The sequence below is a fragment of the Frigoribacterium sp. CFBP 13707 genome (genome assembly GCF_014842245.1).
Taxonomy (GTDB): domain Bacteria; phylum Actinomycetota; class Actinomycetes; order Actinomycetales; family Microbacteriaceae; genus Frigoribacterium; species Frigoribacterium endophyticum.
Map to the genome: position 1 here is coordinate 282,803 of NZ_JACYVL010000002.1, position 57,143 is coordinate 339,945.

Sequence of the window (57,143 nt, forward strand, 5' to 3'; positions counted from 1 at the left end):
CGTAGGCGACGTACCGGAAGCCGGTCGCCAGGGCCTGCCCCACGAGCGTGCCCGAGACGTTGTCGGCCACGGGGCCGTCGAGACCGAGGACGTACCGGGAGAACCCCAGGCAGGCGAGCTGCAGCAGGATCGCCACGACGTTGACCACGGCGAAGGCCCCGAACGACCGCCGGGTCGGCCCCGCGCCCCGGTCGCGGAAGGTCCAGAAACGGCTGCCGACGTACGTGACCACGCTGGCGACCGCGATGGCGAGCACCTTGGCCAGGAGGGGCGCGGACGCGAGCGGACCGGCGCCTCCCCAGAAGACGAGGCCGTTGTAGACGAGCGCGTCGACGACGAAGCCGACGCCGCCGATGACGAGGAAGCTGCTCCCACGACGGAGGTGCTCGACGAGGAAGTCGGACGCGCGGGACATGAGGAGCCTTCCTTCGATGAGCGGGGCAGCTGATAGCGTCTCCGAGGGCCGAAGGCCCCCGTGATCCGCAGCGGAGAGCTGTCAGCACCGAAGGACCATATCTTGACTCAAGACGATCTCGTCATCGCCGCCGTCGTGCCGTGCCACAACGAGGCGCACACCGTCGCCAAGGTCGTCACCGACCTCCGCGCCACGGTGCCCGGCATCCAGGTGTACGTCTACGACAACAACAGCTCGGACGGCACCGACGAGCTGGCCCGTGCCGCCGGCGCCGTCGTGCGCTACGAGAACCGCAAGGGCAAGGGAAACGTGGTGCGACGGGCGTTCAGCGACATCGACGCCGACGTCTACCTCCTCATCGACGGCGACGACACCTACGACGTCGACGACGCTCCGGCGATGATCGAGACCCTGCTCGAGGGCCCCTACGACCACGTCCTCGGGGTCCGCCGCGAGCTCGACCCGTCGAGCAGCGCCTACCGTCCGGGCCACGAGGCGGGCAACAAGGCCTTCAACCGCCTGGTGAGCGGTCTCTTCGGCCTGCCCGTGACGGACATGCTCAGCGGCTACCGCATCTTCTCCCGTCGCTTCGTCAAGTCGTTCCCCGCCCTCTCGCGGGAGTTCGAGATCGAGACGGAGCTCACGGTCCACAGCATGAACCTGCGCGTGCCCCAGACCGAGGTGGAGGTGGGCTTCCGTGACCGCCCAGAGGGCAGCGAGAGCAAGCTCAGCACCGTCAAGGACGGCGTCAAGATCCTGACCCTGATCGCGCACCTCATCCGCCACGAGCGACCGCTGGCCTTCCACGGGATCGTCGGGGCCGTGTTCGCCCTCGTCGGCCTGCTCCTGGCCGTGCCGATCTTCGTCGAGTTCGGTGAGACCGGCCTCGTGCCGCGCTTCCCGACGGCCTTCCTCGCGGCCTCGCTGATGATCCTGGCCTTCCTCACGTGGCTCGTCGGGCTCGTCCTGGACGGCATCACGCGGTCGCGGCGGGAGTCGTCCCGACTCGTCTACCTGGGGTACGGCGCTCCGGGCCGCCGGACGCCCAACGGGCACCTGCCGCCGGAAGGCTCCGACCCCGAGATCGCCCGGGGCTGACCTCCCGCCCCGACGAGGTCGCAGTCCCGAGCAGCTCCGCAGGTGCGGCTGCCAGGCTCAGGGGGCCCGATCGGGCCCCACGACGAAAGAACCACGCGCATGACCAGCTCGAACACCGCACGACCGGGGCACGAGGCCCTCGTCGTCCTGCCCACGTACGACGAGGTCGAGAACCTCCCGATCATCCTGGCCCGTCTCTTCGCGGCCGTGCCCGAGATCGACGTGCTGGTCGTCGACGACGGGAGCCCGGACGGGACGGGCGCCCTCGCGGAGGAGATGGCGCTGACCGACCCCCGGGTCCACGTGCAGCACCGGACGGGCAAGCTGGGCCTCGGCTCCGCGTACGTCGCGGGCTTCGCCTGGGGCCTGGAGCGCGGCTACGACTTCGTCATCGAGATGGACGCCGACGGTTCGCACCCGCCGGAGGCGCTGCCGACCATGATCGACAGGGTCCGGGGCGACGAGCCCGGCACCCCGAGCCTCGCGATCGGCTCGCGGTGGGTGCCCGGCGGCTCCGTCGTGAACTGGCCGCTCTCGCGTCAGGTGCTCAGCCGCGGCGGGAACCTCTACGCCCGTCTCGTCCTCGGGCTGCCCCTCAAGGACGTCACCGCGGGCTTCCGGGTCTACACGCGCGCGGCCCTCTCCGCGATGGACCTCTCGACCATCGACTCCAAGGGCTACTGCTTCCAGGTCGACATGACCCTGCGGACGCTCGACGGCGGAGGCCGGGTCGTCGAGGTCCCGATCGAGTTCCGGGAGCGCGAGCACGGCGAGTCGAAGATGAGCCAGGCCATCGTCGTCGAGGCCATGGCCCGCGTGACGGTGTGGGGCGCTCAGCGGGCCGTGGCGCGCCTGCGGGGCCGTCGACCGGGCCCCTCCTGGGTCCGAGAGCCCTGATCGTCGTCCTCCGTCGAGCGCGGAGGCCGGGCACCGTCCTGACGGCCCTGTGACCCAGGAGCGCACCTACCGCGGGAGCCGCGACCGCCAGGAACGCTTCCGCGCCGCGATGGTCGCGATGGCGACGAAGAGCATCAGGGTGCCCTCGAAGAGCACGAAGCTCTCGGCGAGGGCCGTGACGCCGATGAGCACGAGCACCAGGGCCGGCCACACGTACGCGACGATCGGGTGGCCGGAGGCGGTGGTCCAGCTGCGCACGAGGGCGAGCGACCCCGCGACGACGAGCAGCAGCACCCCGACGAGCCCGAGCTGCAGCCAGATGTCGAAGAACGCGTTGAGCCCGGTCGGGGAGGGGCGCCCGTCGGGGGCGAGGATCGTCGAGTACGGGAAGATCTCGGACGGCCACTGGCCGACGAACCCCCAGCCGGTGATGTCGTGCACCCCCGCGAGGTCGCGGATGCGGGCCCACAGGGCCGTCCGGGCCGTCACGTCGGAGGTGCCGTCGACGCTGCCGAGGAGCGACCGGCGCACCGCCCAGCCCACGGTCGCGCCGACGACGACCACGGCGGCGACGACTCCCTGCAGCAGCGGGCGCCTCCGCTCGGGAGCCCGGCGCAGGGCCTGCAGCGCGAGGCCCGCCACCACGAGCGCCACCACGGCCAGCGCCGCCACGGGCGACCGCGCGAAGAGCAGGGTGGCGGCCGCGAGCACGCCGGAGGCGACGGCCTGGGAGCGCGGCACCGACCGGGTGAGGAACTCGACGGCGAAGGTCACCAGCGCGAGCGCGGCGAGGAAGCCCAGGTAGTTGCGCGTGCCGGCCAGCCCCTGGATCGGCCCGCCCGCCGCGAGGTCGCCGCGGATGCCGAGGAACGTGATCGGCTGGTCGACCAGGAGGCCCGAGAAGATCTCGAGGGCCATCGAGGTGACGAGGACGATGCGCAGCGCGTCGCCCACCGCCCGCACGACCTGCACCAGGTCGCGGCCGAGGGCGAGGTAGAGCCCGAGCGCGCCGAAGCCCGCGGCGTAGGCGACGCCCCCGAGCGTCGCCCAGGTGTACTCGCTCCAGAGCACGCTCACGGCCATGAACCCGAACAGGGCGATGAGGGAGACGGGCAGGATCCCGTGCCACTCGATGTGGCGTCGGCCACCGAACAACGACAGCGCGGCGAGCACGAGGAGGGTGCCGAGGACGGCCAGGGCACCCGGCCAGCCCATCACCGACCGGATCGCCTGCGTGGTCGTCGCGAAGAGCACGACGGCCACCGAGAGGGCCTGCGAGAACTGCCCCCCGGCCGAGAACCCCACCCAGGCCGAGAGGTAGCGGCGCAGCGGGTCCCGCGGGCGCTCGGCCGACCAGGAGGTCACCGGTCGCGGTCCGTCCAGCCGTAGGGGTCCCGACGCGTGACGACCACCAGCACGACGAAGACCGCCCAGCCCCACTCGACGATGAGGCGCGACTCGGTGAGGCCGTGCACGAGCAGCGCGGCCAGGAGCAGGACGGGCAGCGCGTCGAGCGCGCTCCAGGGCGCGACGCGGCCGACGCCGAGCACGCGGCGGTCGGTGGCCCACGACCACGCCCGCAGGGCGACGCCCACCACGACCAGCAGGAAGAGCACGAGCCCGACGGCGCCGAGCTGGAACCAGACGTCGAGGTAGGCGTCGTGGGCCTGCAGGTAGACGACCCCGTTGCGCTCGGCGAGGTCGCGGAACGGCTCGGCGATGGGGATCCAGTAGCTGACCCAGCCCCAGCCGACGACGGGGTGCTGCACGGCGAGGTCGACGACGGCGGCCCAGATGTCGGTGCGGCCCGTGAGGTCGCCGCTGCGCCCCGCGAGGGCGAGCAGCGGACCCCTGGCGAGCACGACGGCGAGGGCGGCGACCACGACCGCCAGGCCGGCGAGGCCGTAGACGCGGGGGCGACGAGGAGGCGCGGTGCGGCGGACGACGACCACGAGCGCGAGCACGAGGGCGACGGCCACCGCGCAGGCCGCGACGGTCGCCGACCGCGTGAGCAGCAGGGCGACGACGGCCGAGACGACCCCGACGCGCGCGGTGCTGCGGCTGATCGTCCGCGACGAGGCCTCCGCGAGGGTCACGACGAGGGCGAGCAGCGCGAGGACGGCGAGGATGTTGCTGTTGCCCTGCAGCCCCTGGATGCGTCCGCCCGTGAAGAGCTCGGCCCGCGACCAGAAGAACGCGTCGGGCACGCCCCCCGAGCAGTCGAGGTAGACGGGGCAGACGGGCTGTCGCACGAACGCCCCGACGACGACCTCGAAGAGGAGCGAGAGCACGACGTGCAGCCGCAGGGCGCGGCCGAGGGCGGTGACGATGAGGGGCCAGGGGAGCGACACCGTGACGGCGAGCGCGCCGACGGTCGTGGCCAGCGTCGCGCCGATGCCGATGGCCGAGGCCGCCGGGTACTGCGACCACGCGATCGACGCGACCGCGAAGGCCAGCCACAGGACGAGGAGGCGCGGGAGGGTCCGCAGCCGGGGCGGGTGCCGCACGACGACGACCACGGCGGCGACCACCATGGCGCCGCAGACCAGCCCCCAGCCCCAGAAGCTGGTGCCGTTCCGCAGCACGTCGCCACCGAAGAGGACGACGAAGACGAGCGTCGCGAAGAGCGTGCTCCGGCGCGCCGGGGGAGTCGACGGGTCGAGGCGCACGGGGGTCGTCGACGTCATGGGCACCAGGCTAGACGACCGGGGTCGCGTCGCCGGCCCTCCCGGTGCTCAGACGAAGGCGGCCTGGCCGGTGATGGCCCGCCCGACGATGAGGGTGTTCATCTCCCTCGTGCCCTCGTAGCTGTAGAGCGCCTCCGCGTCGGCGAAGTAGCGGGCGACGTCGTACTCGAGCACGATGCCGTTGCCGCCGAGCACCTCGCGGGCCCAGGCCACGGTCTCGCGCATGCGCGCGGTCGTGAACGCCTTGGCGAGGGAGGCGTGCTCGTCGCGCTGGACGCCCTCGTCGAGCATCTGCGACACCCGCACCACCATGCCGATGGACGCGGTGATGTTCCCGATGCACTTGACCAGCAGGTCCTGGACGAGCTGGTGGCGCGCGATGGGCTTGCCGAACTGGACGCGCTCACCCGCGTAGGCCAGGGCCGCCTCGTACGCGCCGATCATGTTGCCGACGGCCGCCCAGGCGACCTCGGCCCGCGTGAGCCGGAGCACCGCGGCGGTGTCGCGGAACGAGTTCGCCTGCTGCAGCCGCAGGCTGTCGGGCACCCGGACGTCCTCCAGCGTGATGTCGGCGTTCTGGACGATCCGGAGGCTCTGCTTGCCCTCGATCTTCGTCGCCGTGTACCCGGGGGTCGAGGTGGGCACGATGAAGCCCTTCACCTGGCCGTCCTCCGCGCTCTTCGCCCAGATGATCGTCAGGTCGCTGAACGTGGCGTTGCCGATCCAGCGCTTCGAGCCGTTCAGCACCCAGTCGTCGCCGTCCCGCGTCGCGACCGTGCGGAGGCCCTGGGCCGAGTCGGAGCCCGACAGCGGCTCGGTCAGGCCGAACGCCCCGACGAGCTCTCCGGTGGCGAGCCGGGGGAGCCACTCGGCGCGCTGCTCCGGCGAGCCGCCGACGCTGATCGAGCCCATCGCGAGGCCGTTCTGCACGCCGCAGAACGTCGCGACCGACGCGTCGCAGCGGGCGAGCTCGAGCGCGACCCAGCCCCGGAAGACCGCCGAGTTCTCGAACGGGCGCGTCTCCTCCCACGGCATCCCGTAGATGCCGAGGTCGGCGAGCCCCTTCACGATCTCGTGGGGGAACTCCGCGCGCTCCCAGTGGCCGTTGACGATCGGCCGCACCTCGGCGTCGAGGTAGGCGCGCAGGTCGGCGAGGACGGCCTTCTCCCGGTCGCTGAGACCGGCCTCGTAGCCGTAGAAGTCGCTCGCGAGCGTGCTGAACGAGGTGAGGGTCGCTGATGACATCCGTTGCTCCGTTGCATCGTGTCGGTGCGGCCGGGCCCTCTGGCCCGACCGTCTCGGGACGACGCGAGCCTAGGCACGGCTCCGAGGGGCGGCAACGGGGTTGGTAGTTTTGACCAACGCACGCCCCCGGTCGTCCTCACGCCTTTGTAGAGGGGGCCCAAGCCCACGTCGACAAGCAGGTCTCCGCATGTTCCTCGCCATCACCAACACCCCCCGCGACTACGCCTGGGGCTCCCGCTCGGCGATCGCCGAGCTGCTCGGCCGCGCGCCCTCGGGTCGCCCGGAGGCCGAGCTCTGGCTGGGGGCGCACGCGGGCTCGCCGAGCATCGTCGTGAACCCGGCCGTCGTCGACGGCGCCGACACCCTGGCCGACTGGTTCGCGGCCGAGCCCGCCCGGGCCCTGGGCCGCGACCGTGACGAGCTGCCGTTCCTGCTCAAGGTGCTCGCCGCCGACGAGCCGCTGTCGATCCAGGCGCACCCGACGCCCGAGCAGGCGGAGGCGGGCTTCGCGGCGGAGGAGGCGGCCGGGGTGCCGATCGACTCGCCGACGCGCAACTACAAGGACCCGTTCCCGAAGCCGGAGATCATCGTCGCCCTGAGCGAGTCCTTCGACGCGCTCTGCGGCTTCCGCACCCCGGCCGAGACGATCGTCGACGTCGACGCCCTGGACGCGGGCACGGGACGACTCGCCGCCCTGCGCGGCAGCGTCGCGACGTCGCTGGAGTCGACCCTCGCCTGGCTGTTCGACGGCAGCGAGGAGTCGCGCGCGGTCGTGGCCGCCGTGGGCGAGCTGGCCCCCTCGGTCGCCGACCCGAGCCCGAGCGTCGCCACGGTCGTCGACCTCGCCGCGCGGTGGCCGGGCGACCCGGGCGTGGTCGTCTCCCTCCTCCTCAACCGCGTCTCCCTGCGCCGCGGCGAGGCCCTCTTCCTGCCCGCCGGCAACGTCCACGCGTACCTCCGCGGCCTCGGGGTCGAGCTGATGGCCCCGTCCGACAACGTCCTCCGGGGCGGCCTCACGCCGAAGCACGTCGACGTGCCCGAGCTGCTCCGCGTGCTCGAGTTCGAGCCGCTGCCCGTGCCGCGGCTGCTGCCGGTCGAGGCGGCGCCGGGCGTCGAGCGCTTCGAGCCGGGCGGCGTCGGCTTCGCCCTCCTCCGCGTGCACGCGGGAGGCGCGGGGGCGGTCGTCGAGATCGGCGGGCCGAGCATCCTCCTCGTCACCGAGGGCGAGGTCGTCGTCAAGGGGCAGGACGGCTCGATGCGCCTCCGTCAGGGCGAGTCGGCCTTCGTGACCCCCGACGAGGTCCGTCTCGCGGTGACCGGGGGCGGCCAGCTCTACGTGGCGACCCCCGCCTGAGCCGGGCGGCCAGCCGCGGCGGGAGCCGCTCCCGCGCTCGGTAGGCTGAGCCGCATGTCATGGTTGGTCACCGGCGGCGCCGGCTACATCGGGTCCCACGTCGTCCGCGAGTTCACGAGGGCCGGCATCGACGCCGTCGTCTACGACGACCTGTCGTCCGGCCTCGAGGCGTTCGTCCCCGAGGGCGTCCCCTTCGTCCGCGGCACGATCCTCGACCGCGAGCTCCTGGTCGACACGATCCGCGCGCACGGCGTCACGGGCGTCGTCCACGTCGCCGGCTACAAGTACGCCGGCGTCTCCGTGCAGCGGCCGCTGCACACCTACGAGCAGAACGTGACCGGCACCCAGAGGCTCCTCGAGGCGATGGCCGAGACGGGCGTCGACCGCGTCGTGTTCTCCTCGAGCGCGGCGGTCTACGGCACGCCCCCCACCGAGCTCGTCACGGAGGGCACCCCGAAGGCGCCGGCCTCGCCCTACGGCGAGAGCAAGCTGATCGGCGAGTGGCTCCTGCGCGACCAGGGCGTCGCCGCCGGGCTGCGCCACACGAGCCTCCGGTACTTCAACGTCGTCGGCTCCGGCGAGGCCGGGCTGTACGACGCCAGCCCGCACAACCTCTTCCCCCTCGTGTTCGCCGCCCTGGCGGACGGCCGCACGCCCCGCATCAACGGCGACGACTACGACACGCCCGACGGCACCTGCGTCCGCGACTACGTCCACGTCTCCGACCTGGCCGTGTCGCACGTGGCCGCGGCCCGGCGCCTCGACGCGGGGGAGGCCGTCGAGGCGGCCTACAACCTCGGCTCCGGAGGCGGGGTGTCCGTCCGCGAGATCATGGACGCCATGCGCGAGGGCACCGGCGTCGACTTCGAGCCCGAGGTGGCGCCCCGCCGCCCCGGCGACCCCGACCGGATCGTCGCCGACGGCACGCTCGCCGGCCGTGACCTCGACTGGGTCATGCGGCACAGCCTGCTCGACATGGTCACCAGCGCCTGGGCCGCCGCTCCCCGGAGCTGAACCGGGGCGCTCGTCCCGACCCGCGACTCCCCGGTCCGGGCGTCGTCGGAGGGCTCGGGGGCCGTGCCGGAGGGGGCGCGCGACACGCCCGGGGCGCGACGACGTGCCCCCAGGACGGGTGACGTCACCCGGGCCGGGCAGATCGTACCCCGACACGCCGGAGCGAGCTTGACCCTCGATGGGGGGTCCAGGGTTTATTGGGGCTCGACTTGACGTCGTGTAGTTACACCGGTGTAATTGCCTGAGTCGCAGCCGTTCGGGGGGCGACGACGTCGAGGGGAGAGGTGCTGTGGCGATCAACGAGAACCGTGTCGACGGGATCGGTGCCGGGCAGTCCGTCGGCGCGGCCGTGGCCGTCGGAGCGGGGGTGCCCGACGACTGGCACGTCGATCCGGTGCTGCTCGGCGTCCCCGGGGTCCGCAAGGTCGCGGTCGACGACGACGAGGCCCAGCTGTCCTGGCAGGCCGACTCGCTCTGCGCGCAGACCGACCCCGAGGCGTTCTTCCCCGAGAAGGGCGGCTCCACCCGCGACGCCAAGAAGATCTGCGCCTCGTGCGACGTCCGGGCCCAGTGCCTCGAGTACGCGCTCCGCAACGACGAGCGCTTCGGCATCTGGGGCGGCCTCTCGGAGCGCGAACGACGCAAGCTCCGGAAGCGCGCCTAGCCCGCTCCTCCACCGTCATCTCCACGGCGCACGACCCCTCCCGGGGCCGTGCGCCGCGGTCGTTCATCGACCCCTCACAGGTACGCGCGGCGCGGCGCGGCGCGTCCGTCGCCCTCGGTGGCCGACCTAGGCTGCACAGGTCATGCAACCGAGAGTCACTGCGATCCTCGTCGCCCCTGGTGGAGCGACGCACCTCGACCGAACCCTCGACGGGCTGTCGCGCCAGACGCGACCGCCGGAGGCGCTCGTCGTCGTCGACGCCGGCGGGCGCGACAGCGCGGCGGGGCGGCTCTCGCTGAGCGGCGCGGCCCAGCTGACGAGCGTGCCCCCGACGACGACGTTCGTCGAGGCGCTCGCCCACGGCGCCCGGCTCTCCGGGAGCGGTGACGCCGACTCCGAGGCCGACGAGTGGCTGTGGTTCCTGGGGCACGACAACGCTCCCCGCCCCCGCGCCCTCGAACGGCTGCTCTCCACCGTCGAGGTGTCGCCCTCGGTCGCGGTGGTCGGGCCCAAGCTGATGCGCCTCGACGACCCCGCCGTCATCGCCGGGTTCGGTGAGACCGTGACGCGCTACGGCGCCTCCCTCACCCTCGTGGAGAACGAGCTCGACCAGGGCCAGCACGACGACCGCCACGACGTGCTCGGCGTCGCCGCCGGCGGGATGCTCGTCCGCCGCAGCGTGTGGACCGCCCTCGGCGGCTTCGACCCCGGCCTGCCCCACGTCGACGCGGCCCTCGACTTCTCCGTCCGCGCCCGCCTGGCCGGCCACCGCGTCGCGCTCGTCTCCGACGCCCGCGTCGCGAGCGACGGCCCGCCCGAGGACTTCGGCCAGGCCGAGCCCCTCGGCGCCGGGCGCCGCACGCGCCTCCACCGGTCGGCGCAGCTGCACCGACGGCTCGTCTACGCACCGGCCGCCGCGCTGCCGCTGCACTGGCTGAGCCTCGTCCCCCTCGCCGTGGTCCGGAGCATCTGGCACCTGCTCACGAAGAACCCGGGGGCCGTCGGCGGCGAGTTCGCCACCGCCCTCCGCGCCGCCTTCGGCGGGACGCGCATCGCCCAGGCGAGGCGCTCCCTGTCGCGGACGCGGACGACGAGCTGGGCGGCGATCGAGCCGCTCCGCGCGACCTTCTACCAGATCCGCGAACGGCGGGTGACCGAGCGCGACGCCCTCGTCGCGCGGGGCGAGGACGCGGGCGACCCGCAGGCCAGCTTCATCGGCTCGGGCGGGCTCTGGGTCGTCGTGCTCACCGCCGTCGTCGGGGCGGTCGCCGTCCTCGACCTGCTGAGCCAGCCCGCCGTCACCGGCGGGGGCCTGCTCCCGCTCAGCACCTCGCTCGGCGACCTCTGGTCGTCGGTCGGCTGGGGCTGGCGCGACATCGGCACCGGCTTCGTCGGGCCGTCGGACCCCTTCACGGCCGTCCTCGCCGTCCTCGGCTCCGTCACGGCGTGGTCCCCGTCGACCTCGGTGCTCCTCGTCTACCTGACCGCGCTGCCGGTGTCGGCGCTGGGCGCCTGGTTCGCGACGCGCCGCGTCACGGGGCGCACCTGGGTGCCCGCCGTGGCCGCCGCCGTCTACGCCCTCTCGTCGCCCGTGCTCTCCGCCCTGCAGACCGGCCACCTCGGGGCCGCCCTCGCCCACGCCGCCCTCCCCTTCCTGGTCTGGGCCCTGATCGGCTCGGCCCGGTCCTGGGCGGCCGGCGCCACCGCCTCCCTCCTGTTCGCCCTGGTGGCGGCCTGCTCGCCGTCGCTCCTGCCGGCGCTCGTCGTGATCTGGCTCGGCTCCCTCGCGACCCGCCCGCGCGGCATCCACCGGATGATCGCGGTGCCCCTCCCGGCCGTGGCGCTGTTCCTGCCGCTCGCGATCGTGCAGATCGGTCGCGGCACCTGGTGGGGCGTCTTCGCCGACCCGGGCGTGCCGGCCAGGACGGAGCCCGCGTCACCGCTCCAGCTCCTCGTCACCTCGCCGGAGACGGGGCTGAACGGCTGGACGCGGCTCCTGGCGGGGACGGGCCTCCCGCCCGAGACCCTCGCCGCCGTCGTCGCGGCCGCCTTCCTGCCCCTCGCCCTCCTGGCCGTGGCGGCCCCGTTCGTCGGCGCCCTGCGCCGCGCGGTGCCCGCCCTCACGTTGGCCCTCCTCGGCTACCTGACCGCCGTGGCCGCCACCCAGGTCTCCGTCTCCGCCGTCGGCAGCGACAGCGTCGCCGTCTGGGCGGGCAGCGGCCTCAGCCTGTACCTGCTGGGCCTCGTCGGCGCCGCCGCCGTGACCCTCGACCGCCTGCCCCGCGTCGCCCCGCCGGCGGGCGTGCTCGTGGGCGTCACGAGCGTCGCCGTGGCCGTGCCGGTGCTCCTCGCCTCCTACGTCGGGACGGCCGACGTCCGCCCGAGCTCGGGGCGCATCCTCTCGGCCTACGTCACGGCGGAGGCCGAGGCGTCGCCCGACGTCGGCACCCTCGTCCTCACCCCCCAGCCCGACGGCACGCTCGCCGTCTCGCTCGAGCGCGGCCAGGGGGCGACGCTCGACGACCAGTCGACCCTCGACGCCACGTCGCAGCGGCTCAGCGCGACCGACCGCGACCTGACCGTCCTGGCGGGCAACCTCGTCAGCCGCAGCGGCTTCGACCCGGCCGACGACCTCGACCGCCTCGGCGTCGGGTTCGTGCTGCTGACCGGCACGCCCGACGACGAGCCCGCGGCGGCGGCGCTCGAGCGCCGTGCGGGGGAGGCCCTCGACGGCACCGCGACCTTCCTGCCCGTCGGCGACACCTCGAACGGGCTCCTCTGGCGCTACGTCGCCGCGTCCGAGCGGGCCGACGACCGCCCCGACCCGGGGCCGCTCCGCCCGATCGTCGGCGTCACGTGGGCGCTGGTGCTCGGCTCCGCCCTGCTGCTCGCGCTCCCGACCACGCCCCGTCGGCGTCGGTCACGGGCCGGCGTGCCCGAGGCCGAGCAGCCCGCCACCACCTTCGACGAGGAGCGAGATGACTGAGCGATCCGCAGCCAGGACCACCGGGCGCGTGGTGGTCGGCGTCGTGGGGCTCGCCGTCGCGGCCCTCGTGGTCGGCGCCGCAGCCGTCGTGCCGCTGCCCGCGCTCCGCACCGAGCCGGCCGGGCAGCTCGTCACCCCCGTCCCCGTCGACCAGCAGCGCGTCTGCGCCGGGAGCGTCCTCCGCCTCTCGGACGCGGAGGGGCAGCAGGCCACCACGGCCAGCGCCGTCGGACGCGCCGACGTCGACCGGGGCTCGACGGGCGACGACGAGGTCGAGGCGCTCGCCGGCGCCGACGGCAGCTCGTCGTCGCCGCAGCTCGTGACGGCACCCGTCGAGGGCGACGACGTCCCCCTCGTCGCGGCGGCACAGAGCCAGGCCGTCGACTCGGACGACCTGGTCGGCTTCGCCTCCGCCCCTTGTACCGAGCCGACGAGCTCGACGTGGCTGGTGGGCGGCTCGACCGAGACCGGGCGCGTCTCGCTCATCACCCTCGTCAACCCCACCGACGTGAACTCGACGGTCGACCTCGGCATCTGGGCCGAGGACGGCACCGTCCAGGGGCCGGGCATCGACGGCATCGTGGTGGCCCCGCGCAGCCAGAAGGTCGTCCCGCTCTCCGGCTTCGCCACCGGCCTCGCGTCCCCCGTGGTCCACGTGGAGAGCCGCGGCGGCCGCATCGTCTCCACGCTGCAGCAGTCGGTGGTCCGCACCCTCGACCCGGGCGGGGTCGACATCGTCAGCGGCTCGGCCGAGCCCGCCACCACCGCGGTCGTGCCGGGCCTCGTCGTCCGTGACTCGGCGAACCTCGAGGCGGCCCTCGCCGACGAGGGCAGCGCCGACCTCCAGAGCGTCCTCCGGGTGCTCGTGCCCGGCGACACGGGGGCCACCGTGACGGTCGACGTGGCCACCGCCGACGGGACGGGCACCAGCTTCGAGACCGAGGTCGGTGCGGGGCGCGTCACCGACGTGCCGGTCGACGGCCTCGCGGACGGGGTCTACACCGTCCGCGTCGAGTCGCCCGTGCCGGTCGTGGTGGGCGCCCGGTCGTCGACGGTCTCGGGTGAGGGCGCGGTCGACCTGGCCTGGGCCTCGTCCGCCTCGGCGCTGCAGGGCGACACGCTCGTCCAGGTGCCGGCCGGCGAGGGCGCCGTCCTCAGCGTCGTCAACCCGTCCGCCGACGCGGCGACGGCGTCCGTGGCCGTCGAGGCGGCCGGCGACGACGCGGCCGGGCAGGCCGAGGAGGAGCCCCGGGAGGTGCCGGGCGGCTCCACGGTCGAGGTGGCGGTGGGCGCGGGCGACCGCGTGACGCTCCGAGGTGCCGACGGCCTCCGGGCCGGGGTCTCGTTCTCCGCGCCCGGGGCCCTGGCCTCGTGGGCGGTCACGTCGCCGTTGCCCGCCTCCTCGCCCGTCACCGTCTGGCCGTAGCGGCCGTAGCGGCCGTAGCTGCCGTAGCGGTCGTGACGGGTCCCGGTGCTCCGGGCGTGGGCCACGCGGGCTGCGCTGGCCCCGGTGGGCTCAGCCGTCGCGCCAGCGCTCCGGAGCGATCTCCCACGGGTCCTCGCCGAGCAGGTCGGCGACGGCCCGGAACACCCAGCCCTCGACGACCGACCGGTGCTGCTGCTCCGGGTCGGCCAGGCGCCGCGACTCGGGGACGGGCGTGAGGCGCTCGATCGGGAGGCGGTAGAGCACGACGCGGCGTGCCCGCCGGTCGACGCGCCAGCGCTCGACGCGCGCCTCGTCCGGGTCGGCGGGGAGCGCCTCGACCTCGACCGTGACGTCGTCGAGGTCGTCCGGACGCAGCTCCCGCAGGTACTCCACGGTGGCGGCGACGACGTCGTCGAAGGTGTCGACCCGCGTGCGCAGGAAGGGCAGGTGCGGCCCCGCGACGGAGGACCGGAGCCCCCTGCCGTGGCGGTCGCGGTGTCGGGACCGGTCGGTGACGCGGTGGGGCCTGGCCATCCGCCCATGCTACGCGGACCCCCCGGGGCGGACGGGTACGCTGGCCCCGATGGACGAGCGCCCCTGCAGCAAGGTCACCTGCCACGAGGAAGCGGTGGCGACCCTGACCTACGTCTACGCCGACTCGATGGTCGTCGTCGGTCCGCTGAGCGGGCGCGTCGAGCCCCACGGCTACGACCTCTGCGCCCGCCACGCGGCCTCGCTCTCCGCGCCTCAGGGCTGGCAGGTCCTGCGCCGGGTAGTTTTGGGCCATGAGCTCTGAGTCCCCCGTCGACCTGACCGCCTTCGTGAAGACCTACGACGTGAGGGGGCTCGTCGGGAGCCAGCTCACGGAGGAGGTCGTCGAGGCGTTCGGCGCCGCCTTCGCGGACGAGGTCGAGGGGGCCGGCCGAGAGCTCGTCGTCGGCCACGACATGCGCGACTCCTCGCCCGCCTTCGCCGCCGCCTTCTCGCGCGGCGCCCGGGCCCGGGGCGCGGACGTCGTCGCGCTCGGCCTGTGCTCGACCGACGAGTCGTACTTCGCCTCCGGCTCGCTCGACGCCCCGGCCGCCATGTTCACGGCGAGCCACAACCCCGCCACCTACAACGGCATCAAGATGAGCCGCGCCGGTGCCCAGGGCATCAGCCTCGGCACGGGCCTCGCCGACGTCCGCGACCGCGCGGCCGCGTACCTCGCGGACGGCGTCACCGCCGTCGACGCCCCCGGTTCGCTCCGCGAGTACGACGCCCTGGCGGACTACGCGGGCTACCTCCGCGGCCTGGTCGACCTCGCGGGCGTCCGGCCGCTGAAGGTCGTCGTCGACGCCGGGAACGGCATGGGCGGCATGACCGTGCCCGCGGTGCTCGGCGAGGCCGCCGGGCTGCCCGGCCTGCCCCTCGAGATCGTCCCCCTCTACTTCGAGCTCGACGGCACCTTCCCGAACCACGAGGCGAACCCGCTCGAGCCGGCCAACCTGGTCGACCTGCAGGCCGCCGTCGTCGAGCACGGCGCCGACCTCGGCCTCGCCTTCGACGGCGACGCCGACCGCTGCTTCGTCGTCGACGAGAACGGCGACGCGGTCACCCCCTCGGCCGTCGCCGCCATCGTCGCCGTGCGCGAGATCGCGCGCGTCCGCGCCGCCGAGCCCGACGCCGACATCGCGGTGATCCACAACCTCATCACCTCGCGGGCCGTGCCCGAGGCGATCGTCGCCGCGGGCGCCACCCCCGTCCGCACGCGCGTGGGCCACTCGCTGATCAAGGACGAGATGAAGGCCACCGGCGCGATCTTCGGCGGCGAGCACTCGGCGCACTACTACTTCCGAGACTTCTGGGGCGCCGACAACGGCATGCTCGCCGCGATGCACGTGCTCGCCGAGCTGGGTCACCAGGGCGAGCCCCTGTCGACGCTGACGAACCGGTACACGCCCTACGCGGCGAGCGGCGAGATCAACTCGACGGTCGACGACGTGCCCGCGGCCTACACGCGCATCGTCGAGGCGTGGGCCTCGCGGGGCGACGTCGACGAGCTGGACGGCCTCACCGTCTCGGGCACGGCCGACGACGGCTTCTGGTGGTTCAACGTCCGCCCCTCGAACACGGAGCCGCTGCTGCGCCTCAACGCCGAGGCGGCGACGCCCGCGGGCATGGAGCGCCTCCGCGACGAGGTGCTCGCGCTCATCCGCGCGTAGCCGACGTCGCGTCCTCCCGGGGCGGGCGTACCCCAGGGGGGTATGCTCGCGCCGTGGACGAAGGAGGCGCGGTGCGCGACGACGAGGGCCAGGCCGACCCGGGGGCGGTGCCCGGCCCGCCGGAGCCGATCCGCGACTCCCGGGCGACCGCGGGCCCCGGCTACGTGGGCGCCGGCTCGAAGGAGCAGATCGTCAAGCGCCTGCGCCGGGCCGAGGGCCAGGTGCGGGGCATCCAGCGCATGGTCGAGGACGACGTCTACTGCATCGACGTCCTCACCCAGGTCAGCGCCGCGACCAAGGCCCTCGAGACGGTGGCGCTGCAGCTGCTCGAGGACCACCTCGCGCACTGCGTCGCCGAGGCCGCCCGTGAGGGAGGCGCCGTCGCCGACCAGAAGATCGCCGAGGCCTCCGCCGCGATCGCGCGCCTCGTCCGTTCCTGACGGGCTGCCGGGCGTCACCCCGGCGACGCGACACACGCTGTCCCGTGGGGGAGGATGGACCCATGCCCACTACTACGACTTCGCTGCCCTACAAGGTCGCCGACCTGAGCCTCGCCGAGGCCGGACGCCACCAGCTCCGCCTCGCCGAGAACGAGATGCCGGGGCTCATGGCCCTCCGTGAGGAGTTCGGCCCGACCCAGCCGCTCGCCGGCGCCCGCATCGCGGGCTCGCTGCACATGACCGTGCAGACCGCCGTCCTGATCGAGACCCTGACGGCGCTCGGCGCCCAGGTCCGCTGGGCCAGCTGCAACATCTTCTCCACGCAGGACGAAGCGGCCGCCGCGATCGTCGTCGGCCCGACCGGCACCCCCGAGCAGCCCCAGGGCGTCCCCGTCTTCGCCTGGAAGGGCGAGACGCTGGAGGAGTACTGGTGGTGCACCTCGCAGATCTTCGACTGGTCCGCCGAGGCGGCCGAGGCCGGCGCCGAGTTCGCCGGCCCGAACATGATCCTCGACGACGGCGGCGACGCCACGATGCTCGTGCACAAGGGCCGCGAGTTCGAGCTCGCCGGCGCCGTGCCCGCCGACGCCCCCGGCGACAGCCAGGAGTGGAAGGTCATCCTCGAGGTGCTCCGGGGCTCGCTCGCCGAGTCGACCGACCGCTGGACGACCATCGGCGCCGAGATCCAGGGCGTGACGGAAGAGACCACGACCGGCGTGCACCGGCTCTACGAGCTGTCGCGCGCGGGCGAGCTGCTCTTCCCGGCGATCAACGTCAACGACTCGGTCACGAAGTCGAAGTTCGACAACAAGTACGGCATCCGCCACTCGCTGCCCGACGGCCTCAACCGCGCCACCGACGTGCTCATCGGCGGCAAGGTCGCCTTCGTCGCGGGCTACGGCGACGTCGGCAAGGGCGCGGCGGAGGCGCTGCGCGGCCAGGGCGCGCGGGTCATCGTCAGCGAGGTCGACCCCATCAACGCCCTCCAGGCCGCGATGGACGGCTACCAGGTCGCGAAGCTCGAGTCGGTCGTCGGCACCGTCGACATCCTCGTGACGGGCACCGGCAACCTCAACGTCGTCACGGTCGACCACCTCCTCGGCCTCAAGCACCTCGCGGTGGTCGCCAACGTCGGCCACTTCGACAACGAGATCGACATGGCCGGCCTCGAGTCGCTGGCGGGCGCCGAGCGCGTCGAGATCAAGCCCCAGGTGCACGAGTGGCGCCTGCCCACCGGCCGCAGCATCCTCGTGCTCAGCGAGGGCCGCCTGATGAACCTCGGCAACGCGACCGGCCACCCCTCGTTCGTGATGAGCAACTCGTTCGCCAACCAGGTGCTCGCCCAGATCGAGCTGTGGGCGCACCGGGACCGCTACGAGACCGACGTCTACGTGCTGCCCAAGCACCTCGACGAGAAGGTCGCGCGCCTGCACCTCGACGCCCTGGGCGTCGAGCTGACGACCCTCACCGACGAGCAGGCCGCCTACATCGGCGTGCCCGTGGCGGGGCCGTACAAGGTCGACCACTACCGGTACTGACCACCACGGGGCGGGCCAGCGGGTCCGCCTCGTCGCCGGGGGCCGTCCGGGGAGCGCACGCCGCGCCTCCCGGGCGGCCTCCGTCGTCGTGGGGCGGGGCGGGGCTGAACGCGGCGGGGCTGGCACGACGACGCCGCCCGGCGCGGGCCCGGCGACGGGCGGGCGCAGAGCGTGGGCGCCCCCGCGGTCGCGACGGCGAGGGTCAGCGCGTCGGGAAGCCAGGCACTGTGCCGGTCAGGGCGGGGTCGAGGCGCCGGAGGAGCGCGGCCTCCCGGCCGAGGGCGACGGCCTCGCGGTCGCGACGGAGGGCGCTGACGCCGGCGAGGAACGACTCGGCGTCGACCGCGGGCACCGGCGACACGAACGCGGCCACCTCGTCGGCGAGGCCGGCCGAGACCCGGTGCCGGGAGGCGGGCGAGAGTGCCGGGGCCTGCTGGAGGAACGACGCCACGCGGCGGGCGAGCGGGTCCGGCAGCCGGGCGACGTCGGCGACGGCCGCCCAGCCCACGAGGTGCGGGGGCAGCTGCACGACGACGCGGCCCATGCGCGGAGCCCGCTCGTTGCGGCTGTACGTGCCGGCCATCAGGTCGCCCAGGCGCCGCGACGAGCGGTTGAGCAGGGCGACGACGACCGCCAGGCCGCCGGTCGTCATGACGATCTCGAGCAGGCCGACGAGGGAGCGCGTCAGGGCGTGGCGGAGGCCGATCGCGCCGCCGTCGAGCCGCACGATGCGGGCGCCGGTGGCCAGCTTGCCCAGCGACCGGCCGTGGCTGGCCGTCTCGACCACGAGGGGGAGCCCGATCAGGCACGACACGACGCTGGCCACGACGAGGGCCTGGGCCACGGCGTCGTCGACCGCCCCGGCCTCCGACAGCGCACCGACGAGGACGACCAGCAGCACGAGCACGAGGGCGTAGACCGCGTAGTCGATGAGGGCACCGGCGACCCGGAGCACGAAGCCGGTCGGGCGGAGGTCGAGGGCGACCGCCTCGCCGACGACCAGCTGGTCGGACGAGCCGCCCAGCGACTCCACCTGGTCGGGCCGGAGCGTGATCGGCGCTCTGCCACCTGCGCGGGGTCGGGACATGCCTAGTATCTAAGCAGAATGGATCTCGACGCCTACGCCGCCGCCCACGGTCACGAGTGGACCGAGCTCGACCGCCTCGCCCGCCGGCAGCGCCTCACCGGGCCCGAGGCCGACGAGCTCATCCGCCTGTACCAGTCCGGCGCGGCCGAGCTGTCGGCCCTGCAGACGGCGACCGGCCCCTCGGTCGTCGCCGACCGGCTGTCGATGACCCTCTCGCGGGCTCGCCTGCGGTTCACCGGCGCGGGGCGCGACCTGGCCGCGCAGGTGCCGGGCTTCTTCCTGGTCCAGCTGCCGGCTGCGCTGTACCGCGTGCGCTGGCTCTCGATCGCCGTGCTGCTCGCGACGGTGGTCGTCGCCACGGTGTTCGCCGTGTGGGCGGCCTCGACGCCGTCCGTGCTCGCGTCGTTCGGCACGCCGGAGTTCCGGCGGCAGTTCGCCACCGAGGACTTCGTGGACTACTACTCCGAGAGCGCGCCGTCGTCGTTCACGGGCCAGGTGTGGACGAACAACGCCTTCATCGCGGCTCAGTGCGTCGCCTTCGGCATCACCGGCGTGTGGGTGCCGTACGCGATCATCGGCAACGCGATCAACATCGGGGTCTCGGCCGGCATCATGGCCGACCAGGGCCGCCTCGACTACTTCTTCCTGTACATCCTCCCGCACGGCCAGCTCGAGCTCTACAGCATCTTCGTCGCCGGGGCCGCGGGCCTCATGATCGCCTGGTCGTGGATCGCCCCCGGCGCCCGGACGCGCGGCCAGGCGCTCGCGGAGGACGGCCGGGCGCTCATCACGATCGCCGTGGGCCTGATGCTCTCGCTGCTCGTCTCCGGGGTGATCGAGGGCTTCGTCACCCGGCAGCCGTGGCCCTGGGCGATCAAGATCGGCATCGGCACGGTCGCGCTCGCGGGCTTCCTCGCGTACCAGTGGGTGCTCGGCGGCCGGGCGCACCGGGCGGGGCAGACGGGTGACCTCGACGAGTTCGAGGCGGGTGCGCGGGAGCTCGTCGCGGGCTGAGCCCGCACCGGCGCGCCGCGGGCCGTCCGACGGGGCGGAGCCCTGGGCCGTTCGCCGCGCGCCCTGCGCCGTGCGTCGCGCGCCGCGCGCCTCAGAGCCGCCCGGCCGCCTTGAGCGCGAGGTAGCGGTCGGCCAGGGCCGGCGGCAGGTCGGCGGGCGCGGCCGACACGACGTCGGCGCCCACCTGACGGAGGGCGGCGGCCACGCGGGAGGCGTCGAGCACGGCCCGCTCGGCGGCGGCGGCCCGGTAGACCTCCGACCGGCCGTCGCGGCGGAGCGCCGTCTCGGCCAGGGCCGGGTCGGCCACCGAGGCGACGACCACGAGGTGCTGACGGCTGAGCTGCGGGACGGCCGCCAGGAGGCTGCGGGCCGAGCCGGGGGAGTCGACGGTGGTCGCGAGCACGACCAGGGCCCGCTGGCTCGTGACCGAGCGGACGAGGGCGGGCACCGACGACCAGTCGGTGTCGACGAGCTCGGGCTCGACCGGGGCGAGCACGTCGACGAGCGACGAGAGGAGGGCGGCGCCCGTCGCGCCCTGCACCCGACCGCGCACGCGGCGGTCGAAGACGACGACGTCGACCCGGTCGCCGGCCCTCGACGCCAGCGCCGCGAGCAGCAGCGCCGACTCGAAGGCGGTGTCGAGGCGGGGCTCGTCGTCGACCCGGGCCGCCGAGGTCCTGCCGCTGTCGACGACCACGACGATGCGGCGGTCGCGCTCGGGGCGCCAGGTGCGCACGACGAGCTCGTCACGGCGGGCCGTCGCGCGCCAGTCGATGCTCCGCACGTCGTCACCGCGGACGTACTCGCGCAGGCTGTCGAACTCGGTGCCCTGCCCGCGCACCATGACGCTCGTCCTCCCGTCGAGCTCGCGCAGGCGGGCGAGCCGGGAGGGGAGGTGGCGCCGTGACGAGAAGCGGGGCAGCACCCGGACGACGCCGGGCAGCTCCACGGTGGCCTGGCGGCCGGCGAGGCGCAGGGGGCCGACCGAGCGGACGGTGACCGCGTCGGCCCGCCGGTCGCCCCGGCGGAAGGGGGTCAGGGTCGTCGTCAGCGTCACCGCTCGCCCCGGCCGGAGCGACAGCGGACGTCGGGTCGACGCGGCCCCCGCCGACGGCTGCCAGGCGTCGCGCAGCACGCCGCGCAGGCGGCGTCGTCCGTCGTTGACGACGACGAGGCGCGACGCCGTGCTCTCGCCCAGCCGGACGGCCGCGGGCAGCTCTCGGCGCAGCCGGAGGGCCCGGGGTGACGCGGCGAGCAGCACGTCGAGGGCCACGAGCAGCGCGACGAGCACGATCCAGCCGAGCAGGACCCGGTCGTCGCCGGTCGCGACGAGGGGCACCACGCCGAGGGCCAGCAGGGCCACGGTCCATCCGGTGACGGCCATGCTCAGAGGGGGACCCGGACCTGCTGGAGCACCGAGCGGAGCACCGCGTCGGCGCCCACGCCCTCGAGCTCGGCCTCGGGCCGGAGCTTCAGCCGGTGCCGGAGCACGGGCAGGGCCATCGCCTGCACGTGGTCGGGCGTGACGCGGTCGAAGCCGGTCAGCCAGGCCCAGGCGCGGGTCGCGGCGAGCAGCGCGGTCGAGCCGCGGGGGCTCACCCCGACGGCGACGGACGGGCTCTCGCGGGTCGCCCGGGCCAGGTCGACGATGTACGCCAGCACGTCGGGCGAGGCGCCCACCCGGGCGACCTCGGCCTGGGCCCGCGCGAGCTCCTCCGCCCCGAGCACGGGGGTGACCCCGGCGGCCCGGAGGTCGCGGGGCGAGAAGCCGCCCGCGTGCCGCGAGAGCACCTCGACCTCGGCCTCGCGGGGCGGCAGGTCGAGGGTGAGCTTCATGAGGAACCTGTCGAGCTGGGCCTCGGGCAGCGTGTAGGTGCCCTCGTACTCGACCGGGTTCATCGTCGCCGCGACGAGGAAGGGCGTCGGCAGCGGGCGGCTGACGCCGTCGACCGAGACCTGGCGCTCCTCCATCGCCTCGAGCAGCGCCGACTGCGTCTTGGGGGGCGTGCGGTTGATCTCGTCGGCGAGCAGCACGTTGGTGAAGACGGGCCCGGGCCGGAACTCGAACCGGCCGCTGCCGGCGTCGTGGACGAGCGAGCCGGTGATGTCGCCGGGCATCAGGTCGGGGGTGAACTGCACGCGGGCGGTGTCGAGCGACAGCGCGTGGCTGAGCGCCCGCACGAGCAGCGTCTTGGCGACCCCCGGCACGCCCTCGAGGAGCACGTGGCCCTGGGCGAGCAGGGTCACGAGCATCCCGGTGACCGCGCCGTCCTGCGCGACGACGGCCTTGCCGACCTCCGTGCGCACGGCGGCGAAGGTCTGCTGGAGTTCTGAGGTCATGCGGTGATCCTCCCGGGGATCTCGTGGGGGCGGGGAGCAGGTCTCGGGGCGCGGCGGCCCGGGGGAGGCGCGGTGCCCGTCACCGGGGAGCCACCGCCTCCGAGACCGCGCGCTCGAGGTCGAGCAGGCTGTCGCTCAGGCGGACGAGCTCGCGGTCGTCGGCGGGGTCGGCGTCCACGAGCACGTGGCGGAGGCCGCGGGGGTCGGCGCCGGTGAGCTGACCGACGCGGGCGAGGACGTCGTCGAGCGACGCGGAGGCGGCCAGCCCGACCCGGCGCCGGAGCCGCACCACGGTGCCGATCCGGAGCTGGTCGAGCGCGTGCCGGCGCGACCCCGACCGCTCGTAGAGGCGCGCCCGGCCCTCGGTCGTCTCCGACGCCCGGACGATCACGGGCAGGCGCTCGACCACGAGGGGGCCGAGCCGGCGGCCCCGCCACACGCCGGCGACGACGGCCGTCAGGGCGAGCAGGGCGAGCACCGGGGTGACCCATCCCGGCGTCAGGCTCGCGAGGGTGCCGCTGCCCTCGGGCACGTCGTCCGGGCTGGGCAGGTACCACACGACGTGGCCGGTCTGCCCGAGCAGCGAGAGCGCGAAGGCGGCGTCGTCGTCGTCGAGCACCGCGCCGTTGGTGATCGCAGTGGTGGCGCCCAGGACGGTCACCGTCCGGTCGCCGTCGACCAGCTCGACGAGGCCGGAGCCGCCCGACGCGTCGTCGGCGAGGCACGTGGTGACGTCGACGCCCGGGTCGACGCCGTCGACCGTGTAGGCGTACCCCCCGACCTGGACGCGGTCGAGGCGCTCGACCGCCGGCAGGTCGCAGCCCGGAGCGACGGCGCCGTCGTCGACCTCGGCCGCCAGGGCGAGGCCGGGCGCCACGGCGTCGAGGGCCACCTGGTCGGGGGCGAGGAGGAGGGTCCGCCCGGAGGAGGCGGCGACGTCCCGCCACTGGTCGGCGACGAGCAGGGCACCGGCGTCGTCGACCACCACGGTCGTGTCGGAGGCGTCGGCCCGGGCCTGCGCGGTCGTGGCGGCCAGCGAGGTGGTCACCTCCACCTCGACGCCCTGCTCCCTCAGCACCTCGACGACGGCCTTCGCCCCCGCGGGGGCCGCGTTCTCGGGGCCGAGGGCGCGCCCGCCCGTCGCGTCGCCGCCGCTCAGCAGCACGACGACCACCGCGACCGCGACGACTCCTGCGGCGAGCACGGCCCACGGGCGGGCCCGGCGGAGGGCGGCGCGGGGCGCGGGGGTCGACCGGGAGGGCGCGGCGGGCGTCGTCGTCGTCACGCGGGCACCGCCGTCCGGTCGCCCTCGAGCGCTCGGTCGAGGTCCGTGATCTCGCGCCACGCCTGCTCGGTGCCCGGACGGTCGAGGTAGCGGACCTCGTCGAAGGCCCGGGCGGCCGCCCGCAGGCGCTCGGCCCGGGCCGGGAAGAGCCGTGCCGCGCGGTCGCCCACCGTGCGGGCCGTGGTGCCGGGGCTCGTGGTCAGCACGTCGCGCTCGACGAGGGCCCGCGCGAGGGCCCGGAACGACTCGACGACGGCGCGGTCGAGGTCGCCGGTCGCCGCGGCCTCCCGGGCGGAGGCGCGGAGGGCGTCGGCGTCGCGCTCGTCGTCGTCGCCGAAGAGCTCGCCCGGGCGGGCGGAGCGGCGCTCCAGGTGCGGCAGCCCGTAGACGAGCACCACGCCCACGACGACCGCGACGACGACGACCAGGACGATCACGAGCGCGACGGCCGGTGCTCCCTCGGCGTCTCCGAACCGGACGCCCTCGATCCACGACCAGAACGCGTCGGCGGCACGGTCGAGCCAGGTCGGCTGGGCGGCGACGTAGTCGCGCTCGGTGAGCTCCTGCTGGAGCAGGCGCCGCGCCTCCTCGGGGTCGGGCCGGAGCGGAGCGGCGACGAGCGTCACGGCGGCGGAGGCGAACGTCACCGCGGGGGAGCCGCGTCGCCCCAGGGCGAGCGCCACGGGTCGGGCAGGTCGGCCTGGCCGGCGTCGCGTCGCTCGACGTGCCGGACGAGCTCGAGGTCGAGCCCCTCGGTGCGGATGCGGCGGTCGACGTACACGAGGGCGGTGCTCGCGGCCTGGACGACCGAGCCGATGGACGCGACCACGGCGGCCACGGCGAAGGTCAGCAGGTACCCCGCGCCCGTCACGACGAGGACGGTCGGGGAGGTCAGGTCGCCGGTCGGCGCGAGCGCTCCGGCGAGGAGGCCGGCGAGGAGCGAGATCGGGGTGCTCGCGACCTGGGCGGCGACCTGGATCATCACGAGGACGAGCACGACGACGCCGAAGGTGCGCCAGAACGAGCCGCGGACGAGGCGCCAGGAGCGCGAGACCGCGGCGCCGAGGGTGAGGCGCTCGAGCATCAGGGCGCTCGGCACGAGGCTCAGCTGCACGCTGAGCCAGACCCCGACGGCGAGCGCTCCGAGCCCCGCGAGGAGGCCCGAGACAATGCCGATCGCGATGCCCGTCCCGCCGCCGACGACGAAGCCCAGCGCCACGACGCCGGCGACGACCGCCACGGCGACCAGGTACGCCAGCGTCAGCAGGGCCGACCAGCCCAGGAGGGCGCCGCGCCGGCCCGCCGTGAGCGCCCACAGCCCGCCGAGGCGCAGCCGCTGGCCGAGCAGCTGGCGGGAGGTCTCGAGCACGAAGAGGCCCTGGAGCAGGGCGCTGACGACCACGGAGAGGAGGAGCGGCACGATCGTCGAGAGGAGCGTCACCGCGACCGCGCCGGCGGCCACGGCGTCGCGGTCCTGGGGCAGGGCGGAGTCGACGCGGCTGAAGGCGGCCGCGGCCGTGCCGCCGGTGACGCCGAGGGTGACGACGAGCAGGACGACCTGGGCCAGGAGCGCGGTGCCGAAGGTGGTGCGCGGGTTCCGGCGGAAGACCTGGAACGAGCCCGTGAGGACCTCGCCGAAGGTGAACGGCCGGAGGGCGAGCAGCCCGGGGCGGGGAGGCGGCGTCCAGCCGGGAGGCGGACCCGGGGCGGGGGACTGCTGCTGGGCCCACGGCGCCTGCTGCCCGTACGGCATCGGCTGCCCGTAGGGAGTCGCCTGCCCGTAGGGAGTCGCCTGCCCGTAGGGAGTCGCCTGCCCGAAGGGAGTCGGCTGCCCGGAGGGAGTCGGCTGCCCGGAGGGAGTCGGCTGGCCGGGGGGAGTCGGCTGCCCGGTGGGCTGGTGCTGCCCGCCCTGCTGCTGCTCCGGCGCCGGGGGCAGGCGCTCGCCCCAGCGGGGCTCGTCCTGGCCCGCGCCGGGCGCCGCCCAGCCGTCCACGTCCGTCATGGTGCCCCCCGGTGGTCCGCCCGCGGGATCGCCCCGCGGTGCCGCCATGTTCCCACGCGGCGGGCGGCGGGTGCCAGCCGACGGGCGCCTCCTGCACTAATCTCGGGTGAGGTGCCGCCTCCCGAGCGGCCCAGCCGAGGACGGAGACCATGACCCCGCGCATCCTGGTGGTGGACGACGACCCCGCGCTCGCCGAGATGATCGGCATCGTGCTCCGGGCCGCCGACTTCGAGCCCCACTTCTGCAGCGACGGCAGCGCCGCCGTCGACGCGTTCCGCAACTCGGCCCCCGACCTCGTCCTGCTCGACCTCATGCTGCCGGGGATGGACGGCCTGGCCGTCTGCGCGGCGATCCGGGCCGAGAGCGGGGTCCCGGTCATCATGCTCACCGCCAAGGGCGACACCGTCGACGTCGTCGCGGGCCTCGAGGCCGGGGCCGACGACTACGTCGTCAAGCCCTTCGACCCCAAGGAGCTGGTGGCCCGGGTGCGCACCCGCCTGCGGCCCTCCAGCGAGCCGACGACCGACGTCCTGACCGTCGGCGACCTCCGCCTCGACGTCGCGGCCCACGAGGTCCGGCGCGGCGACACGGTCATCGGCCTCACGCCCCTCGAGTTCGAGCTGCTGCTGGCGCTGGCGTCGAAGCCCCAGCAGGTCTTCACCCGCGAGATGCTCCTCGAGCAGGTGTGGGGCTACCACTACAAGGCCGACACGCGCCTCGTCAACGTGCACGTGCAGCGCCTGCGCGCGAAGGTCGAGCACGACCCGGACGCCCCGCGCATCGTGACGACGGTGCGCGGCGTCGGCTACCGTGCCGGCTCGTCCGCCTAGGCCCTCCGGTGCCGCGGGGGCGCCCGCGGCTCGCGGGGCCGGGCCCGTGACGGTCGAGTCCGTCGCCGCCGCCCTCCGCCGCGCGTGGCTGGGCCGGCGCGGCTGGCCGTCCCGCGTCGCGGGCTTCTGGCGGTCCTCCCTGGAGTTCCGCACCGTCGCGACCACCGTCGTGATGGCGGGCCTCGGGGCGACGATCATCGGCACGACCATCTCCGTGAGCATCGGCGCGAACCTGTACGACCAGCGCCGCGACCAGGTGCAGTCCGAGTCGCTGCGCGCGACGCTGCTCGCCCAGAGCATCTTCGACTCGGCCACGGCGACCGAGGACGCCGACCAGGTCGAGCTCGACTCGCTGCAGAACGAGGCGCAGAGCGCCATCCTCGCGTCGACGTCGAGCCCGGGCGGCACGAGCATCGCCATCCTGCGGACCCCGGGCCAGACGACGGCGCAGACCATCCAGGCGATCGCGAGCCCCGACTTCCCCGCCGACCAGATCACGCCGGAGCTCCGTGACCAGGTGGCGGCCGACACGGGCGCCCTCGCCCTCCAGCCCGTCTCGCTCCGGGGGCCGGGCGGCGACGCCCCCGGCCTCGCCGTGGGCTCGACGCTGCAGGTGCCGACGGCCGGCCAGTACGAGCTCTACCTCGTCTACGACCTCAGCGACGCCCAGACGACGCTGTCGCTCATGCAGCGCACGCTGGCGCTCGGCTCGCTGGCCCTCGTCGTCCTGATCGGCGTCGTCACCTACGTGGTCGTCCGGCTCGTCGTGGGGCCCGTGCGGGTCGCCGCCGAGACCAGCCAGAAGATCGCGGCCGGCCAGCTCGACCAGCGCATCCCCGAGAAGGGCCAGGACGTCGTCGCGACGCTCGGGCGGTCGTTCAACGGCATGGCCGACGCCATGCAGAGGCAGATATCCCAGCTCGCCGAGCTGTCGCGCGTGCAGCAGCGCTTCGTCAGCGACGTCTCGCACGAGCTGCGGACGCCCCTGACGACCATCCGGCTGGCGGGCGACGTGCTCTACGACCAGCGCGCCTCCTTCACGCCGACGGCCGCCCGCACGACCGAGCTGCTGCACACGCAGGTCGACCGCTTCGAGGTGCTGCTGGCCGACCTGCTCGAGATCTCGCGCTTCGACGCGGGGGCGGTCGAGCTCGACCTCGAGAGCACGCGCGTGGTGGGTCTCGTCGACGACGTCGTCGCCGAGTTCGAGCCGCTCGCGGCGGAGGTCGGCAGCACGGTGACCATCGACGCGCGCGGCGGCTACCTCGAGGCCGAGGTCGACCCCCGCCGGCTGCGGCGCATCCTGCGGAACCTGCTCGGCAACGCGATCGAGCACGGCGAGGGGCGACCGGTCGAGGTCGAGGTCGACAGCGACGAGGAGGCGGTGGCCGTGGCCGTCCGCGACCACGGAGTCGGGATGACCCCCGCCGAGGCCGAGCGCGTCTTCGACCGGTTCTGGCGGGCCGACCCGTCGCGTCGCCGCACCATCGGGGGGACGGGCCTCGGCCTGGCCATCAGCCTGGAGGACGCGACCCTGCACGGCGGCCGGATCGACCTGTGGTCGCGCCCGGGCGAGGGGAGCCGCTTCGTGGTCACCCTGCCGCGGGCGGCGGGCACGACGGCGACCACCCGGCCGCTGCGGGCCGAGCCGGACGACGCCGCGACCGTGCAGGCCACGGCCCCGGGCACGCCGGAGCCCACCTCGGCCGAACCGTGGAGCGGGACGACGGAGGTGCACGGTGGCTGAACGACGACGACGGGCGAGGGCGATCGCCGCGCTGGCGGCGGTGCTGCTCGTCCTGACGGGCTGTGCCTCCATCCCCGACCGGGGCCCGGTCGAGCGCGGTGACGACGTCTCGAGCGAGGTGCCGAGCGAGGTGGTCTACACGCCGAGCGGCCCGGTTGCCGACAGCTCGCAGGAGAAGATCCTCCGCGACTTCCTGGCCGCCGGCACCGGCCCGCAGGACAACTACGCGGTCGCCCGGCAGTTCCTCGCGGGAGGCTTCGCCGACGACTGGGACCCGCGGGCCAGCGTCACGGTCCGCCCGGGGGACGGCGCCACCACCCGGGTCGGCGAGGCCGACCTCGAGTACGCCTTCCTGACGTCGGCGACCGTCGACCAGGGCGGGCACTACGTGCCGTCGACGAGCGACGTCCCGACCACCCTCGCGTACTCGTTCGTGCGGGAGGACGGGCAGTGGCGCATCAGCGAGGCCCCCGACGGCACCGTGCTGAGCCCGGCGACCTTCCAGTCGGTGTTCCGGGCGCACGCGGTCTACTTCTACGACCCCACGTTCACGTACCTCGTGCCCGACGAGCGCTGGTTCCTCGCGCGGTCGTCGACGAGCACCCGCATCGCGAGCGCGTTGCTGGCCGGCCCGTCGGCGTGGCTGCAGGGCGCCGTCGTCTCCGCCTTCCCCGACGGGACGCAGCTGTCGCTGACCGCGATCACCGTGGCGGACGGCACCGCCCGCGTCGACCTGACCTCCGACGCCCTGAGCGCGACGGACGACGCGAGGGCGCGCATGCAGGCGCAGCTGCTCGCGAGCTTCTCGACCCTCTCGACGGTCACCGCCGTCGAGCTCAGCGTCGAGTCCGCGCCGCTCGACGTGCCCGACCTGGGCCGGGCCGCGCCGCTCCGCGACCCGGCCGTCGACGCCCGCCCGCTGGTGCTCGCGCAGGGCGAGCTCGGCTTCGCCTCCCGGTCGGCCCTCGCGCCCCTCGACGGGCTGTCGGCGGCCGTGGCCGCCCTGTCGCCCACCTCGGTCGAGGTGTCGGCCGACCTCACGCGCGCCGTGGTCGGGACGGCGGGCGGCAGCGCCCTGGTCACGGCCGACGGCCGCAGCCTGCTCGTCGACCCTCGACCGGGCCTGGTCGCGCCCTCCCTCGACGGGGCCGGCTGGCTCTGGAGCGTCCCCGCCGACGATGCGCGGAACGTGACGGCGTGGTCCCCGGACGGCAGGCCGCAGGTGGTCGCCTCGACCCTGCCCGTCGGCGACCGCGTCGTGTCGTTCCGCGTCTCGCGGGACGGCACCCGGGCCCTCGTGCTGCTGGACGACGACGGGGCGTCGCGGCTGCTCGTCGTGGCCCTGCTGCGCGACTCGCGGCAGGTGCCGACCGCCCTGGGCCCGCCCCTCGAGCTCGCGGCGCCGACGGGGTCGCCGGTCGACGCGACCTGGGCCGACCAGCTGACCGTGGCGACCCTGACGACGGCCGACGACACGACCCGCGCCACGCTCAGCGAGGTCGGGGGCGCCGCCGTCACCGCGGGCCGTCCGGGCGACGACGCCTCCGCGATCGCCGGCGGCACCGGCCTCGCCCGGCTGCAGGTGCTCTCGGGCGACGGCGCCGTGCTCGAGCCCCGGGGGAGCACCTGGCAGGGGACGGGCGTGACGGCCGACCTCCTGGCGACGCAGCGCTGACCCGGGCGGCGCGGCGCACCGCCGCCCCGTCGTCCCTCCCCACCGTGGTCGTGCGCCCGTTCGTCCCCGGGGCGGCGGGCGGACCGGCGTCCGGCGGCCGGCACCGTGCGACGGTGTCGGCGTGACGACCTCGCCCCGACCCTCCGCCGCCGGCCTCGGCCCCGTCCTCCGCGAGGCGCTCGGCGTGCTGTCGCCGGTCCGCTGTGCGGGCTGCGGCCTCCCCGACGTGGAGCTCTGCCGGGCCTGTCGGGTCCGCCTCGAGCCGAGCCCGGAGGTCGACGAGCTGCCGGGCGGGCTGGTGGTCGTCTCCGGGCTGCGGTACGAGGCCGAGGTGCGCTCGACGGTGCTGGCCTACAAGCAGCAGGGGCGCCTCCGCCTGGCGACGGCCCTGGCACCCGCGCTGGCCGCCTCGGTGGCGCTCGCCGCGCCTCCCGGGGTCGGCGGGGCCCCGCCCGTGGTCGTCGCCGTCCCGTCGTCCCCGCGGGGGCGGCGGCGCCGTGGCTGGGACCCGGTCGAGCTGCTCGTGCGCCGGGCCGGGCTCCGGGCCGTCCGCCGGGGGCTCGTCGCCCTGCCGGGCCGCGGGGCGCAGAAGGAGCTCGACCGCGAGGCCCGCCGGCGCTCGCGGGCGGGCAGCCTCCGTGCCCGGCCGGGGCTGGCGGGGCTCCGGGTCGTGGTCGTCGACGACGTGGTGACCACCGGCAGCACCCTGCTGGAGGCGCGGCGTGCGCTGGCCGCGGAGGGCGCCGTGGTCGTCGCCGCGGCCTGCGTCGCGTCCACCCCGCTGCTCTCGCGGAGACGACCGTGAGCCCTCCCGCGGCCGCCTGTGGACGGCCTGGGGATCTGTCCCGTCGGTGGCCGGGAGGTGACAGGCGGGGGTCCACCTGGCTACGGTGGGCAAAAGGCGTGAAAGGACATCCGCCTGGCTGACAGGCGGCACGTCGATAGCCAGAGGAGGTCGTCATGGAAATTTCCGTCACGGGTCGAAACGTCGGCATCACCGATCGTTTCCGCGACTACGCCACTGACAAGGCCGACAAGGTGGCGCAGCTCGCCACGAAGGCGCTCGCCCTCGAGATCAAGGTCTCGCGGCACCACGAGAAGTCGAGCGGCCAGGCCGGCGACGACCGGGTCGAGCTCACGCTGATCGGCCCCGGGCCGCTCGTGCGGGCCGAGTCGACCGGGAGCGACAAGTACGTCGCCTTCGACCTGGCCATCGCCAGGATGCTCGAGCGGGTGCGGCGCGCGAAGGACCGGCAGAAGGTCCACCGGGGCCAGCACCGACCGACGTCGCTCCGTGAGGCCTCCGGAGCGGACTTCAGCGGCATCGACGTCACGCCCGCCGCCGCCGAGACCCTGGACGCCGTGCGCACCGGCTCGATCGCGACGGTCGTCGCCGACGACGAGGCGCCCTCGGACGAGGAGCAGGAGGACGACTACTGCCCCGTCGTCATCCGCAGCAAGGTGTTCGCGTCGACGCCGATGACCGTCGACGACGCGCTCTACTACATGGAGCTGGTGGGGCACGACTTCTACCTCTTCATCGACGCCGAGACCGAGCGCCCGAGCGTCGTCTACCGGCGCAAGGGCTGGGACTACGGCGTGATCGGGCTCGACCAGAGCGCGAGCGAGCTGCAGGAGGCCGCCACGCAGGCCCGCGCCGGCGTCGTCGCCTGACCCGGTCCGCCCCGGGGCCCGCGGCCACGGTCCGGGCGCGGGGGAGCAGACCGCTCCTCCCCGCGTCCAGGGCCGTGGCCGCTAGGCTTGCTACCATCCGAGCTGGTCCAACCGGGCCTCCTCACGGGCTGGCGTCACCAGCCGCCCCCGGGGCACGCGGCTCCGCCGCCTGCCCGACCGAGTCTCAGATCCAGGGAGTCACCAGTGGCCAACGTCCTCGAGAGGGTCCTCCGCGTCGGCGAGGGCCGCATCCTCCGCCGCCTCAAGGCGTACGCGAACGCCGTCAACGAGCTTGAGGACGACTTCAGCACGCTGACCGACGACGAGCTGCGCGCCGAGACCACCGAGCTCCGCGAGCGGTACGGCAACGGCGAGTCGCTCGACGACCTGCTGCCCGAGGCGTTCGCCGCCGTGCGGGAGGCCTCGAAGCGGACCCTCGGCATGCGCCACTTCGACGTGCAGCTGATGGGCGGTGCAGCCCTCCACCTCGGCAACATCGCCGAGATGAAGACCGGTGAGGGCAAGACCCTCGTCGCGACCACCGCCGCGTACCTCAACGCCATCGCGTCGCGCGGCGTGCACGTCATCACGGTCAACGACTTCCTCGCGAGCTACCAGTCCGAGCTGATGGGCCGCGTCTTCCGCGCCCTCGGCATGACGACCGGCTGCATCCTCGCGGGCCAGACCCCGGCCGAGCGCCGGGAGCAGTATGCCGCCGACATCACGTACGGCACGAACAACGAGTTCGGCTTCGACTACCTGCGCGACAACATGGCGTGGCAGGCCTCCGACATGGTGCAGCGCGGCCACTTCTTCGCGATCGTCGACGAGGTCGACTCGATCCTCATCGACGAGGCCCGCACGCCGCTCATCATCTCCGGCCCTGCCTCGGGCGAGGCGAACCGCTGGTTCGCGGAGTTCGCGACGATCGCGCGCCGCCTCGTGGCCGGCACCGACTTCGAGGTCGACGAGAAGAAGCGCACCGTCGGCGTGCTCGAGCCCGGCATCGAGAAGGTCGAGGACTACCTCGGCATCGACAACCTCTACGAGTCGGCGAACACGCCGCTGATCTCCTTCCTCAACAACGCGATCAAGGCCGACGCCCTGTTCAAGCGCGACAAGGACTACGTCGTCATCAACGGCGAGGTCCTCATCGTCGACGAGCACACGGGTCGCATCCTGAGCGGCCGCCGGTACAACGAGGGCATCCACCAGGCCATCGAGGCCAAGGAGGGCGTCGAGGTCAAGGCCGAGAACCAGACCCTCGCGACCGTCACCCTGCAGAACTACTTCCGCCTCTACGGCAAGCTCTCCGGCATGACCGGCACGGCCGAGACCGAGGCCGCCGAGTTCATGAGCACGTACAAGCTCGGCGTCGTGCCCATCCCGACCAACAAGCCGATGAAGCGGATCGACCAGACCGACCTCGTCTACAAGAACGAGACGGCGAAGTTCGACCAGGTCGTGGAGGACATCGTCGAGCGCCACGAGGCGGGCCAGCCCGTCCTCGTCGGCACCACCAGCGTCGAGAAGAGCGAGTACCTGTCGCGCCTGCTGGCCAAGAAGGGCGTCCGCCACGAGGTCCTCAACGCGAAGAACCACGCTCGCGAGGCCGCCATCGTCGCGCAGGCCGGTCGCGTCGGCGCCGTGACCGTCGCCACCAACATGGCCGGTCGAGGCACCGACATCATGCTCGGCGGCAACGCCGAGTTCCTCGCCGTCGCCGAGATGAACGGCCGTGGCCTCAGCCCGGTCGACACCCCCGACGAGTACGAGGCCGCCTGGGACGACGTCTTCGCCGCCAAGAAGGCCGAGGTCGCCGAGCAGGCCGAGAAGGTCGTCGAGGCGGGCGGGCTCTACGTGCTCGGCACCGAGCGCCACGAGTCGCGGCGCATCGACAACCAGCTCCGCGGGCGCAGCGGGCGTCAGGGCGACCCGGGCGAGAGCCGGTTCTACCTCTCGCTCACCGACGACCTGATGCGCCTGTTCAACTCGGGGGCGGCGGAGTCGCTGATGGGCCGCGGCAACGTGCCCGACGACCTGGCCATCGAGAACAAGATCGTGGGCCGGGCCATCCGCTCCGCCCAGTCGCAGGTCGAGTCGCGCAACGCCGAGATCCGCAAGAACGTCCTGAAGTACGACGACGTCCTCAACCGCCAGCGCGAGGCCATCTACGGCGACCGCCGCCACATCCTCGAGGGCGACGACCTGGCCGACCGGGCCAGCGCCTTCCTGGAGGCCGTGGTCGACGAGGTCATCGACCAGCACACCGGAGACGGCAGCCCCGACGACTGGGACCTGGACGCGCTCTGGACGGAGCTGCGCACCCTGTACCCGATCTCGATCACCATCGACGAGGTCATCACCGAGGCCGGCTCCAAGGGCAAGGCGACGAGGCAGTTCCTGGGCCAGGAGATCCTCTCCGACGCGAAGGTCGCCTACGCCGAGCGCGAGTCGACGCTGGGCGAGGCCGCGATGCGCGAGCTCGAGCGACGGGTCGTCCTCTCCGTGATCGACCGCCGCTGGCGCGACCACCTGTACGAGATGGACTACCTGAAGGACGGCATCGGCCTGCGGGCGATGGCACAGCGTGACCCGTTGGTCGAGTACCAGCGTGAGGGCTACGCGCTCTTCCAGAGCATGATGGGCCAGATCCGCGAGGAGTCGGTCGGGTTCCTGTTCAACCTCGAGGTCGAGGTGCAGGGCCAGGTCGGCGCCGCCGAGGCGCCGGTGATCGCCGCCAAGGGCCTCGAGCCCGAGAAGGCGCAGCCGAAGCTCGAGTACTCCGCCCCGAACATCGCGGGCGAGGTCGAGGTCCGCGACCAGAAGGGCCGGCTCGAGCAGGCGGCGACCGCCAAGGCCCAGAAGGCGCAGGACGACGCGGAGCAGGGCGACGGCCCCGACGTCGCCGCCGCGCGGACGACCAGCGGCACCGGCGCCCCGGCCGGCAAGGGCGCCTTCGGGCAGCCGACCGGGGGCTCCGCCGCCGCGCCGGTCAACCGGGCCGAGCGACGAGCGGCCGGCAAGAAGTCCTGACCCGCCGGTGACGACGAGGGAGGCCGGGCACGGACCGCGAGGTCCGCGCCCGGCCTCCCTCGTCGTCCGGGCTGACCGTCGTCCGGGCTCTCGTCGTCTCGGAACGGGGCCCCGGCCGTGCTGCCGGGGCGTCGCGGTCAGAGCACGTGGAGGGCCGTCGCGCGCCACCGGCGGCCGGTCGTCTCGAGACGGATGGCCACCGACCTGGTCCGGGCGCGCCCGTGCACGACGACGACCGTCTCGGCGACCCCCGGGGCGGGTTCGCTGACGTGGACACGGCCCACCCGGAACACGGGCCGTTGGCTCCGGACGCCGCTCGCCTCGCGGGCGCGGGCGGCGAGTCGGACCCGTTTCTGCAGCACGGCCCACACTTCGCCGTTCACCCACCGGGAGACCTGGTCGAGGTCGCGTGCACCGGCCAGGATCTCGAGGACGCACCGTGCCAGGCCCTCCGCGGCGACCGCGGCGTCGGGCAGGCTGGGCGGCGCCACGGGACCACGGGCGGCCGCAGGGGCGTCGTCCACGGCGTGCAGGAGGCGCGGTGCCGGGGGAGCCTCGGGCGTCGCGTCGGTCGTCGTGACCGGCGCGTGCTCGGTGCCGGTGACGGCGTGGAGGCGGCGGCCTCCTGCATCGGCCCGCTCGTCGTCCGGGACGGGATCGGTGGCGGCGGCCACGGCAGGGACGGGCATCAGGCTCGGACTTTCGTCGGGGGACTTCGTCGTCGTTTCGGTGACTACTCGCGTTCAACATATGACATGTCCTCCATGTCACGACAGGGCCGTGGCCGGCCTGTGGACAATCGGGTCTGCCCACCGGCAGGGGAGGGGCAGGGGCCCTCTCGCACGTCGACCTAGACTGGGGCGGTGTCGACGCTCAGTGATCTCGTTCTCGCCCAGGGCCGCTCCACCGAGGCGGACGTCGAGTGGCTCCATCTCCTCGTCGGCGACTGGCAGCTGCTCGCGGACCTCGCGTTCGCCGACATGGTGCTCTGGGTGCCCACGGAGGGCGACAGCTTCGTCGCCGTCGCCCACGCTCGCCCGTCGAGCTCGGCGACGCTGTTCTACCGGGACTTCGTCGGCCAGGAGGTCCGCCCGGAGTGGCGCACGCAGATCGAGCAGGCCTTCACCACGACCCGCATCGTCGACTCGGCCGCGCCCGACTGGTACGAGGAGACCCCGACGCGGGTCCGCGCCGTCCCTGTGCTCCGTCGCCTCGGGGCGAGCCGCCCCGACGTCACCGACGCTCCCATCGCGGTCATCACCCGCCACACCAACCTCAGCGAGGCGCGGACCCCCAGCCGCCAGGAGCTGACCTTCAACCAGTGCTCCAACGACCTCTTCTCGATGATCGCGGCCGGCGACTTCCCCGACCTCGGGGCACCGACCGGGCCGCGTCGCGGTGCCCCCCGCGCCTCCGACGGCCTGCTGCGCCTCGACGTCGACGGCCTCGTGACCTTCGCCAGCCCCAACGGCCTCTCGGCCTTCAACCGGATGGGGTTCGCCGGCGAGCTCGAGGGGGAGTCGCTGGCCGAGGTCACCACCGGGCTGCTGCAGGGCAAGCTCGTCATCGACGAGTCGTTGCCGCTCGTGGTCACCGGCCGCGCGCCGTGGCGGACGGACATCGAGGCCCGCGGCGTCACCGTGTCGCTCCGGGCGATCCCGCTCCGTGACCGGGGCGAGCGGGTCGGGGCCATCGTGCTCTGCCGCGACGTGACCGAGCTGCGCCACCAGGAGCGCGAGCTCATCACGAAGGACGCCACGATCCGTGAGATCCACCACCGGGTCAAGAACAACCTGCAGACGGTGGCCTCGCTGCTCCGCATCCAGGCCCGCCGCACCCGGACCGACGTCGCGCGCGAGGCGCTGACCCAGGCCATGCGACGGGTCGCGTCGATCGCGGTGGTGCACGACACCCTCTCCGAGGGCCTCAGCCAGAACGTCGACTTCGACACCGTCTTCGACCGCGTGCTCATGCTCATCGCGGAGGTCGCCTCGAGCCACAACACGACGGTGAGGCCGACTCTGACGGGCAGCTTCGGCGCGTTGCCGAGCGAGTACGCGACCCCGCTCGCCCTCGCGCTCACCGAGCTGGTCACCAACGCGGTCGAGCACGGCCTCGACGGCCGCGACGGGGAGGTCGAGATCGTCGCCGAGCGCGACGACGAGCAGCTCACCGTGAAGGTGCGCGACAACGGTGTGGGCCTGCCCGAGGGCAAGGTCGGCTCGGGCCTCGGCACGCAGATCGTCCGCACCCTGATCCAGGGCGAGCTCGGCGGGACCATCGACTGGCACACGCTGGTCGGCAGCGGCACCGAGGTCACCATCGAGATCCCGTTCCGGTGGCTCACCCAGGCTTAGCGCGCCCAGCCCCACGCACGAAGAAGCCGGCCCCCTCGGGGGCCGGCTTCGTCGTGCGTGCTGTGCTGAGCGGTCAGCTGGCGCGGCGGGCGCGAGCGGCGCGGCGCTTCAGCGCACGGCGCTCGTCCTCGCTGAGGCCGCCCCAGACGCCCGAGTCCTGACTGGTCTCGAGGGCGTACTGCAGGCAGGTCTCGGTGACGGTGCAGCGACCGCAGACGCTCTTCGCCTTGTCGATCTGGTCGACGGCCGGGCCGGTGTTGCCGACCGGGAAGAACAGCTCGGGGTCAGCTGTCAGGCACGCGGCTTTGTCACGCCAATCCATCGATGGGTACTCCTTTTAAATGCTGGACCGGCGCGTCGAAGCACCAGGTTCCGGATGGGGGAAAGATGAGAATTCGGGAGGCGCGCACCACCATGTGCCCGTCACTTCGACCTCGAATATGCTCGCATACTGGGGGAGCCAGATCAAGGATTTTCATGGAGGCCCCAGCGTGACCGACGCCCGCGACACCGAGCCCGACGACGAGACAGAACTGTCCGCGAGGCCGCGGCGGAGCGCTCTCCTCTGGCTGCTCGTCCTGCTGCTCTCCGCCGAGACGGCCCTGCTCGGGGTGGCGACCGCCTACCTGCTGATCGAGCTCGTCACCGTGCGCCCCGACTCCTACGCCTCGGCCACCGCGATCCTCGTCCTCACCCTCCTGGCCACCGTCTGGCTGGGGGCCGTCGTCGTCGGGGTGCTGCGCGGCCGGGCCTGGATCCGAGGGGCGGCGATCGTCTGGCAGGTGCTCCAGATCGCCGTCGGCGTCGGCAGCCTCCAGGGGGTCTTCGCGAACGCCGCGGTCGGCCTCTGGCTGATCGTGCCCGCGGTGGTCGTGGTCGTCCTGCTGCTCGTGCCGAGCGTGGTCGCCCAGACGTCCATCCGCGACGAGGCGCCCCCGCACGCGTATTGACGCGCCCCCGCACGCGTGCTGACGACGCGAGGCCCCGCCCGCGGTCGCGGACGGGGCCTCGTCATGGGACGCGGCCGTCGGTCAGTCGATGCCGAGCTTCCGGCGGAGCATCGCCACGTGGCCCGTCGCCTTCACGTTGTACAGCGGCAGCTCGACCGCACCGTCCTCGTCGACCACGAACGTCGAACGGATCGTGCCCGTGACGACCCGGCCGTAGCTGTTCTTCTCCCCGTAGGCGCCGTACGCCTGGTGCACGGTCAGCCCCGGGTCGCTCAGCAGCGGGAAGGTCAGGCCCTGCTCGTCCTTGAACCGGCGCAGCGCCTCCGGCTCGTCCTTCGACACCCCGAGCACCTGGTAGCCCGCCGAGGCGAGCGAGTTCAGGTTGTCGCGGAAGTCGCAGGCCTCCGTCGTGCAGCCCGGCGTCGACGCCGCCGGGTAGAAGTACACGATCACCCGGCGCCCCGCGAAGTCGGACAACGACACCGGCGCACCCGACTCGTCGGGCAGGGTGAACGACGGCGCCGGAGCGCCCTTCTCGAGCGTGGTGGACATGCTTCTCCGATCTCGCGGCACGACGGGCGTGCCGGTGGTTCTCAGGGGGTCTTCGGACATGCTAGAGTCATTCCTCGTTGCGGAACGTCCCGCAGCACGCACCTCTAGCTCAATTGGCAGAGCAACTGACTCTTAATCAGTGGGTTCTCGGTTCAAGTCCGAGGGGGTGCACGCGATATCTGATCCCCCGTGTGCCCGCTTCGCTGGGCAGCGGGGGATCTCGCGTTCCACGCTTCTGTCCGCTCCGCGGACACGCGGCTCGTCGTCGGGCGGGGCGGGGGTCTGACCCGCCAGGTCGCTGTGGCTCGGGGCGGCGGCGCTGCGCGCGCCGGGGTGGAACGTCGCTTCGCTCGTTCCGGGGCGGCGGCGCTTCGCGCGCCTGAGCGGGGGGAACGTCGTTTCGCTCGTTCCGGGGCGGCGGCGTTTCGCGCGCCTGAGCGGGGGGAACGTCGCTTCGCTCGTTCCGGGGGCGGCCGGGCCCTGCGCGGGTCAGGGGGCGGGGCGGGGGGTGAGGAGGGCCGCCAGGGGGAGAGCTGCGGCGAGGAGAGCGGTGGGGAGGGGTGACGCCGGGTCCTGGGAGGCGGCGAGGACGTCGACGGCGTAGACGGCGGCCCACGGGACGAGCGAGACGACGACGACGGCGGCCGCGGTGGCGCGGCGACGACGGGCGAGGACGACCGCCGCGAGGAGGGCCGCGAGCATCAGCAGGAGGAGCGTGGCGGCCTGGAGCGGGCCGGACCAGAACCAGCCGCGGGCGGTCTGGCCGAGGCCGTGGGAGAGGGCGACGGCGGCGGTGAGGACCGCGACGGCGACGCTGCCCCCGACGACGAGCCGGGGTGACCGCGGCGTGCCGACCATCGCCACGATCGCGCAGGCTCCGACGAACCCCAGCGTCGTGCTCGTCGGGCCGTCCCAGCCCAGGTCGAAGCCGTCACGGCCCGTGACGGGCAGCACGAGGCAGAGCAGCAGGGAGACGGCCAGCCAGCCTCGCGCGATGCCCCACCGGCCGGCGAGGCCGACCGCCACGGCGGCGACCCACAGCAGCGCCAGGACGACCCCGGGGTCGAGGAAGGGCCCGAAGTGGCTGAGCTCGTGCTGCAGCGCGCGCTCCCGGAGGAACGGCCCCCACGACGTCGTGACCGCGTGCACCAGCGACCAGCCCGTGCCGGTGGCCAGGGCGACCGTCGCCGCCCCGTCGCGCACCGACGTCGTCCGCGCGAGCAGGCCCTCGACGACGCCCGACCCGGGCGAGACCAGCGTCGACTCGACGGGATCGATCAGGCGGCCCTGCGTGGTCTCGGTCACGGGACGACGGTAGGGCGACCGGACCGTCGGTGTCGTCATCCTGGGGGAGGAGGGGGACGAGGGCCGCCGCAGGAGGGCTGCCCCGTGGGGGAACGGCGTGCCGGCCCTCAGGCCCCGTCGTCGTCGCGCGGGTGCTGCGCAGCCGCGTCGCGCCCGGTCACCGGGTACGGCCCGGTCATGCCCTCGCGGAGGCGGGCGGCGGCGAGGATGCGGTCACGCTGCAGGTACCAGCCCAGCACGAGCAGCGGGATGATCAGCACGAGCGACGCCACCGTGAGCGACCCGATCGGCCAGTCGATGGCCATCAGCACGAGGACGGCGACCAGGAAGGCGAGCGTCAGCCAACTGGTGACCGGCGCGCCCGGCAGCCGGAACGAGGGCTCCTTCGCCTTGCCCTGCCGCGCCCACTGCCGCAGCCGCATCTGGCAGAGGATGATCGTGCCCCACGCGGTCAGGATGCCGAGCGAGGCGATGTTGAGCACGATCTCGAAGGCCGCGCTCGCGCCGACGACGGCGTTCAGGCCGACGCCCAGCAGGGTGATGCCGGCGGTCAGGAGGATGCCGCCGAACGGCACGCCGCCCTTCGACATGACGGTCGTGAACTTCGGTGCGGAGCCGTTCATGCCCATCGAGTGCAGCACGCGACCCGTCGAGTAGAGGCCCGCGTTGAGGCTCGAGAGCGCGGCCGTGACGACGACGAAGTTCATGATCGAGCCGGCGACCTCGCCGATCTCGGGGGAGCCGATGCTGCTGAAGAACGTGACGAACGGGCTCTCGCCGGCCCGGTAGGCCGTGAACGGGAGCAGCAGCGACAGCAGCACGAGCGAGCCGACGTAGAAGACGGCGATGCGGATGATGACGGTGTTGATGGCGCGGGGCACCACCTTCTCCGGGTGCTGGGTCTCGCCTGACGCCGTGCCGACCAGCTCGATGGCCGCGTACGCGAACACCACGCCCTGCACGACGATGACGGCGGGCAGCAGGCCGTTCGGCAGCAGGCCGCTGGCGGCGATCACCGACCAGCCCGTGTCGACGGCCTCGCCGCCGTTCGTGACGGGGAAGGAGGCGGCGAGCCAGACGACCCCGACGACCAGGAAGACCACGAGCGCCGCGACCTTGATGATCGCGAACCAGAACTCCATCTCGCCGAAGACCTTGACCGCCAGGAGGTTGACCGAGAGCACCACCGCGAGGGCGACGAGCGCCAGCAGCCAGTCGGGCGCCGACGTGAACGCGCTCCAGTAGTGCAGGTAGAGGGCCACCGCCGTGACGTCGACGATGGCCGTCATCGCCCAGTTGAGGAAGTACATCCACCCCGCCGCGTAGGCCGCCTTCTCGCCGAAGAACTCGCGGGCGTACGACACGAACGACCCCGACGACGGACGGTGCAGGACCAGCTCGCCGAGGGCCCGGAGGATGAAGAAGGCGAACACGCCGCAGATCGCGAACACGACGGCCAGGGCCGGGCCGGCGTTGGCGAGGCGGCCGCCGGCTCCGAGGAAGAGCCCCGTCCCGATGGCGCCCCCGATCGCGATCATCTGCAGCTGCCGGGGCTTCAGCCCGTGCTGGAACCCGGCCTGCTCGTGGCTGAAGTCCTGCGGGACGTGCTCGGTCGTGGAGTCGCCGTCGTGGTCGCGGGGAGTGGTCATATATCGACCCTAGAGCGTGACGTACGCCCCCTGCACGTCCGTGACGTCGGGCCGGGTCGACGGTCGTGGAGCCGCCGTGTACCCCGCTCCCGGGGTCACCTCAGAGAGACCACCGACGACGCACAGCGGAACACCAGGGCCCCGAGGGGGAGGCGCGGGTAGCGTCACTCCTGGTCGTCCCCCACCGGGGGCGGCGCCGAACGATCCGCACCACCGAGCCGGGCAGCGCCCGAGCCGTAGGAAGGCACCACCCGTGAGCACGACGACCAGCATCGAGCCCCTCCGTCGCAGCGCCCGCATCCTCACCCGGTCGGTCGCCCCCGACCTCGTCCAGGTCTCGACCCCCGACCGCGTGCTCGGCTTCGTGAGGTCCGACCGCGACTCCTACGTGGCCCTCCGCGGCACCGACCCGCGCTGGGCCGACGAGCTCGGCCGCTACATCAGCCAGGGCCTCGCCCTCGAGGCGCTCCGCCTCCGCAAGCGCTCGGTCTGACCCGGGTCAGCCGCCCGCGGGCGCGCCGTCGCCCACGGTCGCGAAGAACGAGGTGAGCTCCGTGTCGATCCTGGCCCGCGCCTCCTCGTCGGTCAGGGCGGGCGTGCCGTCGCCCGACTGCTCGCCGTAGGAGCCGAACTGGGCGTGGCTCGAGCCGTCGATCTCGACCATCGTCGCGTCGGCCGGCAGCATGTCGCGGTACCGCTCGACGTCGTCGGGCGTGCTGAGGCCGTCGTCGCTGCCGGAGAGGCTCAGCACGGGCAGGTCGTCGTCGCCCGAGAGGTCGGTCGTCGCGCAGTACGAGCCGAACAGCACGAGGCCGTCGACCGAGGGGTCGTCCGCCGCGTAGCCGCAGGCGCGCACCCCGCCGAGCGAGTGCCCGCCCACCGCCCAGTTCGTCACCTCGGGGGCCGCGGCCGTGAAGTGGTCGAGGCCCCGCCAGTCGAAGAGGCCGAAGCCGAGCACGGGGCGCTCGATCACCACGGTGACGCCGGTCGCGACCAGCCCGGAGAGCACCTCCTCGTACGCCTGCGGGTCGACGCGGGCGCCGGCGACGAAGACGAGGCCCTGGTCGAGGGCCTCGGTCTGCGCGGGGCGCATGACGACGAGGTCGGGGCGGTCGGTGACGGCGACCCGCGGGTCGTCGGCCACGGCCCGGAGCGAGGAGGCGGTGGCCGACATGGGCAGCTTCGCCCACGTGAAGAAGCCCACCGCCACCAGCACGACGACGGCGAACGCCCCGAGGCCGATCGCCTTCGCGACCCGTCGCCCCCGGCCGCGGTGTCCGGCCGGGGTCGAGGGCGTGGCGGCGTCGTGACGGGAAGCTGTGCGTTGTCTCACGGTCTCAGTGTGACGGGTGGCCGCCTGGACCTCGCCGGTGAGCGTCCGACAGGGTGGACGGATGCCTTGGATACAGCTCGTCATCTCGGTGGCCGCCGCCGTCGTGCTCACCTTCGTCGTCTCCGCCGTCGTCGGCTGGGTGTTCGGATTCGTCGCGAAGCGGAAGGAGTGGGCGGCCGCCTTCGTCGCCCGCATGCGCCGGCCGTTCCGGTGGACGCTGCTCGTCGTGCTGATGACGATCGCGCTCCGCACCTCGTTCGACGCCATGTTCGGCACGCCCTGGCCGGGCCAGGAGGCGGTCTCGCAGCTGTTCCGGTGCGCGGTCATCGTCGTCGTGGCCTGGTTCGTCGGCGCGCTCGCGATCTTCTTCGAGGACCTCGGGCTGGCCCGCTACCGGGTCGACACCCCCGACAACCGGGTCGCCCGGCGCGTCCGCACGCAGGTGCTCATCCTCCGCCGCCTCACCATGGTGGTCGTCGTCGTCCTGGCCCTCGGCGCCGTGCTGCTCGGGTTCCCCGGCGTCGAGGCGGTCGGCGCGAGCGTGCTGGCCAGCGCCGGCCTCGTCTCGGTCGTGGCGGGCCTGGCCGCGCAGTCGACCCTCGCGAACGTCTTCGCGGGCATCCAGCTCGCGTTCTCGGACGCCATCCGCATCGACGACGTGGTGGTGGTCGAGGGGCAGTGGGGCCTGATCGAGGAGATCACGCTGTCGTACGTCGTCGTGCACATCTGGGACGACCGGAGGCTCGTGCTGCCGTCGACCTACTTCACGACGACGCCCTTCGAGAACTGGACCCGACGCACCAGCGAGCTGCTCGGCGCCGTCGAGCTCGACCTCGACTGGCGCGTCGACACGGGGGCCATGCGCGCCGAGCTCGACCGGATCCTCGCGGGCACCGACCTCTGGGACGGCCGCACGAAGGTGCTGCAGGTGACCGACGCCACGGGCGGCTACGTCCGCGTGCGGGTCCTCGTGACGGCGAAGGACGCCGGCACGCTCTTCGACCTCCGCTGCCTCGTCCGGGAGGACCTCGTCACGTGGCTGCACGCCCAGGCCCCCGAGGGCGTGCCGCGCAGCCGCGTGCAGATGGTCGACGCCGAGCCCGTCCGCCCGCGGCGCCCGGCCGCGTCGAGCTCCGGCTCCGGCGGGCTCTTCACCGGCGAGAACGCCGACAGCGAGCGCACCGCCCTCTTCACGCAGGCCATCCCGATCCCGATCGTCCACGACGCCGACCCCGCGCCCCGGCCCTACGCCTCGTCCCTCGGCGCCGAGGCCGAGCACGACCCGCACGTCGCCGGTCGGCCCGACGGCCGGGGCGACGGGCGCCCCGACCGCTAGGCCCCTCGGCGCCCGAACGACGAAGGAGGCGCGCCCCGGTCACCCGGGGCGCGCCTCCTTCGTCGTGTCGGGGGCTCTCAGTCGTCGGACTTCGCGGCCTCGACGACGTTGCCCACCGCGATCGCCGTCGTGGCCGCCCAAGCCACGGCGGTGAGCAGCAGGCGCCAGTCGCGGGGCCCCGCGGCGAGGCTCTTGATGAGGCTGAGGCCCGAGAAGGCGGAGCTGATGATGGCCCCGTTGAAAAGGAATTTGCGCACTGGTCTCTCCTGTGGTCGGTGGCTCCACGCTACCCGGGGGCGCCCTCAGGGGCACGGCTGTGTATGGTGAGCTGCCCGGCGCCCGTGCCGTGCCCGTCCCGCCCGAGGAGACCCGTGCGCACAGCCGTCCTGGGAGCAGTCCTGCTCGTCGTCGGGGCCGTCGCCCTCGTCGCCGGGGTCCTCACCGGAGACGAGCTGCTGGCGCTCGTCGAGCGGGTCGCCCCGGTGCTCGGCTTCGTCGTCGCCCTGACCGTCGTCTCCGAGCTCGCCGCCGAGGCCGGGCTGTTCTCCTGGCTGGCCGGGGTCGCCGCCCGTGCCGCCCGAGGCCGCGTCGTCGTGCTCTGGGCCGCGGTGGTCGTGCTCGCCCTCGTCTGCACGGTCTTCCTGTCGCTCGACACCACGGCCGTGCTGCTCACGCCCGTGGTCGTGCTGATCGCCCGGCGCGTGGGCCTGCCGCCCCTGCCCTTCGCCCTGACCACGGTCTGGCTCGCGAACACCGGCTCGATGCTGCTGCCCGTGTCGAACCTCACGAACCTCCTCGCGCTCGACGCCCTCGGCTCGCCGTCGCCCCTGAGCTTCGCGGCGCTCGTCGCCCCGGCCGCCGTCGTCGGCGCCGTCGTGCCCGTCGCCGCCGTCGGGCTCCGCTACCGCCGCGAGCTCCGCGGCCGCTTCGATCCGCCCGCCGCGGAGGCCCCGGCCGACCGCGTCCTGTTCGGCGTCGCCGCCGCCGCCGTGGCCCTGCTCGTCCCCGCCCTGGTGTCGGGCGTGGAGGTCTGGATCCCCGCCGCGGCCGCCGCGCTCGTGCTCGTCGTCGCCACCGCCGTCCGCCGTCCGTCCGTGCTGCGGATCGGCCTTGTGCCCTGGGGCACGCTCGTCTTCGCGAGCGGCCTGTTCGTCGTCGTCGAGGCGGCCCACTCGCTCGGGCTCGCCGACGCGCTCGCCGCCCTGGTCGGGTCGGGCGAGGGCCTGCCCGACCTGCTGCGCCTCGCCGGCGGCAGCGCGGTCGCGGCGAACGTCGCCAACAACCTGCCGGCCTACCTCGCGCTCGAGCCGGTCGCCGGGTCGCCGCTGCGGCTCGTCGCCGTGCTGATCGGCGTCAACATCGGCTGCCTCGTCGCGCCCTGGGCCTCGCTGGCCACGCTGCTCTGGCACGGCCGGCTGACGTCGATGGGCGTCGAGGTCGCCTGGGGGCGCATCGTGCTCGGCGGCCTCGTCGTCGCGGTGGTGGCGGTGCCGCTCGCGGTGGTCGCGACCGTGCTGGTCGCCTGACCGACCGCGGCCCGGGGCGCGCGCAGGGCCTCGCGGGCGAACGACAGCGTGCGGCGGAGGGCGTCGACCAGCGACTCCTCGCCGGCGCCGCGCCGGTCGGCGTGCACCTCGGCGACGACCGCGCCGCTCCAGCCGGCGGCGGCCAGGTGCGAGAGCACCTCGGCGACCGGCTGCGTGCCCGTGCCCGGCACGAGGTGCTCGTCGACGAGGCCGCCCGGCCGGGCCGAGACGGTGCCGTCGCAGAGGTGGACGTGACGGAGGCGCTGGCCGAGCGCCAGCGCGAGGTCGAGGGCGTCGCGGCCCGCGACGGCGGCGTGCGAGAAGTCGAGCGTGGTCGCCGCCACGTCGAGGCCGACCGGGTCGTGCCCGGGGGAGTAGACGTCGGCGACGACCGGGCCGAGGCGCCACGGGAACATGTTCTCGACGGCGAGCTCGACGCCCGTCGCGGCCTCCACGTCGCGCACGACCTCGACGAAGCGGGCGGCGATGCGGCGCTGCCAGCGGAACGGCGGGTGCACGACGACGGTCGGCGCCCCGAGCTCCGCGGCCAGCTCGGCCGAGCGCAGCAGCTTGTCGCGCTGGTCGCGACCCAGGGCGAAGTGGGCCGCCGGCAGCACCGGCGCGTGCACCGACAGCACGGGCAGGCCCCACCGGGCGACGGAGGCGCGGAGCAGCGAGGCGTCGCGGCTGCCCCGGTCGGCGGTCACCATCACCTCGACGCCGCCGTAGCCCACCCGGCGGGCGAGGCGGAAGGCCTCGTCGGCCGGTCGCGGGAAGACGCAGGACGTGCTCATGCCGACCGTGATCACGCGGCCAGGCTACGACCGGGGCGTGACCACGCCGCGGGGCCGAGCGTGAACGTCGGGCGAACGACGGGCCAACGCGGCCGCTAGAGCCAGTCGCGCTTCCGGAACTGCCACCACAGCAGGCCGCCCACCCCCACGATCAGCACGCACGAGGTCACGAAGCCCGACACCTCGCTGAAGCCCGGGTACGGCACGTTCTGCCCGTAGAAGCCGGTGATGGCCGTCGGCACAGCGATGATCGCCGCCCAGCTGGTGACCTTCTTCATCACGTCGTTCATGCGGTTGGACTGCAGCGCGAGGTTCGTGTCGAGGATGGTCGAGACGAGGTCGCGCAGGCTGTCGTTCTGCTCGGCCACCCGCAGCACGTGGTCCTGCACGTCCTGGAAGTAGGGCTGCATCACGGGGTCGACGTCGTGCAGGTCGCGTCGCAGCAGGGTGGCGACGAGGTCGCGCATCGGCGCCGAGACCCGGCGCAGCAGCACGAGGCTCTTGCGCAGCGCGAACGACCGCTTCTGCACGTCGACCGTGCGAGGTGCCGGGTCGAAGAGGTCGTCGGCGATGCCCTCGATCTCGTCGTCGAGCGAGTCGGTCGCGGCCGAGTGCCGGTCGACGACGCTGTCGACGAGGCCCCAGAGCAGGAAGGGGACGCCGTGCGCGGCCAGCTCGACGTTCTGGTCGTAGGTCGCCGCGAGGTGCGCGACGTCGAACTCGGGGTGGTGGATGGTGACGAGCGCCCGCCGCGTCAGGAACGCCTTGACCTCGCTCGTCGTCAGCACGCCCGAGCGGGCGTCGAGGGCCACGTCGTAGAGCACGGCGAAGAGGTGGCCCTCGTAGTGGTCGATCTTGGGGCGCTGCCCGCCGACCAGGGCGTCCTCGACGGCGAGCTCGTGCAGGTCGAGCTCGTCCTCCAGCTGGGCGAGGTCGTCGGCCGTGGGGTCGGTGAAGTCCACCCAGACGGTGCAGTCGCGCTCGAGGTGGTCGCTGACCTCGGCCAGCGGGAACGCCTCCGCGACGAGCCGCCCGTCCCGGTACGCCCGGGTCTGCGTGGGCGTGCGGGTCTCGGTCGGGGCCGTCGTCATGGGGGCATGCTATTCCCGTGACCCCGCACGTGAAGCAGCGCCCCGACGCCCCCGACGGCTTCTTCGAGGCGGAGGCCGCGGGTCTGGCCTGGCTCGCCGAGGCGACGCCCGACGGCGGCGTCCGCACCGCGCGCGTCCTCGAGGTCGGCCCCGGTCGGATCGTGCTGGAGGAGGTGCCGGAGGCGCGGCCCGGGCCCGCCGCCGCCCGCGCGTTCGGCGCGGCGCTGAGCGTCACGCACGCGGCGGGCGCCGACGCCTTCGGTGCGCCTCCCGCCGGCTGGCGGGGCGCCTCCTTCATCGGGCGTCGCCCCCAGGCGACCGAGCCCTCCGACTCGTGGGGCGCCTTCTACGCGGAGCAGCGGGTGCGCCCCTTCGCGTACCTCGCCCACGACGCGGGCACCCTGACCACCGACGAGCTGGACGCGGTCGAGACGGCCTGCGACGCGGTCGCCGCCGGCGCCTTCGACGACGGCGCGCGGCCCGCCCGGCTGCACGGCGACCTCTGGGCCGGCAACGTCCTGTTCGGCGACGACGGCGTCGTGCTGATCGACCCGGCGGCGCACGGCGGGCACCCCGAGACCGACCTCGCCATGCTCCAGCTGTTCGGCTGCCCGTACCTCGACGACGTCCTGGCCGGGTACGACGAGCGCTCCCCGCTGCGACCCGGCTGGCGGGAGCGCGTGCCCCTGCACCAGCTGCACCCCCTCGCCGTCCACGCCGCGGGGCACGGCCGGTCGTACGGCCGGGCGCTCGCCGAGGCGGCGGAGGCGGTGCTGCGGCTCGGCTGAGCGGGGGAGGAGAGCCGGGGGACGACCCTGATCCCCGGCGGGGGCGCGCTGATAATCTGGCCGTCCCTGCGTCGACGCGGGGGGAACCCACGGAGCTCCACCCATGCCTGACACCACCACGCCCGACCGCTACGGCTTCGTCGTCGTCTCGAACCGCCTGCCGGTCGACCGCGTCGTCGCCGACGACGGCACCGCCAGCTGGCAGCACTCGCCCGGCGGCCTCGTCACGGCCCTCGAGCCCGTGATGCGCGCGAACGACGGCGCCTGGGTGGGCTGGGCCGGGCAGCCGGACCTCGAGTTCGAGCCCTTCGTCGACCAGGGCATCGAGATCGTGCCCGTGCCGCTCAGCGCGGAGGAGGTGCAGCGCTACTACGAGGGCTTCAGCAACGACACCCTGTGGCCGCTGTACCACGACGTCATCGCCGCCCCGACCTACCACCGGGTCTGGTGGGAGGCCTACGTCCAGGTCAACCAGCGCTTCGCCGACCGCGCCGCCGAGATCACGGAGGAGGGCGGCACGATCTGGGTGCAGGACTACCAGCTGCAGCTCGTGCCGAAGATGCTCCGCGAGGCCCGCCCCGACGTGACCATCGGCTTCTTCAACCACATCCCCTTCCCGCCGCTCGGCATCTTCTCGCAGCTGCCCTGGCGTCGGCAGATCCTCGAGGGCCTGCTCGGGGCCGACGTCATCGGCTTCCAGCGCGGCGACGACGCGTCGAACTTCTCACGGGCCGTCCGACACCTGCTCGGCTACTCGACCACGCGCCCGTACGTCGAGGTGCCGGTCGACGACGAGGCCGCCGTGGTCTCGCGTCGCGGCCGCAAGGTGCGCCGGGTGCTCGCGAAGCACTTCCCGATCTCGATCGACGCGGCCAGCTACGAGGAGCTCGCGGCGCGGCCCGAGATCCAGGCCCGTGCCCGTGAGATCCGCGAGGGGCTCGGCAACCCGAAGACGGTGATGCTCGGCGTCGACCGGCTCGACTACACCAAGGGCATCCGGCACCGCATGAAGGCCTTCGGCGAGCTCCTCGCCGACGGGCGGCTGAGCGTGGAGGACGCCACGCTCGTGCAGGTCGCCAGCCCGAGCCGCGAGCGCGTCGAGACCTACAAGACCCTGCGCGACGAGATCGAGCTGACGGTCGGCCGCATCAACGGCGACTACGCGACGATGAGCCACACCGCCATCAGCTACCACCACCACGGCTACCCCCGCGAAGAGATGGTGGCGCTGTACCTCGCCGCCGACATCATGCTCGTCACGGCGCTGCGTGACGGCATGAACCTCGTCGCGAAGGAGTACGTCGCCGTCCGCCGCGACAACGACGGGGTGCTCGTGCTCAGCGAGTTCGCCGGCGCCGCCGACGAGCTGAAGAGCGCGCTGCTGATCAACCCGCACGACATCGGCGGGCTCAAGAACACCATCATGCGGGCGATCGAGATGCCGAAGCGTGACCGCACGACGCGCATGCGCTCGCTCCGCCGCCGCGTGCTCGAGAACGACGTCGAGGCGTGGAGCGCCTCGTTCCTCCAGGCGCTCGAGAACGTGCGGCCCGGGCAGCAGATCACGCAGCCGGCGGACGCCGCCGAGACCGAGGGGGGCGACGCGTGAGCGCCGACGACCAGACCCGCAGCACCGGCGACGCCCGCACCGGGGAGGCCGACCGGGCCCTCTCGGACGCGCTCGGCCGTCTCGCGACGACTCCGCGCCTCCTCGTGGCCCTCGACTTCGACGGCACGCTCGCTCCCGAGGTCGACGCCCCGATGGAGGCGCGGGCCCTGCCGGAGTCGGTCGACGCGATCCGCAGGCTGGTCGCGATGGGCGACACCACCGTCGCCCTCGTCTCCGGCCGCGACATCTCCTCGCTGCTCCAGATCGCCGACGTGCCGGAGGAGGTCGTCCTCGTGGGCTCGCACGGGATCGAGGTGCGCATCGACGGCGAGACGACGACCCTGAGCGACGACGAGCAGGCGCGCCGCGCCGTCATCTCCGACGCCCTGCACGGCGCCGCGGCCGGGCGCGAGGGCGTCTACGTGGAGGAGAAGCCCGCGGGGCTCGCCCTGCACACGCGCCTCGCCGACGCCGCCACGACGGAGGAGGTGCGGGCCGCCGTCCGGCAGCGCCTCGCCGACGAGCCCGGCGTGCACGAGCGCGAGGGCAAGAACGTCCGCGAGTACGCCGTGCGGCCCACCGGCAAGGACGACGGCGTGGCGCGGCTGCGCGAGCACTACGACGCGACGGGCGTGCTCTTCGCGGGCGACGACGTCACCGACGAGGACGCCCTGCGCTCGCTGGGCGACGGCGACCTCGGCGTCAAGGTGGGCCCGGCCGAGACCGTCGCGCGGCACCGCGTCGCGGACGCCGAGGCGATGGCCCGGCTGCTCACCGAGCTGGCCGACCTGCGCGACCACCTCGGGCACGCCTGACGACGCCCGCCCCGACAGGGGCCGCGGCTGTCCGCTCGGCGCAGCGTAGTGCCCCCGCGTCGCGCGGGCGGTCCTCCCAGGTGACCGACAGGTAGGGTGGACTCTCCGCCCGACTCCTCGTCGCCGCCCGCCCGGCGCGACCGACGAACTCGACAGCCTGACGGAGGTGCCCCGCGTGATCGTCGCACTCCTGGCCTTCGCGGTCGCCTCGGTCGTCGTGGCCTTCGGCCGCCGACTCGGCACGCGCCTCTTCGTGGTCGCCGCCCTCGTCCCGGCCGCCGTCGCGGTCTACACGGCCACGCAGGGCCCCGCCGTCCTCGCCGGCGACGTCGTCGTCGAGTCGGTGCCGTGGATCCCGCAGCTCGGCATCTCCCTGACCCTCCGGGTCGACGTGCTCGCGTGGGTGCTCGCCCTGGTCGTCACCGGCGTCGGCGCGCTCGTGCTGCTCTACTGCGCGCGCTACTTCAGCCGCGACGACGAGTCGCTGCCGCGCTTCGCCGCCATCCTGGTCGCCTTCGCGGGCGCCATGTACGGCCTCGTGACGAGCGACGACGTCTTCGTGCTCTTCGTCTTCTGGGAGGCCACGAGCGTCTTCTCGTACCTCCTCATCGGGCACTACACGGCCAAGCAGACGAGCCGCGGGGCGGCGCTCCAGGCGCTGATCGTCACGACCGCGGGCGGCCTGGCGATGCTCGTGGGCCTGGTGATCCTGGCCGTGGAGGGCGGCACCTCGTCGCTCGAGGGCCTGGTGGAGTCGCCCCCGACGGGGTCCGCCGTCACCGTCGCGGTCGTGCTCGTGCTCGTCGGGGCGCTGAGCAAGTCCGCCCTCGTGCCGTTCCACTTCTGGCTGCCCGCCGCCATGGCGGCGCCGACCCCCGTCAGCGCCTACCTCCACGCCGCGGCCATGGTCAAGGCGGGCATCTACCTCGTCGCCCGGCTCGCCCCGGGCTACCACGACTCGCCCGGCTGGCAGGAGATCGTCGTCACGGTCGGCGTCGTGACGATGCTCCTGGGCGGCTACCGGGCCCTCCGCCAGCACGACCTCAAGCTCGTCCTGGCCTACGGCACGGTGAGCCAGCTGGGCTTCCTCACGATCGTCGTCGGCTACGGCACGCGCGACGCCGCCCTCGCCGGGCTGGCGCTCCTCGTCGCCCACGCCCTCTTCAAGGCCACCCTCTTCCTCGTCGTCGGCATCGTCGACCACCGGGCGGGCACCCGCGACCTGCGGAAGCTCAGCGGCCTCGGCCGTCAGGCTCCGCTGCTCTTCGTCATCACCGTGCTGGCCCTGGCCTCGATGGCCGGCGTGCCGCCGACGTTCGGCTTCGTCGCGAAGGAGGCCGTGCTGAGCGCGCTCCTCTCGGACGCCGAGCACGGCAGCGCCTGGGGCGTCGTCGCCCTCGTCGGCGTCGTGCTGGGCTCGATCCTCACCACGGCCTACAGCCTGCGATTCCTCTGGGGGGCCTTCGCGCGCAAGGCCGGCGTCGAGCCCGTCGACTTCGTCAAGGAGCACGTCGACTTCCTCGTCTCGCCGGCCGTCCTCGCGCTGCTCGGCCTCGGGCTCGGCGCCGCCGCCGGCGCCCTCGACCCCGTCCTCGCGCTCTACGCCGACACCCTCCCCGCGGTCGAGAGCGACCACGGCCCGTACCACCTCGCCCTCTGGCACGGGCTCGAGCCGGCCCTCGGGCTGACGGCGCTGACCCTCGTCGTCGGCGCGCTCCTGTTCTGGCAGCGGGAGCCGGTCGCCCGCCTGCAGAAGGCGGCCTCGTTCATGCCCCGCGCCTCCGACGGGTACGTCCGCGTCATGACGACCATCGACAGCACGGCGTCGCGCACCACGGCGGCGACGCAGCGCGGCTCGCTGCCCTTCTACCTCGCGACGATCCTCGTGGTCTTCGTGGCGTCGTCGATCGTCACCCTCTCGCTGAACCGGAGCTGGCCGGAGGCGGCCGTCCTGTGGGACTACCCGGCCCAGCTGGCCATCGGCGGCCTCATGGTGATCGGCGCGGTCGCCGCCGCCCGCTCGAACAAGCGGTTCCAGGCGGTCGTGCTGGTCGGCGTCACCGGCTACGGCATGGCGGCGCTCTTCGCCCTGCACGGGGCGCCCGACCTCGCTCTCACCCAGGCGCTCATCGAGACCATCACGCTCATCGCGTTCGTCCTCGTCCTCCGCCGCCTGCCCGCGCGCCTCGGCGAGCGGAACGGTCGCACCCACCGGGCCGCCCGGGCGGTCATCGCGATCTCGGTCGGCTGCGTGATGGCCGCCATCGCGGTCGTCGCCCTCGGCGCCCGGTCGATGCCGACGATCAGCGGCGCGTTCCCCGAGCTCGCGGTGACCGGGGGGCACGGCAAGAACGTCGTCAACGTCACGCTCGTCGACATCCGCGGGTGGGACACCATGGGCGAGATCAGCGTGCTCATCGTCGCGGCCACCGGCGTCGCGAGCCTCGTCTTCCTCACCTCGCGCACCGACATGCTGCCCCGGCCCGCCCGGCGCAGCCGCGCCCAGCGCTTCCTCGCCCGGGTGCGGCCCGAGATGGAGGCGGCGCCCGAGCTGCCCGGGGGCGGCCAGCTCTCGGCGACCGCCGCCGACACCAGCGACGTCGAGGGCGACCGCCGGGCCTGGCTGCTGGCGGGGCGCAAGCTCGCGCCGCAGAACCGCTCGATCCTGCTCGAGGTCGTCGTCCGGCTGCTCTTCCACGCCATCGTCGTGGTCTCGATCTACCTCCTCTTCGCCGGGCACAACCTCCCGGGCGGCGGGTTCGCGGGCGGTCTCGTCGCGGGCATGGCCTTCGTCGCGCGGTACCTCGCGGGCGGGCGGTTCGAGCTCGGGGCCGCCGCGCCCCTCGACGCGGGCAAGGTCCTGGGCACCGGGCTCCTGGTCATCGTCGCGACGGCGGTCGTCCCGCTCTTCCTCGGCGTCGACGCCCTGACCTCGACCTGGGTCGAGGGCGAGCTGCCGTTCTTCGGCCACGTCGAGTTCGTCACCTCGACGTTCTTCGACGTCGGCGTCTACCTCGTGGTCGTCGGCCTCGTCCTCGACGTGCTCCGCAGCCTGGGGGCCGAGGTCGACCGTCAAGAAGAAGAAGACGACCGGGGCGACGCCTCGGTCACCGCGACGACGAAGCAGGGGGCGGCATCGTGAGCGTCTCCCTCGTCCTCGTCGTGGTGATGGCCGCGCTGTACGCGTGCGGCATCTACCTCATGCTCGAGCGCAGCATGACCCGGGTCCTCCTCGGCTTCCTGCTCGTCGGCAACGCGACGAACATCCTCATCCTCGTGATGTCCGGCCGGAGCGGCGAGGCGCCGATCGCCGACGGCGAGGTGCCGGAGTCGTCGTTCGCCGACCCTCTGCCGCAGGCCCTGGTGCTCACGGCGATCGTCATCACCTTCGGCGTCTCCGCGTTCCTCCTCGCCCTGATCTACCGCTCCTGGCGCCTGGCCCAGGAGGACGACGTGGCCGACGACCTCGAGGACCTCGAGATCGGCATCCGCGGGGTGCCCGCCGAGGAGGAGGCCGAGCAGTCCGACGCGGACGACGAGGCCGGGGGTGACACGGAGTTCGGCTCGCGGGCGGAGGCGGCCGTCCCCGAGTCGCCGCACGACCCCGACGACGACGACGCGTGGGACCACGCGCCGCGCGAGAACGTGCCCCTGGCCGACCCGGAGCACGCGCCGCACCACGACCCGCTCCACCCTGAGCGCGCCCGCGACGTGGGCCGCTACCGCACCGACGACGACGACCGCCCGACCGGGCCGAAGGGAGGCCGACCGTGAACGTCGACTTCCTCGTGCCGCTCGTGGTGCTCGTCCCGCTGCTCGGCGCGGCCACGGCGCTCATCGCCACCCGGCGCCCCCGCCTCCAGGCGGTCCTGTCGATCGCCGCGCTGGCCGTCGTCGTCGTGATCAGCGTCGTCCTGCTGGTCGTCGTCGACCGCGACGGGGCCATCGCCGTGCAGATCGGCGGGTGGGAGGCGCCCTTCGGCATCCTCCTCGTGGTGGACCGCCTCGCCGCGCTGATGCTCGTCATCTCGTCGATCGTGCTGCTGGCGGTCTTCGTGTACTCGGTCGGGCAGGGCTCGGCGGACGGCGACGGCGACGCCCCGGTGTCGATCTACAACCCGACCTACCTCATCCTCGCCGCCGGCGTGTTCGACGCCTTCGCGGCGGGCGACCTCTTCAACCTCTACGTCGGCTTCGAGATGCTGCTCATCGCCAGCTACGTGCTGATCACGCTCGGCGGCACGGAGCAGCGCATCCGCGCGGGGGTCACCTACATCGTCGTGAGCCTGCTCTCGAGCGTGCTCTTCCTCGCGTCGATCGCCATGATCTACGGCGCGCTCGGCACCGTGAACATCGCCGACATCGCGCAGAAGATGGACCAGATCCCGCCCGACGTGCAGACGATCATCCACGTGATGCTGCTGACGGCCTTCGGCATCAAGGCCGCGATCTTCCCGCTGTCGTTCTGGCTGCCCGACTCGTACCCGACGGCCCCCGCGCCGGTCACGGCGGTCTTCGCGGGCCTCCTGACCAAGGTCGGCGTGTACGCGATCATCCGCACCGAGACCGTCCTGTTCGTCGAGAGCAACGTCAACGTCTACCTGCTGATCATCGCGCTGCTGACGATGGTGGTGGGGATCCTCGGCGCGGTGGCCCAGGCCGACATCAAGCGGTTGCTGTCGTTCACCCTGGTCAGCCACATCGGCTACATGATCTTCGGCATCGCCCTCGGCACCGTCGAGGGGCTCGCGGCGACGATCTACTACGTGGTGCACCACATCACCGTGCAGACGACCCTCTTCCTCGGCGCGGGCCTGATCGAACGACGGGGAGGCACCGCCTCCGTCCTCCGCCTCGGCGGCCTGCTCAAGGCGGCGCCCGTCATCGGCGTCCTCTTCTTCATCCCGGCGCTCAACCTCGGGGGCATCCCGCCCTTCTCCGGGTTCATCGGCAAGGTGGCGCTCTTCGACGCCGGGGCGCGGCTGCACGACCCGCTCGTCTACGTCCTGCTGGGCGCGGGAGCCCTGACGTCGCTGCTCACGCTGTACGCGCTGATGCGTGCCTGGAACCTCGCCTTCTGGCGTCCCGGCGCCGACGTCGAGGACCACGAGTCGCCGCTCACCGAGCGTCTCGAGGAGGCTCCCGGCCGCACCGTCGTGCAGAAGCGCCGTGCGAACCCCCGCACCATGATCGGAGCGACGGCCGGCATGGTGCTCGTCTCGCTCGTGCTCACGGTCGCGGCCGGCCCGCTCTACGGCGTCGCCGAGCGCGCCGCCGGTCGCGTGTACGGCTCGAACGAGTACGTGCAGCTCGTCTTCCCGACCGGTGAGGGCGACACCGCCTCGGACGACCAGGAGGGCACCCCGTGACGCCGCGCCCTTCCGCCCACGAGGTCGGCCGAAGCCTGCTGCGGCAGCTGCCGCTGCTGGTCGGGCTCGTCGTCCTCTGGATGTTCCTCTGGAACCAGCTGACCGTGCTCTCGGCGGTCACCGGGGTGCTCGTCGCGCTGCTCGTGACGCGCGTCTTCTTCCTCCCGCCGGTGGAGCTCAGCGGGCGGTTCAACCTCGGCTGGGCCCTGGTCTTCGTGGTCCGCTTCCTGGCCGACCTCGTCGTCGCCTCGGTCGAGGTGGCGTGGAAGGCCGTGCGGCCCCGCGGCGTGACGAGCAACGCGATCGTCGCGGTGCAGCTGCACACGCGCTCCGACTTCGTGATGACCCTGGTGGCCGAGGCCGCCTCGCTGGTGCCCGGGTCGCTCGTCGTGGAGGCCGACCGGGAGCGCTCGATCCTCTACATGCACGCCCTCGCCGTGGAGGACGCCGACGGCGTCGAGCAGGTGCGCGCCTCCGTGCTCGGCTTCGAGAAGAGGATCGCCCGGGCCCTCGGCAGCGCCGACGACCTGCGGCGCATCGCCGAGGGCACGCCGGCGACGGAGGACCCGGCGACCGACCCCACGGGCCACGACCGCCTCGTGAACGAGAAAGACAAGGGAGCCGCCTCGTGACCGCCGTCGAGTGGATCGTCGGGATCCTGTTCGCCTTCGCCGCCCTGGCCTCCGTCTGGCGCATCGTCCGGGGGCCGTCGATCCTTGACCGCATGATCGCGAGCGACATGCTGCTCACGACCCTCATCTGCGTGCTCGCCGCCGACATGGTGTCCGGCCACCACACCCGGACGCTGCCCGTCATCATCGTCCTCGCGCTCACCGCCGTCTTCGGGTCGATCACCGTCGCCCGCTACGTGTCGAGGCAGGACCCGTCATGAGCCAGACCGCCTACGACGTCGCCAGCTCCGTCCTCCTCCTCGCCGGGGCCCTGCTCTCCGCCGCGGCGGGAGTCGGCCTGCTCCGCTTCCCGGACGCGCTCTCGCGCATGCACGCCGCC

The 57,143-nt window shown here is 73.8% G+C and carries 51 protein-coding genes, 1 tRNA gene and 1 pseudogene (2 of these 53 running past the window's edge); 33 read left to right on the forward strand and 20 right to left on the reverse strand.

Annotation, left to right across the window (positions count from 1 at the left end; all coding sequences use genetic code 11):
• Positions 1–415 carry the 5' portion of a GtrA family protein gene (locus tag IFT45_RS05060; protein ID WP_192045452.1) on the reverse strand. Its footprint begins 65 nt before the window's first position, so 415 of the gene's 480 nt are visible here — the first part of the coding sequence; it begins with the start codon at positions 413–415; its stop codon lies off the left edge, out of view.
• A gap of 102 nt (positions 416–517) precedes the next feature.
• On the opposite strand from IFT45_RS05060, the gene IFT45_RS05065 reads away from it, so the two are divergent.
• Together IFT45_RS05065 and IFT45_RS05070 are read left to right on the forward strand one after the other, a co-directional pair.
• Complete coding sequence (locus IFT45_RS05065) at positions 518–1,513, forward strand: glycosyltransferase (RefSeq protein WP_192045453.1); 996 nt, start codon at positions 518–520, stop codon at positions 1,511–1,513.
• A gap of 99 nt (positions 1,514–1,612) precedes the next feature.
• Entirely contained in the window at positions 1,613–2,410 is a 798-nt protein-coding gene (locus tag IFT45_RS05070; protein WP_192127011.1) for a polyprenol monophosphomannose synthase, read from the forward strand.
• Between the two features lie 66 nt (positions 2,411–2,476).
• On the opposite strand, the gene IFT45_RS05075 is transcribed toward IFT45_RS05070, so the two are convergent.
• Genes IFT45_RS05075 through IFT45_RS05085 form a run of 3 tightly spaced genes read right to left on the reverse strand, consistent with a single transcriptional unit; the run spans position 2,477 to position 6,342 of the window.
• On the reverse strand, positions 2,477–3,775 hold the full coding sequence (locus IFT45_RS05075) for an O-antigen ligase family protein (protein WP_192045455.1): 1,299 nt from the start codon (positions 3,773–3,775) through the stop codon (positions 2,477–2,479).
• A complete protein-coding gene (locus tag IFT45_RS05080) occupies positions 3,772–5,097 on the reverse strand; it encodes an O-antigen ligase (RefSeq protein WP_192127013.1) in 1,326 nt (441 codons plus the stop codon). The genes IFT45_RS05075 and IFT45_RS05080 overlap by 4 nt, the downstream gene beginning before the upstream one ends.
• A gap of 48 nt (positions 5,098–5,145) precedes the next feature.
• On the reverse strand, positions 5,146–6,342 hold the full coding sequence (locus tag IFT45_RS05085) for an acyl-CoA dehydrogenase family protein (protein ID WP_192127015.1): 1,197 nt from the start codon (positions 6,340–6,342) through the stop codon (positions 5,146–5,148).
• 187 nt (positions 6,343–6,529) lie between these two features.
• Between IFT45_RS05085 and manA the strand changes: the two genes are divergently transcribed.
• From manA to IFT45_RS05110, 5 genes are all read left to right on the forward strand, one after another.
• Positions 6,530–7,696 (forward strand): mannose-6-phosphate isomerase, class I, encoded by a 1,167-nt coding sequence (manA, locus tag IFT45_RS05090; RefSeq protein ID WP_192127017.1) that lies wholly within the window; start codon positions 6,530–6,532, stop codon positions 7,694–7,696.
• 54 nt (positions 7,697–7,750) lie between these two features.
• Positions 7,751–8,710, forward strand: coding sequence for a UDP-glucose 4-epimerase GalE (galE, locus tag IFT45_RS05095; RefSeq protein WP_056053387.1), 960 nt, complete (start codon positions 7,751–7,753; stop codon positions 8,708–8,710).
• 349 nt (positions 8,711–9,059) lie between these two features.
• Entirely contained in the window at positions 9,060–9,374 is a 315-nt protein-coding gene (locus tag IFT45_RS05100; protein WP_156369966.1) for a WhiB family transcriptional regulator, read from the forward strand.
• Between the two features lie 142 nt (positions 9,375–9,516).
• Complete coding sequence (locus IFT45_RS17455; RefSeq protein ID WP_192127019.1) at positions 9,517–12,360, forward strand: glycosyltransferase; 2,844 nt, start codon at positions 9,517–9,519, stop codon at positions 12,358–12,360.
• Positions 12,353–13,786, forward strand: a complete 1,434-nt coding sequence (locus tag IFT45_RS05110; protein WP_192127021.1) for a DUF5719 family protein — start codon at positions 12,353–12,355, stop codon at positions 13,784–13,786. Before IFT45_RS17455 ends, IFT45_RS05110 begins: the two co-directional genes overlap by 8 nt.
• Before the next feature lie 90 nt (positions 13,787–13,876).
• On the opposite strand, the gene IFT45_RS05115 is transcribed toward IFT45_RS05110, so the two are convergent.
• Positions 13,877–14,320 carry a hypothetical protein gene (locus IFT45_RS05115; protein ID WP_056053396.1) on the reverse strand — a complete coding sequence of 148 codons (444 nt, stop codon included), beginning with the start codon at positions 14,318–14,320 and terminating at the stop codon, positions 13,877–13,879.
• Between the two features lie 49 nt (positions 14,321–14,369).
• Between IFT45_RS05115 and IFT45_RS05120 the strand changes: the two genes are divergently transcribed.
• The 4 genes from IFT45_RS05120 to ahcY all read left to right on the forward strand — a co-directional run bounded on the left by IFT45_RS05120 (position 14,370) and on the right by ahcY (position 17,968).
• The gene (locus IFT45_RS05120) at positions 14,370–14,582 is read left to right on the forward strand and encodes a DUF3499 family protein (RefSeq protein WP_056053400.1); all 213 of its coding nucleotides are present in this window, start codon (positions 14,370–14,372) and stop codon (positions 14,580–14,582) included.
• On the forward strand, positions 14,572–15,990 hold the full coding sequence (locus IFT45_RS05125; RefSeq protein WP_056053403.1) for a phosphomannomutase/phosphoglucomutase: 1,419 nt from the start codon (positions 14,572–14,574) through the stop codon (positions 15,988–15,990). Before IFT45_RS05120 ends, IFT45_RS05125 begins: the two co-directional genes overlap by 11 nt.
• Positions 15,991–16,154: 164 nt before the next feature.
• Entirely contained in the window at positions 16,155–16,430 is a 276-nt protein-coding gene (locus IFT45_RS05130) for a metal-sensitive transcriptional regulator (RefSeq protein WP_056055744.1), read from the forward strand.
• Positions 16,431–16,492: 62 nt separating this feature from the next.
• On the forward strand, positions 16,493–17,968 hold the full coding sequence (gene ahcY / locus IFT45_RS05135) for an adenosylhomocysteinase (protein WP_056053406.1): 1,476 nt from the start codon (positions 16,493–16,495) through the stop codon (positions 17,966–17,968).
• 202 nt (positions 17,969–18,170) lie between these two features.
• On the opposite strand, the gene IFT45_RS05140 is transcribed toward ahcY, so the two are convergent.
• Complete coding sequence (locus tag IFT45_RS05140) at positions 18,171–19,055, reverse strand: RDD family protein (protein WP_192127024.1); 885 nt, start codon at positions 19,053–19,055, stop codon at positions 18,171–18,173.
• Between the two features lie 18 nt (positions 19,056–19,073).
• Here IFT45_RS05140 and IFT45_RS05145 point away from each other — a divergent pair, with 18 nt between their 5' ends.
• The gene (locus IFT45_RS05145) at positions 19,074–20,069 is read left to right on the forward strand and encodes a stage II sporulation protein M (protein ID WP_056053410.1); all 996 of its coding nucleotides are present in this window, start codon (positions 19,074–19,076) and stop codon (positions 20,067–20,069) included.
• 91 nt (positions 20,070–20,160) lie between these two features.
• On the opposite strand, the gene IFT45_RS05150 is transcribed toward IFT45_RS05145, so the two are convergent.
• The 5 genes from IFT45_RS05150 to IFT45_RS05170 all read right to left on the reverse strand — a co-directional run bounded on the left by IFT45_RS05150 (position 20,161) and on the right by IFT45_RS05170 (position 25,696).
• Positions 20,161–21,453: a DUF58 domain-containing protein gene (locus IFT45_RS05150; protein ID WP_192045462.1), complete on the reverse strand. Its 1,293-nt coding sequence runs from the start codon at positions 21,451–21,453 to the stop codon at positions 20,161–20,163.
• Between the two features lie 2 nt (positions 21,454–21,455).
• Positions 21,456–22,409: a MoxR family ATPase gene (locus IFT45_RS05155; protein WP_056053416.1), complete on the reverse strand. Its 954-nt coding sequence runs from the start codon at positions 22,407–22,409 to the stop codon at positions 21,456–21,458.
• 79 nt (positions 22,410–22,488) lie between these two features.
• The gene (locus tag IFT45_RS05160) at positions 22,489–23,694 is read right to left on the reverse strand and encodes a DUF4350 domain-containing protein (RefSeq protein ID WP_192127026.1); all 1,206 of its coding nucleotides are present in this window, start codon (positions 23,692–23,694) and stop codon (positions 22,489–22,491) included.
• Positions 23,691–24,341: a DUF4129 domain-containing protein gene (locus IFT45_RS05165; RefSeq protein WP_192127028.1), complete on the reverse strand. Its 651-nt coding sequence runs from the start codon at positions 24,339–24,341 to the stop codon at positions 23,691–23,693. The genes IFT45_RS05160 and IFT45_RS05165 overlap by 4 nt, the downstream gene beginning before the upstream one ends.
• Positions 24,338–25,696 carry a hypothetical protein gene (locus IFT45_RS05170; RefSeq protein WP_192127030.1) on the reverse strand — a complete coding sequence of 453 codons (1,359 nt, stop codon included), beginning with the start codon at positions 25,694–25,696 and terminating at the stop codon, positions 24,338–24,340. Before IFT45_RS05170 ends, IFT45_RS05165 begins: the two co-directional genes overlap by 4 nt.
• Before the next feature lie 149 nt (positions 25,697–25,845).
• Here IFT45_RS05170 and mtrA point away from each other — a divergent pair, with 149 nt between their 5' ends.
• The 6 genes from mtrA (at position 25,846) to secA (ending at position 34,658) form a co-directional block, all read left to right on the forward strand.
• Positions 25,846–26,526: an MtrAB system response regulator MtrA gene (gene mtrA / locus IFT45_RS05175; RefSeq protein WP_056053426.1), complete on the forward strand. Its 681-nt coding sequence runs from the start codon at positions 25,846–25,848 to the stop codon at positions 26,524–26,526.
• Positions 26,527–26,572: 46 nt separating this feature from the next.
• On the forward strand, positions 26,573–28,273 hold the full coding sequence (gene mtrB / locus IFT45_RS05180; RefSeq protein WP_156369902.1) for an MtrAB system histidine kinase MtrB: 1,701 nt from the start codon (positions 26,573–26,575) through the stop codon (positions 28,271–28,273).
• Entirely contained in the window at positions 28,266–29,948 is a 1,683-nt protein-coding gene (locus tag IFT45_RS05185) for an LpqB family beta-propeller domain-containing protein (protein ID WP_192127032.1), read from the forward strand. The genes mtrB and IFT45_RS05185 overlap by 8 nt, the downstream gene beginning before the upstream one ends.
• A gap of 121 nt (positions 29,949–30,069) precedes the next feature.
• On the forward strand, positions 30,070–30,753 hold the full coding sequence (locus IFT45_RS17625) for a phosphoribosyltransferase family protein (protein ID WP_192127034.1): 684 nt from the start codon (positions 30,070–30,072) through the stop codon (positions 30,751–30,753).
• A gap of 155 nt (positions 30,754–30,908) precedes the next feature.
• A complete protein-coding gene (gene hpf / locus IFT45_RS05195; RefSeq protein WP_192127036.1) occupies positions 30,909–31,622 on the forward strand; it encodes a ribosome hibernation-promoting factor, HPF/YfiA family in 714 nt (237 codons plus the stop codon).
• A gap of 204 nt (positions 31,623–31,826) precedes the next feature.
• Positions 31,827–34,658 carry a preprotein translocase subunit SecA gene (secA, locus tag IFT45_RS05200; RefSeq protein WP_185231986.1) on the forward strand — a complete coding sequence of 944 codons (2,832 nt, stop codon included), beginning with the start codon at positions 31,827–31,829 and terminating at the stop codon, positions 34,656–34,658.
• 137 nt (positions 34,659–34,795) lie between these two features.
• On the opposite strand, the gene IFT45_RS05205 is transcribed toward secA, so the two are convergent.
• A complete protein-coding gene (locus tag IFT45_RS05205; RefSeq protein WP_192127038.1) occupies positions 34,796–35,347 on the reverse strand; it encodes an Rv3235 family protein in 552 nt (183 codons plus the stop codon).
• 174 nt (positions 35,348–35,521) lie between these two features.
• Between IFT45_RS05205 and IFT45_RS05210 the strand changes: the two genes are divergently transcribed.
• Entirely contained in the window at positions 35,522–37,015 is a 1,494-nt protein-coding gene (locus IFT45_RS05210; protein WP_056053441.1) for a sensor histidine kinase, read from the forward strand.
• 73 nt (positions 37,016–37,088) lie between these two features.
• On the opposite strand, the gene IFT45_RS05215 is transcribed toward IFT45_RS05210, so the two are convergent.
• Positions 37,089–37,337, reverse strand: a complete 249-nt coding sequence (locus tag IFT45_RS05215; protein WP_056053444.1) for a WhiB family transcriptional regulator — start codon at positions 37,335–37,337, stop codon at positions 37,089–37,091.
• Positions 37,338–37,506: 169 nt separating this feature from the next.
• Between IFT45_RS05215 and IFT45_RS05220 the strand changes: the two genes are divergently transcribed.
• Positions 37,507–37,965 carry a hypothetical protein gene (locus IFT45_RS05220; RefSeq protein WP_255465313.1) on the forward strand — a complete coding sequence of 153 codons (459 nt, stop codon included), beginning with the start codon at positions 37,507–37,509 and terminating at the stop codon, positions 37,963–37,965.
• Between the two features lie 81 nt (positions 37,966–38,046).
• Here the strand turns inward: IFT45_RS05220 and bcp are convergent, their stop codons facing one another.
• Positions 38,047–38,517, reverse strand: a complete 471-nt coding sequence (gene bcp / locus IFT45_RS05225) for a thioredoxin-dependent thiol peroxidase (protein ID WP_192127040.1) — start codon at positions 38,515–38,517, stop codon at positions 38,047–38,049.
• A 98-nt stretch (positions 38,518–38,615) separates the two neighbouring features.
• On the opposite strand from bcp, the gene IFT45_RS05230 reads away from it, so the two are divergent.
• Positions 38,616–38,688 (forward strand) — tRNA-Lys (locus tag IFT45_RS05230).
• A 318-nt stretch (positions 38,689–39,006) separates the two neighbouring features.
• Here IFT45_RS05230 and IFT45_RS05235 read toward each other — a convergent pair.
• Positions 39,007–39,822, reverse strand: a complete 816-nt coding sequence (locus IFT45_RS05235; RefSeq protein WP_192127042.1) for a hypothetical protein — start codon at positions 39,820–39,822, stop codon at positions 39,007–39,009.
• A 107-nt stretch (positions 39,823–39,929) separates the two neighbouring features.
• A complete protein-coding gene (locus IFT45_RS05240) occupies positions 39,930–41,471 on the reverse strand; it encodes an amino acid permease (protein ID WP_056053453.1) in 1,542 nt (513 codons plus the stop codon).
• Positions 41,472–41,724: 253 nt separating this feature from the next.
• On the opposite strand from IFT45_RS05240, the gene IFT45_RS05245 reads away from it, so the two are divergent.
• Positions 41,725–41,964: a hypothetical protein gene (locus tag IFT45_RS05245; RefSeq protein ID WP_192127044.1), complete on the forward strand. Its 240-nt coding sequence runs from the start codon at positions 41,725–41,727 to the stop codon at positions 41,962–41,964.
• A 6-nt stretch (positions 41,965–41,970) separates the two neighbouring features.
• On the opposite strand, the gene IFT45_RS05250 is transcribed toward IFT45_RS05245, so the two are convergent.
• Entirely contained in the window at positions 41,971–42,804 is an 834-nt protein-coding gene (locus IFT45_RS05250; protein ID WP_371810877.1) for an alpha/beta hydrolase, read from the reverse strand.
• A 61-nt stretch (positions 42,805–42,865) separates the two neighbouring features.
• On the opposite strand from IFT45_RS05250, the gene IFT45_RS05255 reads away from it, so the two are divergent.
• Complete coding sequence (locus IFT45_RS05255; protein WP_192127048.1) at positions 42,866–44,140, forward strand: mechanosensitive ion channel family protein; 1,275 nt, start codon at positions 42,866–42,868, stop codon at positions 44,138–44,140.
• Between the two features lie 77 nt (positions 44,141–44,217).
• On the opposite strand, the gene IFT45_RS05260 is transcribed toward IFT45_RS05255, so the two are convergent.
• Entirely contained in the window at positions 44,218–44,397 is a 180-nt protein-coding gene (locus tag IFT45_RS05260) for a hypothetical protein (protein ID WP_167258785.1), read from the reverse strand.
• A 114-nt stretch (positions 44,398–44,511) separates the two neighbouring features.
• Between IFT45_RS05260 and IFT45_RS05265 the strand changes: the two genes are divergently transcribed.
• The gene (locus IFT45_RS05265) at positions 44,512–45,666 is read left to right on the forward strand and encodes an SLC13 family permease (protein ID WP_192127050.1); all 1,155 of its coding nucleotides are present in this window, start codon (positions 44,512–44,514) and stop codon (positions 45,664–45,666) included.
• A gap of 68 nt (positions 45,667–45,734) precedes the next feature.
• Here the strand turns inward: IFT45_RS05265 and IFT45_RS17005 are convergent.
• Together IFT45_RS17005 and IFT45_RS05270 are read right to left on the reverse strand one after the other, a co-directional pair.
• Positions 45,735–46,460: pseudogene (locus tag IFT45_RS17005) on the reverse strand (sugar phosphate isomerase/epimerase family protein); the annotation flags it as partial.
• A 95-nt stretch (positions 46,461–46,555) separates the two neighbouring features.
• On the reverse strand, positions 46,556–47,551 hold the full coding sequence (locus tag IFT45_RS05270; protein ID WP_192127052.1) for a magnesium transporter CorA family protein: 996 nt from the start codon (positions 47,549–47,551) through the stop codon (positions 46,556–46,558).
• A 17-nt stretch (positions 47,552–47,568) separates the two neighbouring features.
• Between IFT45_RS05270 and IFT45_RS05275 the strand changes: the two genes are divergently transcribed.
• The 9 genes from IFT45_RS05275 to mnhG form a co-directional block, all read left to right on the forward strand.
• Complete coding sequence (locus tag IFT45_RS05275) at positions 47,569–48,339, forward strand: fructosamine kinase family protein (RefSeq protein ID WP_192127054.1); 771 nt, start codon at positions 47,569–47,571, stop codon at positions 48,337–48,339.
• A gap of 103 nt (positions 48,340–48,442) precedes the next feature.
• Positions 48,443–49,948: an alpha,alpha-trehalose-phosphate synthase (UDP-forming) gene (gene otsA / locus IFT45_RS05280; RefSeq protein WP_056053476.1), complete on the forward strand. Its 1,506-nt coding sequence runs from the start codon at positions 48,443–48,445 to the stop codon at positions 49,946–49,948.
• Positions 49,945–50,763: a trehalose-phosphatase gene (otsB, locus tag IFT45_RS05285; protein ID WP_192127056.1), complete on the forward strand. Its 819-nt coding sequence runs from the start codon at positions 49,945–49,947 to the stop codon at positions 50,761–50,763. The genes otsA and otsB overlap by 4 nt, the downstream gene beginning before the upstream one ends.
• Before the next feature lie 175 nt (positions 50,764–50,938).
• Entirely contained in the window at positions 50,939–53,905 is a 2,967-nt protein-coding gene (locus IFT45_RS05290) for a Na+/H+ antiporter subunit A (protein ID WP_192127058.1), read from the forward strand.
• Positions 53,902–54,537: a Na(+)/H(+) antiporter subunit C gene (locus IFT45_RS05295; RefSeq protein ID WP_056053479.1), complete on the forward strand. Its 636-nt coding sequence runs from the start codon at positions 53,902–53,904 to the stop codon at positions 54,535–54,537. The genes IFT45_RS05290 and IFT45_RS05295 overlap by 4 nt, the downstream gene beginning before the upstream one ends.
• Entirely contained in the window at positions 54,534–56,132 is a 1,599-nt protein-coding gene (locus IFT45_RS05300; RefSeq protein ID WP_056053483.1) for a Na+/H+ antiporter subunit D, read from the forward strand. The genes IFT45_RS05295 and IFT45_RS05300 overlap by 4 nt, the downstream gene beginning before the upstream one ends.
• Complete coding sequence (locus IFT45_RS05305) at positions 56,129–56,764, forward strand: Na+/H+ antiporter subunit E (protein WP_185232006.1); 636 nt, start codon at positions 56,129–56,131, stop codon at positions 56,762–56,764. Before IFT45_RS05300 ends, IFT45_RS05305 begins: the two co-directional genes overlap by 4 nt.
• Positions 56,761–57,024: a monovalent cation/H+ antiporter complex subunit F gene (locus IFT45_RS05310; protein ID WP_056053489.1), complete on the forward strand. Its 264-nt coding sequence runs from the start codon at positions 56,761–56,763 to the stop codon at positions 57,022–57,024. The genes IFT45_RS05305 and IFT45_RS05310 overlap by 4 nt, the downstream gene beginning before the upstream one ends.
• Positions 57,021–57,143: the start of a monovalent cation/H(+) antiporter subunit G gene (gene mnhG / locus IFT45_RS05315; protein WP_082514284.1), read on the forward strand. It continues 429 nt past the right edge of the window; 123 of the gene's 552 nt are visible here — the first part of the coding sequence; the start codon lies at positions 57,021–57,023; the stop codon falls past the right edge of the window. Before IFT45_RS05310 ends, mnhG begins: the two co-directional genes overlap by 4 nt.

Bases quoted from the DNA above. Each gene is read 5' to 3' on its own strand.
- IFT45_RS05070 (WP_192127011.1), top strand. From the start codon at position 1,613: ATGACCAGCTCGAACACCGCACGACCGGGGCACGAGGCCCTCGTCGTC.
- IFT45_RS05080 (WP_192127013.1), bottom strand. From the start codon at position 5,097: ATGACGTCGACGACCCCCGTGCGCCTCGACCCGTCGACTCCCCCGGCG.
- IFT45_RS05085 (WP_192127015.1), bottom strand. From the start codon at position 6,342: ATGTCATCAGCGACCCTCACCTCGTTCAGCACGCTCGCGAGCGACTTC.
- manA (WP_192127017.1), top strand. From the start codon at position 6,530: ATGTTCCTCGCCATCACCAACACCCCCCGCGACTACGCCTGGGGCTCC.
- galE (WP_056053387.1), top strand. From the start codon at position 7,751: ATGTCATGGTTGGTCACCGGCGGCGCCGGCTACATCGGGTCCCACGTC.
- IFT45_RS17455 (WP_192127019.1), top strand. From the start codon at position 9,517: ATGCAACCGAGAGTCACTGCGATCCTCGTCGCCCCTGGTGGAGCGACG.
- IFT45_RS05110 (WP_192127021.1), top strand. From the start codon at position 12,353: ATGACTGAGCGATCCGCAGCCAGGACCACCGGGCGCGTGGTGGTCGGC.
- IFT45_RS05115 (WP_056053396.1), bottom strand. From the start codon at position 14,320: ATGGCCAGGCCCCACCGCGTCACCGACCGGTCCCGACACCGCGACCGC.
- IFT45_RS05120 (WP_056053400.1), top strand. From the start codon at position 14,370: ATGGACGAGCGCCCCTGCAGCAAGGTCACCTGCCACGAGGAAGCGGTG.
- IFT45_RS05125 (WP_056053403.1), top strand. From the start codon at position 14,572: ATGAGCTCTGAGTCCCCCGTCGACCTGACCGCCTTCGTGAAGACCTAC.
- ahcY (WP_056053406.1), top strand. From the start codon at position 16,493: ATGCCCACTACTACGACTTCGCTGCCCTACAAGGTCGCCGACCTGAGC.
- IFT45_RS05140 (WP_192127024.1), bottom strand. From the start codon at position 19,055: ATGTCCCGACCCCGCGCAGGTGGCAGAGCGCCGATCACGCTCCGGCCC.
- IFT45_RS05145 (WP_056053410.1), top strand. From the start codon at position 19,074: ATGGATCTCGACGCCTACGCCGCCGCCCACGGTCACGAGTGGACCGAG.
- IFT45_RS05150 (WP_192045462.1), bottom strand. From the start codon at position 21,453: ATGGCCGTCACCGGATGGACCGTGGCCCTGCTGGCCCTCGGCGTGGTG.
- IFT45_RS05155 (WP_056053416.1), bottom strand. From the start codon at position 22,409: ATGACCTCAGAACTCCAGCAGACCTTCGCCGCCGTGCGCACGGAGGTC.
- IFT45_RS05170 (WP_192127030.1), bottom strand. From the start codon at position 25,696: ATGACGGACGTGGACGGCTGGGCGGCGCCCGGCGCGGGCCAGGACGAG.
- mtrA (WP_056053426.1), top strand. From the start codon at position 25,846: ATGACCCCGCGCATCCTGGTGGTGGACGACGACCCCGCGCTCGCCGAG.
- hpf (WP_192127036.1), top strand. From the start codon at position 30,909: ATGGAAATTTCCGTCACGGGTCGAAACGTCGGCATCACCGATCGTTTC.
- IFT45_RS05205 (WP_192127038.1), bottom strand. From the start codon at position 35,347: ATGCCCGTCCCTGCCGTGGCCGCCGCCACCGATCCCGTCCCGGACGAC.
- IFT45_RS05215 (WP_056053444.1), bottom strand. From the start codon at position 37,337: ATGGATTGGCGTGACAAAGCCGCGTGCCTGACAGCTGACCCCGAGCTG.
- bcp (WP_192127040.1), bottom strand. From the start codon at position 38,517: ATGTCCACCACGCTCGAGAAGGGCGCTCCGGCGCCGTCGTTCACCCTG.
- IFT45_RS05240 (WP_056053453.1), bottom strand. From the start codon at position 41,471: ATGACCACTCCCCGCGACCACGACGGCGACTCCACGACCGAGCACGTC.
- IFT45_RS05255 (WP_192127048.1), top strand. From the start codon at position 42,866: ATGCCTTGGATACAGCTCGTCATCTCGGTGGCCGCCGCCGTCGTGCTC.
- IFT45_RS05270 (WP_192127052.1), bottom strand. From the start codon at position 47,551: ATGACGACGGCCCCGACCGAGACCCGCACGCCCACGCAGACCCGGGCG.
- otsA (WP_056053476.1), top strand. From the start codon at position 48,443: ATGCCTGACACCACCACGCCCGACCGCTACGGCTTCGTCGTCGTCTCG.